Below are 57,671 nucleotides of genomic sequence, written 5' to 3'. Positions count from 1 at the left end.
ATAAGATGTTGATGAAAGGTATTCAGTCACAGTAGCTGCTAGGTTAGACAGTGCTCGTAAAAGGCGGGAAAGTATAAGCTCTTTCTCTCCTTTTATATTAAAAGGAGGCTATAACATGAATAGTAAAGATATACAGCGTATTGCTGTTATTGGAGCAGGACAAATGGGACATCAAATCGGTATGCTTTGTGCACTTGGAGGATATGAAACAATTATTCAAGATATGAATGAACAATCACTCATTGAGGCGAAAAATAAGCTGGAAGCAATTATAGGCAAATGGGTTCATAAAGGCAAAATCTCTTCTGATGCTAAAGAAGCCGCATTTCGAAGGTTGTCTTTTACAAATACATTAAAAGAAGCGGTTTCAAATGCTGATTTTGTGATTGAAGCCGTTGTAGAAAAGTTAGATGTAAAACAAAGCGTTTTTAAAGAAATAGATGAGTACGCACCAAGTCACGCCATTTTAGCATCGAATAGTTCAACAATTGTTAATTCGCTTATTGCAAGTGCAACAAACCGTCCAGAGCAAATCGTTAACATGCATTTCTTTTTTCCTCCTCTTGTAATGGACTGCGTAGAAGTTGTGATGAGTGAAAAGACAAGTGAAAAAACAGCTCAAACGACCATGGAAGTTTGTAAGCAAATTAATCGCACAGCAGTCCTTCTGAAAAAAGAAATCTCAGGTTTTATCGCCAATCGAATTTTAGGAGCGTTGCAAAAAGAAGCCGTTTTCCTTTACGAAAATGGATACGCAGATTTTGAAGACATTGATACGATTTGCAAAAAAGCGCTCAATCACCCGATCGGTCCTTTTGAATTGATGGATCTCTCGGGAATTGACGTCGGATATTTTGTGATGCAGCAGCGCTATAGTGAAACGGGGGATCCAGAGGACAAGCCAGCTGCGTGCATTGAAGAAAAAGTTCAAAAAGGCGAGCTTGGACGTAAAACAGGAAAAGGTTTTTACACATACCACACACAGGGAGTGAAGCAATGATGAAAAAATTTGTACGTATTGAAAAAGAAGAAAAAATGGCTATTGTAACCATTGATAACCCTCCTTTAAATGTAATGAGTCAGGCTGTTGTGCAGCAGCTTGAAGAAACGTATGAAGAGCTTAGTAAAGATCCTGATGTCATTACAATTATTTTAACAGGAGCGGGCGACCGGGCGTTTATGGCTGGAGCTGATATTAAAGAATTTCCTCAGTTAATGGGACAAAGCGGCATTAAAGAAGAGTTTATGAAAACCCATCGCGTTTTGCAAAAGCTTGAAAATGTTGAGAAACCAACAATTGTCGTGTTAAACGGTTTAACGTTTGGGGGGGGATGCGAACTTGCGCTAACTGCTGATATACGCATTGCCGAAGAACATGCTCAAATCGGTCTTCCGGAAGTGAAGCTCGGATTGTTTCCTGGAGGAGGCGGAACTCAGCGCCTTCCACGCGTAATCGGCGTATCTAAAGCTAAAGAATGGATGTTTGCCGGAAGTCCTGTTTCTGCAGAAGAAGCGCTTCATGCAAGATTTGCCAATCATGTCACGCCTAAAGGAAAAGGGCTCGAAAAAGCAAAAGAGCTGGCTAAGAAATTTAACCGTCACTCTCTTCCGTCACTTTCTCGAATTAAGACAGCGGTAAACGAAGGAATGAATCGTACATTATCTGAAGGTCTTGAACTTGAGGCAGAGCTGTTTGAAGAAATCTTTCAAACAGAAGATATTAAAGAAGGAGTATCAGCATTTATTGAAAAGCGTCCCGCTGTTTTTTCACATAAGTAAAGGAGGAGAAGATCATGTATGAAACACAGGTCAAAGTGCGCTTTTGCGAAACAGACGCACTGGGTCACATTAACAATACGAGCTATTTCATTTATTTAGAAGAGGCCCGGATTGCTTTTTTTGAAGAAATGGGAGCATCTATGCATACAAAAAAGTGGGAGTATATTTTAGCCTCTACTAAATGTGATTTTGTTGCGCAAGGATATTTTAATCAAGTGCTAATGATTAAAACCTTTGTATCTAATGTCGGCAATAAAAGCTTTACAATTGGCCATGAAATTACCGACAGCAAGACGGGATCGCTGATTGCTAAAGGAGAAGCTGTCATCGTGTACTTTGATTTTGATGCACAAAAAAGCATTTCTATTCCAGCGGATATTAAGCAGTTTTTGATGAATTATAAAGTAGCTGTTTAACTACAAAAAAGCAGGTGGTAAAAGAATGGCACAAATCATTCCTGTACGAAAAGGAGAGGAATTAAACACGGAAAAACTGCATCAGTTTCTCCGTGTTTCGATTCCTGATTTACCTAAAGAGCCTCTTTTAATCAAGCAATTTGGATCTGGTGCGTCCAATTTAACCTACGCTCTTTCAGTCGGAGAGTGGGAGGCTGTGTTGAGACGTCCTCCCTTTGGGCCAGTTGCCCCAAAAGCGCATGACATGCAAAGAGAATACAAGATTTTATCTGTTTTATCGAAGTCGTTCCCTCTCGCTCCTAGGCCGTATGTGTTTTGTGAAGATGAGACGGTGGTCGGAAAATCCTTTTTTTTAATGGAACGAAAGCACGGTGTTCTCATCGACACAGCGTTTCCAAAAGAAGTGAAAGAAACGAGCGAACTTTGCCGTCGTATTTCAGAACAAATGGTGGATGTCCTTGTTCAACTTCATGATGTTCCTTATAAAGGCACGCTCCTTGAAGAAATCAGCAAGCCTGAAGGTTTTTTAGAACGTCAAGTACACGGCTGGATTCATCGTTATGAAAAATCAAAAACAAGTCACATACCGGAAGTAGAAGCACTAAAGAAATGGTTGACCACACACTTCCCAACTTCACAGCATTCAACCATTATTCACTATGATTATAAGCTTAACAATACGTTATTTTCACCGGATGGAAAGAAAATTGTAGGATTATTCGACTGGGAAATGACAACCGTTGGAGACCCGCTTGCTGATTTGGGAGTTGCGGTGAGCTATTGGATGGAAGACGGCGACCCTGAACTTTTAAAAAGAGGATTGGGGAACCCCCCTGTTACTGTGCAAAAAAGCTTTTATTCCCGTCGAGATTTTGTAGAAGCGTATGCTAAAAAAAGCGGACGAGATGTTTCACACATTGACTTTTACCTGAAGTTTGCGTACTTCAAACTTGCTGTCATTTGTCAGCAAATTTATTACCGTTATCAAAAAGGCCAAACAAATGATGAACGGTTTTCACAATTTGGAGATTACGTAAAAACACTGATTATTCATGCTCTGCATACAGAACGCGGGCATATATGAAAAGAAAAGTTCACGTAATACTACAAAAAAGAAGAGCTTCTTGCCAAAAAGCTAGAAGGAAAAACGGTCGTTATATTTGACGTCTTATTGGCTACGTCAACAATTGCGGCTGCTTTACAGCAAGGAGCAACGGAAGTTATCCCGGTAAGAAATGAAGAAGAAGCGCGTAATAAAGCAAAAACGTATAAACCTGACGAAATTGCGCTTGTAGGCGAATATAGAGGGAAAACGATTGAAGGCTTTTTTGATCCAAACCCCAGCACATTAAAGCATATTCAACATAAAACAGTTATTTTATCCACCACTAATGGGACGGTGGCCATTCATAACGCTGAAAAAGCAAAACATGTCTATGCAGCTTCACTGTTAAACGGAGAAGCGGTTGCCGGTGCTGTTTGTCAACCAAGTCAAGATGAAACTGTTTTATTGGTTTGTTCAGGTTCATCCGATCGCTTCTGTCTAGAAGATTTATATGGAGCGGGGTACTTTATAAGCTGTCTTCTGCAACTAAAAACATTTTATTTAACGGATGCTGCAAAAGCTGCACTGCTTTTGTATGAGGCTTATGAGCATTCACCTGTTGAAATATTGAAACACTCAGCCGTAGGAGAAATGCTCACTCAGTATGGTTTTCTAGACGAAATTGGCTTTGTAACCCGGAAAAACGTCTATTCCGTAGTTCCTAAGGTAGTGAAAAAAAAGCTAGTAAACGGGGAGGAAACGATATGTCTGAAATGAAAACCGAAGCAAAAGGCGGATCATTTTTACTAAAAAAAACATCTACGCATCACGTTTATACACCCGAAGACTTGACGGATGAGCATCGTATGATCGCTCAGACAGCAAAGCAGTTTATTGAAAAAGAAGTCGACCCTTACCACAGTGACATTGAGCAGCAAGATTTTAATAAAGTAGTAGAATTAATGCATAAAGCAGGCGAGCTTGGACTTCTTGCTCACAGTATTCCAGAAGCATATGGAGGATTAGGTCTTGATAAAGTAAGCAAAGGACTCGTCGGTGAAATCATTGGCCGGACAAGCGGATATGGGGTGGCCCATTCTAACCATACATGTATTGCGACACTTCCTATTACGTATTTTGGCACCAAAAAGCAAAAAGAAAAATACTTGCCTAAATTGGCAAGCGGTGAATATATTGGCGCCTACTGTTTGACAGAGCCAGAAGCAGGTTCTGATGCTCTTGCAGCCCAAACAAAAGCCCTATTAAATCCTGAAAAAACGCATTATGTATTAAATGGAACGAAGCAGTATATTACCAATGCTGCTTTTTCAGATACATTTATTACGTATGCAAAAGTAGACGGTGAACATTTTACCGCTTTTATCGTAGAAAAAGGTTTTGAAGGGCTGTCTCTCGGGCCAGAAGAAAAGAAAATGGGGATTAAAGGGTCGTCTACTCGCCCGGTTATTTATGAAGATTGTTTAGTACCCGTAGAAAACGTACTTGGAGAAGTAGGAAAAGGTCACTTGATTGCCTTGAACGTCTTAAATCTCGGGCGTTTTAACTTAGGTTCTGCGTGTATGGGCGCAGCGAAATATGCGTTTGAACTTGCTTTGACTTATACAAAAGAACGCAAGCAGTTTAAAACAGCTATTGCAGAATTTAATGCTTCAAAAGAAAAAATAGCTAAAATGGCAGCGCGTATTTTTGCCTCTGAATCTATGCAATACCGGACAGCTGGTTTACTAGAAGAAGCGCTTGGTGGTTTATATGAAAGTGAAAATCATAAGTTAGTAGCTAAACAGCTGGCTGAATTTGCAATGGAATGTTCAGTATGTAAAGTGTATGGATCGGAAACTCTTGATTTAATTGCCGATGAATCGCTGCAGCTTCATGGCGGCGCAGGGTTTATTCAAGAATATAAAATAGAGCAAGTATATCGTGACTCACGCATCAATCGTATTTTTGAAGGTACAAATGAAATCAACCGCCTTTTGCTTCCAACTCAGCTTCTAAAAAAAGCGGGCAAAGGTGAAATAGAGCTGAGCAAACAAGTAGAGCATGCCCTCAGTGAATTGATGAGCGGTCAGTGGGAAACACCTTCAAATGAACTTCTAGCACGAGAAAAGCAGGCTGTTATTACCACAAGACATTTGTTTCTTGCTTTGTTAGGAACAGCATTCCAAACGTTTCAAGCCAATCTAGCGCAAGAACAAGAAACGCTGATGAAACTAGCAGAAATTGCTGTTGGGCTATTTGCTATGGAGTCATCTGTGCTACGCGTGGAAAAAGCCGTAACCAGAAATGGAGAAGAAAAAGAAACGTTAAAAAGCAAGCTCACAGCAACAGTTGTTAGTGAAACGCTCTTTGAAATTGAAAAGCAGGCTCGACAATTAATAAACGGGATGTTAACGGGTGAAAAACACCGACAGTACCGTACAATTCTTGGAAAATGGATGAATGATTTGCAAAGTGAAGGAGAGTTCACGCGCAATCGAGACATCGCCCGGGAATTTATCGACAGCGGGCGATATGTTGTATAAGGAGGGGTAATATGCGTTTTGAAGGGCAAATAGCTGTTATTACAGGAGCTGGAAGCGGCATTGGAGAAGCGACTGCTCAGAAAATGGCACAAGAAGGCGCTCGCGTCATTCTTGTCGGGCGAACGAAAGAAAAACTAGTACAGGCTGCATCCGCTATTGACACACGGTGTGAACGAAAATGCACGGATATTTTCCCCGCTGATGTAACGAAAGAAAGAGACGTCAAAGAGCTGGCTGAATTTATAAAAGAAAAGTACGGACAATTTCATTTATTAATTAATAACGCAGGCGGATCTGTGAATTCAACCATCAAAGAAACAACTCTTGGACAGTGGAAACACGTGCAGGACGTCAATTTAACAAGCGTATTTCTTGTAACAAAACATTTGATTCCTTTGTTAACTGAAGAGGTAGGAGGAAATCGATCTATTGTTAACATCGCTTCTCTTTCAGGACATAAAGCAGGTGCACAAATTCCCCACTACAGCGCTGCTAAAGCTGCTTTAATTAACTTTACAAAAGCAATGGCATTTGAATTAGCACCTCACGGAGTCAGAGTAAACTCTGTGTCTCCTGGATTCGTAGAAACACCTTTAACACAGCCTGGACTTGAAAATGAGCGCTTCACTAAGGCAATCGAAAAAAATACGGCTTTAAAGCGTATTGGTAAACCAGAAGAAATTGCAAACGTTATTGCTTTTGCAGCGTCTAAAGAGGCATCGTATATGACTGGAAGTGATTTGTTAGTAGACGGCGGGTGGCTTATCGTTTAATACAAAGTAAAGAGGAGGGAATTCGAATTATGAGTGATTTAGTAGTAGAAAAGCAGGGGACTATTTTATCTTTAACGTTAAATCGGCCGGATCGCTTAAATGCATTCAGTGAGGAAATGATTGAAAAGTTAACAGCTGAAATAAAACAGGCACAAAGCGATGAGTCTATTAAAGTGGTTATATTAAATGGAGCAGGGCGTTCGTTTTCTGCCGGAGGCGATGTGAAAACAATGGGCCAAGCATCCGGAGTGGATGTTTATGAACATATCGGCCGTTTAAATGAATGTATCCTAACGATGCAAAATTTAGAGAAGCCAATTATTTCAGCAGTTCATGGATTTGCAGCAGGAGCAGCTTTTAATTTAGCTCTCGCTTCTGACTTTATCATTGCGTCAGAAGAAAGTCGGTTCGTATTAAGCTTTGCTCAAGTTGGCTTGATTTCAGACGGAGGAGGTCTTTACTTTCTTACAAAGGTCGTCGGCCCTCACAGAGCTAAGGAACTGTTATTTTTAGGAGAGCCTATGGATGCCGACACAGCTTACAAAGCTGGTTTTTTAAACCGTGTAGTGCCGTTAAATCAGCTGAAAGATGAGGTTACATCCTTTGCAAGCCGCTTATCACAAGGACCGACTAAAGCGTATGGGAAAATGAAAAAAATTGTGAATGATTCATTCCATTTAACGTTAGAACAAGTTCTCGAACAGGAAAGGCTAACGCAAGTTCTTATGGTAGAAACGAGGGATCACCAGGAAGGAATATCTGCGTTTAAAGAAAAAAGAAAGCCACTATTTCAAGGGAAATAAAAGGGGGATCTATGATGAAAGCCATTCAATTTACGCAGTACGGAGGACCTGATGTTCTGCAAGTTATCGATATTGCACGCCCTGTACCGAAAAAGAAAGATGTGCTCATTAAAGTTGCGGCAATTGGCGTTAATTACGCCGACGCTGCGCGGCGTGAAGGAGCATATGTAGTCGAAACGCCGCTGCCTTTTATTCCAGGCTCTGAAGTTGCGGGAGAAGTGGTCGAAGTAGGTGAAGATGTAAAAGGAATAAAAGTAGGGACAAAAGTGGTGACGCTGCTAGGATCTAATCGTGCAACAGGCTACGCTGAGTACACGCTGGCAGATTCAAGAGGCCTCATTCCTTTGCCGGACGATGTGGATTTAACACAAGCGGTTGCTTTGCCTCTTCAAGGACTAACGGCTTATCATATTTTAAAAACAATGGGTCGCCTTGAAAAAGGAGAAACCGTCATCGTTCATGCGGCAGCAGGCGGTGTCGGAACCTTAGCTGTTCAGCTTGCGAAAATTTTTGGAGCTGGAAAAGTTATTGCTACAGCGAGCTCTAAAGAAAAGCTTGAGCTTGCAAAAAATCTTGGAGCCGACGAAGTGATTAACTATACAGAAACAGGCTGGGAAAAACGGATTTTAGAAGTAACAGAAGGAAAAGGAGCCGATATTATTTTAGAAATGGTAGGAGGGCATATATTCTATGAATCTCTTCAATGTCTTGCACCATTTGGGCGCCTCGTTTTTTACGGAATGGCTAGCGGAAAATCTGTAAAGTTTAACCCTGCTCGCCTCATGGAAAAAAATCAGGCAGTTCTCGGCTTTTTCTTACCTCAAATGATGGCAAAACCAGCACTTTATCAGCAAAGCCTGCATGAGCTATTAAACTACGTGAATTCCGGTCAGTTAAAATTAATGCTGGGCGGTACATTTTCACTTGAAGAAGCAGCAGATGTACATCGTCTGCTTCAAGGAAGAAAAACGACCGGAAAATTAGTGTTAGTTCCTTAACAAAACAGCTTCCGTCTCTAATAGGGATGGAAGCTGTTTTAGTTTAAAAAATTGGCTTTCGCCTGCCAAATTTTTAAAAACCGCTTAATAATTTGGCATAAAAATTAGTGCTTTTCACTAATTTCTTCTATATTTTAACACTGGCATGGAAGTTGCATAATAAGTGTTTGAACATATAAAGGAGGAATTGAATATGGTGAGAAATGGAACGGACCGCGTGAAGCGGGGAATGGCGGAAATGCAAAAAGGCGGCGTTATCATGGACGTGATCAATGCAGAACAGGCAAAAATTGCAGAAGCAGCAGGCGCTGTTGCCGTTATGGCGTTAGAGCGTGTTCCAGCTGATATTCGTGCAGCAGGCGGCGTGTCTCGTATGGCAGACCCAACAATTGTTGAAGAAGTGATGGACGCTGTATCCATTCCAGTTATGGCAAAAGCTCGTATCGGCCATATTGTTGAAGCACGCGTGCTAGAAGCAATGGGTGTAGACTACATTGACGAAAGTGAAGTGCTGACTCCAGCTGATGAGGAATATCACCTTAACAAAAGTACATTTATGGTTCCATTTGTATGCGGATGCCGTGATTTAGGAGAAGCAGCAAGACGAATTGGTGAAGGTGCTTCCATGCTTCGTACAAAAGGCGAACCAGGAACAGGAAATATCGTGGAAGCCGTGCGTCATATGCGCCAAGTTAACGCTCAAGTACGTAAAGTGGTAGGCATGGATGAAGACGAGTTAATGACAGAAGCCAAACTATTAGGTGCCCCTTATGAGCTATTACTGCAAATTAAACGTGAAGGGCGCTTACCGGTTGTAAACTTTGCAGCAGGCGGCGTAGCAACACCAGCGGACGCAGCGTTAATGATGCAGCTCGGAGCAGACGGTGTGTTCGTTGGTTCAGGAATCTTCAAATCAGATAACCCTGAAAAATTTGCGCGTGCAATCGTCGAAGCAACAACACATTATCAAGACTATGAACTGATTGCAAGCTTGTCAAAAGGATTAGGAAGTGCAATGAAAGGAATTGAAATTTCATCATTATTACCAGAAAATCGCATGCAAGAGCGCGGCTGGTAATGAGTAATAACTTTTAAATTTAGTCAGGAGAATGATAATGGGGAAATATACGATAGTCGATAAAGAAACGTGTATTGCGTGCGGTGCATGCGGAGCTGCGGCACCTGATATTTATGATTATGATGATGAAGGAATTGCGTTTGTTATACTTGACGATAATCAAGGCACGGTTGAAGTGCCCCAAGAGTTAGAAGACGATTTAATAGATGCGTTTGAAGGCTGTCCAACAGAGTCCATCCGTATAGCAGATGAAAAGTTTAACGGAGACTCGAATAAATTTCAATGAAGAAGAATAAATAAAAAAATAGAAAGTTTTTTTAAAAGAAAAGAAGGATTTTGTCTAGAAAAGGCGAAATGTTAGTTGTGTAAGAACATATCTTTTTAAAAATGAAAGCACTTACATAACTAAAAGCATATGAGATGATCTCATTTGATCTTTCAGAATTATTACTGTAAAAGTGCGAAGTAATCAAATAGTTTTTAAAAGGAGATTAAGGGGCATGCAAATACTGAATACAGTCATTGTGACAGGATATGCAAAAGCTCCACAGGGAACTTCCATGTATGAAATGTATAAGCATGCGGGAATTGTACTAGAAGTGGATCTGACAGAGCATAAAATTGTAAATGCTGAGTTTACGTTTATTACGGAGCTGACGCAAAATTTTTTCCGGAAGCTGCTTATTGGTTACTGCCTTGCAGATGGAATTGAACCTCTTATTGAACGTATTCAAAATTATTATTTTGCTCCATCTCAACAGGCGATTATCGTAGCGCTTCAGGCTGCAATCCAACGTTACTGGGATAATGTAAATCAAAAAATTACATAGCGTTTGGTTAGAATAAAGTGAGAAGACAACCTCTTTTCATGGTCTTATTAAAACCAAGCAGACACACACGCTTTGCAAAGAGTGGGGACATCCCTGTTTCTTTGGGGAGTCATTGTGTCCTGCTTGGTTTTTTTCGTGTAAAGCGCTGTGAAATATAAAAAGAAAAGGAGGAAATAAAATGAACAAAATCATCACGCGCGAAGAAGCAGTGGGAAAAATAACAGATGGCGCACGCATTATGGTAGGTGGATTTGGTCTTGTTGGAAGCCCGCTTAGTCTGATTGAAGCGATTGCCAAATCAAACCTTAAAGATTTAGAGATTATTAGTAATAACCTCGGTGAACCTGGAAAAGGATTAGGTGTATTGGTTCAAAAAAAACAAGTAAAAAAAGCCATAGGGTCTTATTTTACTTCTAATCCTGAAGTTGTACACGCTTATCAAAAACGAGAACTTCAAGTGGAGCTCATCCCGCAAGGAACAATGTCCGAGGCTATTAGAGCAGGAGGAGCAGGCATAGGCGGGTTTTACACGCCTGTGAGCGTAGGGACTCAGCTCGCTGAAGGAAAAGAAGAACGAGTGTTAAAAGGAAAAAAATATGTTTTGCAAGAATCGCTGCACGCAGATGTAGCTCTTATAAAAGCTAAAAAAGCAGATCGACTCGGAAATCTTATTTACAGCAAATCAGCAAGAAACTTTAATCCAATGATGGCAACGGCCGCTGATATCGTGATTGCGGAAGTAGAAGAAGTGGTTGAAGTTGGACAAATTTCTCCTGAAGAAATTGTAACTCCTCATTTATACGTTACTTATATCGTAGTGAAAGGAGAAAAATAAGATGAACGTCAAAGAATATATTGCTGCGCGTGCTGCAAAAGAGCTTTGTCACGGAGATGTAGTGAACTTAGGAATAGGGATTCCTACTCTGGTTGCTAATTATATTGCACCCGATGTTCACGTGTTTTTACATTCAGAAAACGGGATTCTCGGCGTTGGCCCTACTCCTGAAGAAGATTATATAGATCCAGAACTTGTGAATGCTGGAAAGCTGCCCGTCACGGTTTTGGAAGGTTCCTCGTTTTTTAACAGCGCCGATTCTTTTGCCATGATACGCGGAGGCCATGTGAATGTATCGATTCTTGGAGTGCTTCAAGTAGATGAAGCAGGCCGAATTGCGAACTGGGCTGTTCCTGGTAAAAGTGTTCTTGGTGTAGGGGGAGCCATGGATTTATTAGAAGGCTCAAAAAAAGTGATTGTTACGACTCTTCATACGAATAGTCAAGGAGAGTCAAAGCTAGTTGGGAAGTTAACCTACCCGCTTACTTCAGAGCGACGAGTCGATATGATTATTACGGAATTAGCCGTCTTTTCGGTAACGGATTTTGGTCTTGAACTTCTTGAAACAGCTCCAGGTGTTTCTTTAGAGGAAGTAAAACAAAAAACACAGGCTTCTTTTCACATTTCTAAATTGTTTAGTAAAGACAATGAGGTGACGGCATAATGGCAGTGATTGTAAATGCATTTCGAACTCCTATTGGAAAGTTTGGCGGTTCGCTTGCAGATACGCTTCCGGAAGAACTAGTCTCTCTTGTGATGAAAAACAATTTGTCTTCAGCCGGATACACGTCAGAGGTTGTTGATGAAATTATCGTCGGACAAACGAAACAAAGCGCTCATGCTCCTAATATAGCAAGAGTAGCTGGGCTGAAAGCTCAATTCTCTGAACGTATTCCAGCTTATACGGTGCATCGCCAGTGCGGCTCAGGCATGCAGGCTGTAATGAATGGAGCCATGTCCATTTTATCGGGTCAAGCCGAAGCGGTATTAGCCGGAGGAGTGGAAAGCATGTCTCAAGCACCGCACTATACGGTAGGCACTCGTTTCGGTTTTCACGTTGGTGATTTAACACTCTATGACTCTAATACAGAAAGTCAGCCAAAATCACAGCCTGAAACGTTATACGGAACTTTTACGATGGGACAGACAGCCGAGTGGCTCGCTGAAAAGTATAGTATTAGCCGCGCGGAACAAGATGAGTTTGCTTTTTATAGTCAGGAAAAAGCTAGGCGGGCTATAGAACTTGGTTTGTTTGAAGAAGAAATTATCCCTGTGCCTGTAAAAGAAGGAAAAAAAGGAATGGGGCACTTTGCAACAGATGAATTTCCTCGTCTTACTAGCAAAGAAAAGCTTGGTGCGCTTAATGCAGTTTTTCAAAGGAATGGAACGGTGACGGCTGGAAATTCATCCGGCAGAAACGATGGGGCTTCGATGCTGCTGCTGATGTCGGAAGAAAAAGCTGAGCACCTCGGATTAACACCTATGGCAAAGATTGTGTCGTTTGCCGCAGCTGGCGTCTCACCAAAGGAAATGGGGATTGGCCCCGTTTCGGCTACACAAATTGCTTTAAATAAAGCCGGTTTAAGCTTAGATGATATGGACTTAATTGAATTAAACGAAGCTTTTGCCGCCCAAAGTATTGCTTGCTTAAGAGAATGGAACATCACATCAGAGAAAGTGAATGTAAACGGAGGAGCAATTGCGCTTGGACATCCTTTAGGCTGCTCCGGGGCAAGAATCATCACAACTCTGTGTCATGAGCTCCAAAAGCAAAAAAGACGATACGGCCTCGCAACTATTTGCGTTGCAGGAGGCTTAGGAATGGCGATGGTGGTGGAAAGATGGACAAAATAAAAAGAGATTATGTGTTTCATAGAGATTTAACAAAAAAGTATCCAATGATCACGTACGGTGAAGGAAGCTACTTAATAGATGAGCAAGGAAAAAAGTATTTAGACGGCTGCTCCGGGGCCGTGGCGGCAAATTTAGGGCACGGCATTGGACAAATAGCCGAGGCGATGGCTGAGCAGGCAAAAAACGCGGCGTTTGTTCATACATTGCGTTTTGAAACGGATGTTTTGCATAAACTTGCAGGTGTCATTGGTAAAATGGCGCCCCCTCATTTAAACAAAGTCTATTTTACATCAGGAGGATCAGAAGCAAATGAAAGTGCATTAAAATTAGCAAGGCAATATCACAGAGATGCCGGAAAGACGCAAAAACACATCGTAATCGGAAGGTGGCAGTCTTATCACGGAAATACGATAGGCGCACTATCAGCTGGAGGAGACGTAAAAAGACGATATCCGTATACACCTAATCTTTTACATTTTGCGCACGTTTATTCTCCTTATTGTCATCGCTGTCCGTATAATCGCAATCAAGAAGACTGCGTGGCAAATCAAAACTGGAGCTGCGTCACCGATATTGAACGAACCATTTTAGAGCTCGGTCCAGAAAATATTTCAGCTTTTATCGCAGAACCCATTGTAGGAAGTCAGCAAGGAGCTGTTGTACCTCCGCTTGACTATTTCAAAAAAGTACGTGAGCTCTGCAGCCGCTATGACATTCTTTTAATTATTGATGAAGTTATGACAGGCTTTGGGAGAACAGGAACTGATTTTGCAGTGGAACAATTCGCAATCGAACCGGATATTCTAACTTTTGGTAAAGGAGTTTCAGCAGGGTACGCTCCTTTAGGAGGAATGATTGTCCATGACCGTCTGATTCAAGGGCTGTTAGAAAATAGCAGCGGGAAATTCCTCCACGGCTATACGTACAGTGGACATCCTGTTTCGATAGCGGCAGGACTTGCTGCTTTGGATATATATGAAGAAATGAATATTCTTCAAAACGTAGAAACTCAAGGCGCGTATTTAATGGAATGTTTAGTAGCTCTGCAACGCAAGCATCCTTATATTTCAGATATTCGAGGCCGCGGGCTTTTAATCGGATTAGAACTAATGAAAGATGCTAGTCAACAAGTATTTTTCAATCCAAGTGAAGCAGCCAGCGAAAAGCTCAATGAAATTTGTATGGAGCTTGGAGGTGTGTTTTATCCAGGATCTGGATCTATAGATGGACATAAAGGAGAACATATGATTATCAGTCCTCCTTTAAATATAACGAAAGCAGAAGTTGATGAAATAGTGAGATTGCTAGATCATGCATTTTCTATTTTTCATCAGCACATAAGAAAGGATGAGTCATATGAAAGTGCAAAATAAAACAGAAGAGCTTCAAATCAAAGGAAAAAAACATTTATCACCGGTGATGACAAGAGTAACAGAGCTTGTTATTGAAAAAGCTCACGGTGCTAAATTCTGGACAGCTGATGGAACGGAATATATTGATTTTGTATCAGGAGTAGCCGTTAATGCAGTGGGCCATACACATGAAAAGATGGTAGAAGCGATTAAAAAACAAGCAGATCAGCTGCTTCACCTCGGCTTAAATTACGGATACTACGAAACAGCTGTGAATTTGGCAGAAAAACTTGCGCAAATTACGCCAGGAAACTTAGATACGGTTTTCTTTTCAAACTCAGGCGCAGAAGCCATTGATGGAGCACTTAAGTTAGCAAAAGCGGCCACTGGCAGACCAGCGATTATTGCTTTCGAAGGTTCTTTTCATGGCCGTACATTAGGAGCTACAGCTATTACGGCTTCAAGCTCCAAGTACCGAAGCTACTACGAGCCGATTTTAGGAGAAGTGTATCACGCGCCTTATCCGTATCCAAGTCAGCTTCCTAATATTGACGAGGAAGAAGCGGAAGCATATTGCTTAAATCAACTGCAAAAGCTGTTTGAACTGCGAGTGGATCCTTCACGCGTAGCGGCGATTGTAATTGAGCCAGTCATGGGCGAAGGAGGCTATTACCCTGCTCCTTCTAGCTTTTTACGCGCACTGAGAGACATAGCGAATGATTATGGCATTCTGCTTATCTTTGATGAAGTGCAAACAGGATTTGGGCGCACTGGAAAAATGTTTGCCGCGGAACATGCTGGAGTCACACCAGATATTTTAGTTTTAGCAAAAGCTCTTTCCGGTGGTATGCCACTAGGAGCAATTGTAGCAAGCCGAGAACTGCATGAGAAATGGCCAACAGCTGGACATGGTTCTACTTTTGGTGGAAATCCAGTATCGTGCGCAGCTGCTTTAGCTAATATTTCAATCATCGAAGAAGAAAAGCTTGTAGAGCGCAGTGAAAAAGTAGGTGCCGATATTGTTAAACGTCTTCAGCATTCTATCGGACATTTACCGGCTATTAAAGAGGTTAGAGGAATTGGTATGATGATTGGCATTGAATTTCATGTTGAAACAGCGGCTGCTTATGTCCCTGTTATTAAATCAAAAGCGCTGGAAAGAAGACTGCTTATCATGAACTGTGGAGTCAAAGGGCAAACCATTCGCTTAATGCTGCCCCTAAATATTGATAAAGACGTGCTGGATCAAGGGCTGTCTTTATTAGAAGAAGTCATCACAGAAGCAGTTTCAATCAACTAGCTTTTTAAATGAAAAGGAGGATAACAATATGAGTCAAACTAAAACCGAACTGCTGCAAGGAAATTTATACATTAACGGCGAGTGGGTAAGTGAAGAGAAGCAAACCTATTTTGAAAGTATAAACCCTGCAACACAAGAGCTCGTCGGAACGTGCGCAGCCGCTACGGCTAGTCAAGTCGATGCTGCGGTAAACGCGGCTAGTACAGCTTACAGCCACTGGAAAAATACATCTATTCCTGAACGTGCAGCATTTTTAACAAAAGCAGCTTCGCTTTTTGAAGACAGAAAAGAAGAGCTAGCTCAAGTGATGACAAAAGAAATGGGAAAACCACTGACAGAATCCATAGGAGAAGTTGGTGTCGTCATTGCAACAGCTCAGTATATGGCGGGAGAAGGAAGACGTTTGTTTGGCGAAATAGTGCCCGCTGGCTTTCCTGACCGAGATATAAAAATGGTTCGCGAACCGCTTGGAGTTGTGGCATGTATTACACCTTGGAACTTTCCTGTTTCTCTCGCTTCTTATAAAATGTTTGCTGCTTTAATCGCTGGCAATACGGTTGTTTGGAAGCCGGCTTCAGAAGTGGCGCTCTCAGCGAAGATTTTTATGGAAGTATTGCACGCTGCGGGGCTTCCAAAAGGAACAATTAACTTGCTTACAGGATCGGGCAGAATCGTTGGACAAAGACTTGCTATACACTCTGAAGTGAAAATCATCTCATTTACAGGTTCTACGGAAGTTGGTCAGCAATTAGCAGAAATGAGCAGCAAAACCTTAAAGCGTATTTCTTTAGAGCTAGGAGGAAAAAACGCGGTTATCGTATTAAAAGATGCCGATCTGGATAAAGCAGCAGAAGGAATTGTTAAATCAGCATTTACGACAACGGGGCAGCGCTGTACCGCAGCTAGCAGAGTCATCGTGGATCGTTCAGTAAAAGAAGAGCTGTTGAAAAAAGTAATAGCTCTTACAGAAGAAATGAAGATTGGAAATGGTCTTGAACAAGGAGTTGTGATAGGACCGCTTGTCAATGAACAGCAGTGTCGTTTAGTAGAAGGTTACGTACAAAAAGCGGTAGAAGAAGGCGGGAATATTGCGCTTGGAGGTCGTGCTTTATCAGAATTAGGGGCTTGTTATTACATGCCTACCATCATCGATAACGTCCATTCGAATCACACAATTGCTCAAGAAGAGATTTTTGGCCCCGTGCTTGCTTTTATTGAAGTAAATGGCTATGAAGAAGCAATGAGCGTCAATAATGGAACGATGTACGGACTTTCCACTTCTATTTATACAAGCAGCTTACATTATGCCAGCCGAGCGGCGAAAGACGCTGTTAGCGGATTAGTCTATATCAATAACGGAACATCTAATGCTGAAATGGGAGTAGCATTCGGAGGAATGAAAATGTCTGGCAACGGCCACAGAGAAGTTTCTCATCATGCATTTGATGTAATGACAGAATGGAAGTCTGTCTACACCAACTATTAATCTCGCACCTTAGCGAAAAGGAGGAGCACATGTCTTCATATCGCATTGGCATTGCCTTTTTTTATCATGAATCTCACAGCTTTAGTCCATTAAAAACAGAAATAGAACAGTTTGTACAAGAAGGGTATTTTGTTGGAACGGAAATATATAAAGCATACTCAGGAACCAAAACAGAAGTAGGGGGATTTTTGGATGTATTAAAGCAAGAAGAACAAGTAGAAATCGTTCCCCTTGTTTGTGCAGCTGCAGTTCCGTCTGGGGTTGTATCTTCGGCGGCTTATTACACAATTGAAAAGCAAATGCTGCATGCGCTTACTCACGCCGGCCCGCTAGATGGCTTGCTAATCGCTTTGCACGGCGCAATGGTAGTAGAGCATCATTTCGATCCTGAAGCTCATTTGTTAGGTCAAATAAGAAGTTGTATAGGAAATAACGTTCCTATTGCTACTACGCTCGATATGCATGCAAATGTCAGTGAAGATATGCTTACGTACACGCCGCTTCACTTTGGTTTTAAAACATATCCTCATGTTGATATGTACGAACAAGGAGTCAACGCTGCGCGAGCGCTTTTAACCCAAATAAAAGAAAGCGCTATCTATTATGCATCTTTAAAAAAATTGCCTATGCTGTTGCCCTCAATTAATATGCGAACAGCAAAAGGCCCTATGAAAAAAATGATTGACCTTGCTAAGCAAGTTGAGCAAGAAGAAGACGTATATAGTGTTTCCGTTTTTGGAGGCTTTCCATATTCCGATATTCCAATCGCCGGAGCAAGCGTGCTCGTAGTTGCTTTGAATCCTGAAAAAGCAGAAAAAACAGCAAATACACTAGCTTCTCAGTTTTGGAGTATAAAAGAAGAATTTATAGTCGATTTGCCTACCGTTAAAGAAGGTCTGCAAACAGCGTTAAAACTATCCAACACAAAGCCGATAGTGCTCGCTGATATAGCAGATAATCCTTTAAGCTGCGGAAGCGGCGATACAACAGAGCTTTTGGAATACATGATGAAGCTAAATATGACGGGAACTTTGTTTGGAGGTCTTTATGACCCTGACTCTATCAAACACTGCGTGCAGGCGGGAATAGGAAATTACGTCTCTCTTTCTTTAGGAGGAAAAGTTTCTCCTGAGTTCGGAAAGCCCGTTGAAGTTGAGGCCAAGGTCGTTGCTTTGTCGGAAGGTGAGTTTTACAATTCAGGACCGTTTAATCAGCATTTAAAAGTAAATGTAAAAGGTGCAGCTCACATTCAAGTAGGAGAATTGGACATTTTGCTGATTGGAAGGCCGGTATCAGCAAATGATCCTGAACTTTTTCGCCATATTGGCATTGAGCCAGCGACGAAAAAAATCATTGGTTTAAAAGCTAAAAATCATTTCAGAGCCGCTTTTGAACCGCTTGTAGGATCTATCATCTATGTTGATGGTCCAGGCGTAGCGTCAAATCGCTTAACGACCTTTAATTATCAGCACCTTCCAAGTCCAATATGGCCGCTGCAAGATGCAAAATATGAAAGTGAAAAAAGGAGGAAAGAAAAATGGATGCATTAAAAGAGCAGTATTATATCGAAATCCCACAGTCGTTAAGTCCCGCGCAGCAAAAAATGATGATTGAACTTGAAAAAGATGCGTTTCCGGGCATGGGAGCCGTTGATGAACAGACGCTTGTGCCTTTAGCGCGCTACGGCAAGCTCATTCAATATTTCCAGGAAAATGACGCAAGGCCAATTGCCATTTGCGAGCTGCTTCGAGATTACAAAGATGTCACAAAAGCTTATATCTTTGGGTTCTACGTCCGCTCTGATAAACAAGGAAGCGGAATTGGACAGCTGTTCTTAGAAGAAATATTTTCGATTCTACAAAAAGATAGTTTTGAAAGCGTTTGTTTGACTGTGAATGTAAAAAATGAAGGCGCTGTTAAGCTGTATAAAAAAATGGGCTTTACGATTAAAGAAACGCGAGCAGGAGAGTTTGGCGAAGGAGAAGACCGCTATTACATGGTGCGGTCAATTTCTTAGTAGAACATCTATTCAAAAAATGAACTTTGGAGGGAATATAAAATGAAAAATACATTATATAAAGCAAGCAGACACTGGAAAGAAATCGAGCTTTGGAAAGATGTAACGGACGAGCAGTGGAACGACTGGGTATGGCAGCTGACAAACACGATTAAAACATTGGAAGATTTAAAGAAAATCATAAATTTAACACCTCAAGAAGAAGAAGGTGTTAAAATTGCAACCAAAACGATTCCGTTAAACATTACTCCTTATTACGCATGGTTAATGGATGTGAACGATCCGAAATGTCCAATCAGAATGCAGTCCGTTCCTATTTCAGAAGAACTGCATAAAACAAGATATGATTTAGAAGATCCGCTTCACGAAGATGAAGATTCACCGGTTCCTGGCTTAACGCACCGTTATCCCGACCGCGTGCTGTTTTTAGTTACAAATCAATGCTCTATGTACTGCCGCTACTGTACAAGAAGACGTTTTTCAGGACAAATCGGCATGGGCGTTCCAAAAAAACAGCTGGATACAGCTATTAATTACATTGCAGCCAACCCTCAAATTCGTGATGTATTAATTTCCGGAGGAGACGGCCTATTAATCAATGACAATATTTTAGAATATATTTTGAAAAATTTGCGCGATATTCCGCACGTAGAAATTATTCGTATCGGTACAAGAGCGCCGGTGGTGTTCCCTCAGCGCATTACAGAAAATCTGTGCAACATCTTAAAGAAATATCATCCGGTTTGGCTAAATACGCACTTTAACACATCAATTGAAATTACAGAAGAATCCAAACGTGCTTGTGAAATGCTTTCGAACGCAGGAGTTCCAGTTGGAAACCAAGCGGTTATTTTAGCTGGAATTAACGACAGCGTGCCAATCATGAAGCAGCTTATGCATGATTTAGTAAAGATCCGCGTGCGTCCTTATTATATTTATCAATGTGATTTATCAGAAGGAATCGGCCATTTCCGTGCGCCAATCAGCAAAGGGCTAGAAATTATGGAAGGACTTCGCGGTCATACGTCCGGCTATGCAGTTCCTACGTTTATCGTGGATGCTCCTGGAGGAGGCGGTAAAATTCCGCTGCAGCCAAACTACATTATTTCTCAAAGCTCAAATAAAGTGGTGCTTCGAAACTTTGAAGGTGTTATTACGTCTTATCCGGAGCCGCAAAATTATCAAAGTGGCAGCGCAGAAGAATTTTATAAAAAAGTATATCCTGAAGTGTTTGAAAAATTTGAAAGCAACGGTGTTCTTTCAATTATTGATGATACAAAGTTCAACTTAACGCCGGAAGGTCTAAACCGTCTTGACCGCCGAAAAACGTATGACCAAAATCCAGAGCATAGCTCTTTGAAAGACAAGCGTGAAAAGCGCGATCAATTAAAAGAGAAAAAATTTGAAACACAAATGAAAAAATACGAAACGGCGGGAGCGAAGGAGGAATAATATTGAAGTGCCAATGGTGCGAATCATATGAAGCGAAAGAGACGGATGCAACGGTTTATTGGGAGCTTCCTGACGGTACAAAAGCCATAGAAATTAAAGAGACGCCTTCCATTACATGTTCAGAATGCGGGATTACGTATCAAACAGATGAAACGGTTGGGCACATTGAAGATCAACTGTTTTTAATCAACACCTCTGCCTTAGAAAAAAGTGTAACGTACGAACAGCTTATGGGCTTGCCTCGTCTATTAAAACGAAACTATTTTGATTTTTCAAAGTAAGCAATGAAGGATCCATCTCCTGCTTTTTATAGGAGATGGATATTCTTATACGCTTTACGTTAAACATGTTCGCATAGTTCATTTATAAAGGTGGGATAAGTATGGAAGCGGTCGATATAAATCGTAATGAAGAAGAAAAAAAGCAGGACGATAAGCATGTAAAACGCCATTTAAAAGCGCGTCATATGACCATGATTGCCATTGGAGGTTCAATAGGAACTGGTTTATTTCTAGCCACGGGATCTTCCATCCAAACTGCTGGACCGGGAGGAGCGCTGATTGCTTACGGGGCCATTGGAATTATGGTTTATTTTCTCATGACTAGTCTTGGAGAAATGGCCACGTTTATGCCGGTATCAGGTTCTTTTTCAACGTACGCCAGTCACTATGTAGACCCAGCTCTAGGCTTTGCGCTCGGTTGGAACTACTGGTTTAACTGGGCTGTTACACTTGCCGTAGAAATAGCTGCTTCTGCTATTATTATGAAATTTTGGTTCCCTGATGTGCCGAGTATTATCTGGAGCGCTTTGTTTTTAGGCTTAATTTTTTTACTTAATTTCCTATCTGTAAAAAGCTATGGAGAATCTGAATATTGGTTTGCTCTCGTAAAAGTAGTAACCATTATTGTATTTATCGGTGTGGGTCTTCTGACGATCTTTGGTATTTTCGGCGGTGAATATATCGGCTTTAAAAACTTTACATTAGAAGAAGCGCCGGTTAACGGCGGATTTATGTCCGTACTAAGCATTTTCTTTATCGCAGGATTTTCTTTTCAAGGCACAGAGCTAGTCGGTATTGCTGCAGGGGAAAGTGAAAACCCTCAAAAAAACATACCAAAAGCCATTCGCCAAGTCTTTTGGCGCATTCTTCTATTTTATATTGCAGCCATTGCTGTGATTGGACTTATCATTCCTTACACAAGTCCATTTCTTTTAGGAGGAGACGTGGATAACATTGCTGTTAGTCCATTTACGCTTGTTTTTGAAAAAGCAGGAATCGCTGCAGCTGCTTCAGTGATGAATGCTGTTATTCTTACCTCGGTTTTATCAGCCGGAACTTCTGGCTTATATGCTTCTACGCGAATGTTATGGTCAATGGCCAATGAAGGACAAGCGCCTAAAGCGCTTCGAAAAATTAATCGTCGAGGAATTCCAGTAAACGCGCTTGTTTTAACTACGATCATTGGCGGTCTTGCCTTTTTAACATCAATTTTTGGCGATCAAATGTATATGTGGCTTTTAAACGCTTCAGGAATGAGCGGATTTATTGCGTGGATTGGTATTGCCGTCAGCCACTATCGTTTCCGAAAAGCATATGTTGCTTCAGGAAGAGAGATAGATGAACTGGCGTATAAAGCAAAATGGTTTCCTTTAGGCCCTGTTCTTGCATTTGGAATGTGCCTCATCGTTATTTTAGGACAGAATTATCAAGCGGTACTTTCTGACAAAATTGATTGGTACGGCTTGACAGTCTCATATATCGGTCTGCCTCTCTTTTTAGCGACGTGGTGGGGGTATAAAATAGCAAAGAAAACTAAGGTTGTACCTTTGCATGAGTGTATCCAAAGAGAAGATAAGAAATAAAAAAGCTATAGCGGCTAGCGATAAGTAAAAAAGGTGAACCTTGTTGTCCAAGGTTCACCTTTTCATTTATAAAAATCTATCATCGTAAGCTTTATTTTATAGATATCATAGCATGAAATGTGATTTTTTTCCAGTCTGGTTTTTATTTTGTTTATTGATAAAATTCAAGAATAGCACTGTAAGCTACGCAATTACAGAAGGTTAAAGTTTTTGTAATTTTAATAAGAAAAGGGGTTTGTGATGAGAATTTCAGAAGGTGTTGAAATGCTACAGTTGACTGCCAGAGCTTTTGACCAAGATATAATATTAAATCCTACGCTAGTTTGGAATAACGATGAAGCTATTCTAATTGACACAGGAATGCCTGGACAAATCGATCAACTTAAAAAAGTGTTAAACGAATTAAATATGTCTATCGAAGACCTAAAAGCAATTTTTTTAACACATCAAGACCTAGATCATATAGGGAGTGCTGCTGATATACGAAAAAAATCAAATGAAAATATCATCGTATATGCTCATGAATTTGATAAGCCGTATATTGAAGGGAAACTTCCGCTTATCAAAACGAATGCGAGTCAAATGAGTAACGAAGAACTAGCAGCTATACCTGATGACATAAAATATTTGTATAAAAACCTTCCAAAAGTTGACGTGGATAGAGTATTAAAAGGAAGTCAACTGCTTCCATACTGCGGAGGTATTGAAGTTATTTTCACTCCCGGACATACGCTTGGGCACGTTAGTTTTTATTTAAAAAAATCAAAAACGCTGGTTGCCGGAGATGCTTTAGTATTAGCGAATGGACAACTAATGGGGCCTGTTAAACAAACGACCTTAAATATGGACGAAGCAGTTCAATCACTCGAAAACTTCTTACACTACGACATTGAGCATGTTATTTGTTATCACGGAGGCTATTTTCAAGGCTGTCCGAAAGAAGCGATTTTAAGGATAAAAGAACACGTTGCAGAGAGACAAAGTTAAGATTAATAGAAACCAAAGGGGATGGATAAAATGTTTACACCAACTATTAGCGTTCAAAAAATAAATGATAGCCTCATTATAAAATGGCAGCTTGCACACTTTACGATTCCGTTAGAAGACATTCTTGAAGTAACGGAAGATGACACGTACGGAGGCAAAGAAGCAAACGCCATTCGAATCGGCCCTCCGTACGGAACGACTGACCGCATCTTTATAAAAACGAACAGTAAAAACTATTTGTTATTCACCTCAAACGCACCCGCTATATTAAACGAAATACATTCATAACGACCATTACTAAATACGAGATATATAGGAGAGAAAAAATTGAAGATTAGCCGTACTTTCGATGCTGATACAATTGCCAAGCTTAATCAGTCTGTTCATCAACTGCATGTAGAATTATACCCCGAGCGCTTTCAAACATATGATTTTCAGAAGATACATGAATTTTTTAAGAAAGTGATGGAAAACGATAGGTTTATCTTTCTTTTAGCAGAAGATGAAGGACAGCATGTAGGATTCGCTTGGGTTGAAATAAAGCAGTATTCAGAAACAGTGTTTAAAAAGACTTACAAGTCAATTTACGTTCATCAACTAAATATCGCAGAACTCCACAAAAACAAAGGGTTTGGTTCAAGTTTGATGAAAGAAATTTATAGCATTGCTCGTGCAAAAGACATAAATACAATTGAGTTAGACTATTGGAGTGACAATACAATTGCAGAGAGTTTTTATGAAAAAGAAGGCTTTGTTACGTATCGAAAAATGGTTTACAAAGAACTTTAAAGAGAGCATAGAGGTGCTCTCTTTTCTATGTCTCAGAACTTATTTTCTATATTTTAATCAGTCAATAAAATAAAGTGCGCGATTTGAGTACTTAACTCTTGAAAAAATTTTATTTTACGATTATACTTACATTCTTGTTCGCGAAATGCGACAACTTAATTTACATTCAACTAGGAGGTATACAGATAGTATGGAAAATTTCATTTATCATAATCCCACAAAATTAATCTTCGGAAAAGATCAGCTTCAAGCGTTATCAGAAGAACTCCCGAAATACGGAAAAAATATTTTGCTTGTTTACGGCGGCGGAAGCATTAAGAAAAACGGTTTATACGATCAAGTTCTTACGCTGTTAAACGAGTTAAACGTAAATATACATGAGTTAGCGGGAGTAGAGCCTAATCCTCGACTCTCTACAGTGCGAAAAGGAATTGAAATTTGCCGAAATGAAAACATTGACTTCATGTTAGCAGTTGGCGGAGGAAGCGTTATTGATTGCACAAAAGCAATCGCTGCCGGAGCTGAGTATGAAGGTGACGTCTGGGATATTATTAACAAAAAAGTAACGGCTACAAAAGCACTGCCGTTTGGAACGGTATTAACATTGGCAGCAACAGGTTCTGAAATGAATCCGGATTCGGTTATTACGAATTGGGAAACAAATGAAAAATACGTTTGGGGCAGCTCTGTTACACACCCTGTATTTTCTATACTAGATCCTGTGAACACGATGTCTGTTCCTAGAGATCAAACTATCTACGGCATGGTAGACATGATGAGCCACGTGTTTGAACAATATTTCCATAACGTAAAAAACACGCCTTTACAAGATCGCATGTGCTATTCCGTATTACAAACAGTAATTGAAACAGCACCGAAGTTACTAGAAGATCTGCAAAGCTACGAACACCGCGAAACAATTTTATATTCCGGAACAATCGCATTAAACGGAACACTTCAAATGGGCTACTTTGGCGATTGGGCTTCACATACAATTGAACACGCAGTATCAGCGGTATACGATATCCCTCATGCGGGAGGTTTAGCAATCCTATTCCCAAATTGGATGCGACACGTTGTAGATCAAGACGTAACGCGTATGAAGCGTGTCATGACAAGCATGTTCAATATTGAAACTGCAGGCAAAAGCGACAAAGAAATTGCGTTAGAAGGAATTGATAAGCTAAGCGCTTTTTGGTCAAGTCTTGGTGCACCTTCTCGCTTAGCTGATTACGATATCGGAGAAGAGCGACTAGACGAAATTGCTGGAATTGCTGCTCGTGAAATGGAGCACGGAGGTTTCGGTAACTTTAAAAAACTAAATAAAGATGATATCTTAGCTATTTTAAAAGCGTCACTATAAAGTGAAAAACAAAAAAGAAGGAGACATACGTCTTCTTCTTTTTTGTTTTATCTTATAAATGACTAGAAATTAAGTAGAGTAGAAAGAAAAGTGTTTTTCTCAAATTTCAGTTAACAACCAAAGAAAAATCTTTATAATTAAGTACAGAAAGAAAGCTTTAGAGAATGTAAGGGAGTGGGAAGATGAAAAAGTTTGCGTTAGCTTCATATGCGCTTTATTTGTTGGGCGGATTAGTCATTACAGCCGTAGGGTCCGTCTTACCGCAATTGTTAACACATTATCATGTGTCATATACAGTTGGCGGACAGCTTGTATTATTAGGTTCTTTAGGATTTTTGATAGGAGTTCCCCTATCTTCTTTTTTATTAGGACGTTTCAGAGAAATGAATTTACTTACAATTGCCGCACTAATAATAGCGCTATCACAAATAGGTATGCTTTTATTGCCTCCATTTGAGTGGATTATTGCATTCAATTTTTTAAACGGTATTGGCGTAGCCGCATTGGAAGTAGTTGTAGCTACTTTAATGATGGAAGTATTTATCGGTAGAAGAGCTATTGTTATGAGCTATTTAGAAGTATCATTTGGTCTAGGTGCGCTGTTGATGCCGTTAGTAGCTAGCTTATTGATTTCGCAGAACAGCTGGAGGTTTTCATTTTTTATAACGAGTGTACTAGCTTTACTAATGGTTGTAGTGTGTAAAATGATTCCTTTTAAAAAAGAGACTGTTTCAACTTCAGAAAGCGATGCTTCAGACGCCAGCTCAGAACCTGCGCCTGTGCTTGCTAAAAATCAAAGATGGAAAATACTTGCTCTTTTTAGTGTGATGATTTTTATGTACGCCGGAGTAGAAAGCAGCATGAATAATTTTCTTTCGTCCATTTTTATCGCGTATCTAGACGTAATTCCGTCACAGGCTACTTTGAGCATAAGCGTTTTTTGGGTGGCTATGCTAATAGGACGAGTGGCTACTGGATGGATTATTCGAATCGTTACATACGAACGTTATCTTTTTGGCAGCATTGGAGGAACAATTGTGAGTTTAGTGCTGTTTATCGTATTAAAAGAAGCTGTCGCAGGCTATATTTTATTAGGTTTTTTAGGGCTTGCAATGTCAGGTATCTATTCGATAACGATGGTATATGCTAACCATACGTTTACCGGATCTGCTCGTATTGTCACCAGTTTAATTACTGGTTTTTCAGGGCTTGGAGGCGCTATTTTCCCTGCACTTATTGGCTTTACCATGGACGCAAGCGGAATTGCCTCAGCACTTTGGTACATAACAGCTTTTGCATGTTTATATCTACTGGCGCTTTGCATTATTTTTTCAGTGCAGCGTAATGCAAAACAAAAATCTAACGACTCTGTACAGGCTATGAAATAAATGTTACGTCGAAAAGAGACTGGAGCAAAAATAGTTTAGTTGAAGGAAGACCTGAACGATGAATTGAGATTCTTGATGGAGAATCAAATGCGTCCAGGTTTTTTTTTAGCAGGGTGAAGGTAGATTTCATGCATGTAGGTGCTTCTAGCGGTTGATTGGAGGGCAAGGCGAAAAAGCGCAAGCGACGAGGAGGCTCATCGTCCGCCCGCGGAAAGCGAAGTATTGCACGGAAATCAACCGTGGTATCAAGTGATCCATATTAGATTATTCATCCAATTTGTTCATCTAATGCTTTATTTATGTCTCAATCTCTTTTTTATAAAAATTCTCATTAAATTTTTTCTAACAATATCTTTATAATCAAATAGCAAAATTCCTGCTTTTAATTTCGCTTTAGTATTAACCCTATAAACCATTCTTTTCTTTACTTTTTACTAATATATCAAATATTCTATATATTCCTAATATTATATAAAATTAAATTGACAAATATATGAAGCGGTCATTAGAATTTAGTCATTGAATAGTGAAGAGCTGTTTAAAAGTAGGGGGGAAGTAAATGCCGTTACAAAATAAGCATCTAGCAGTTGTGTTACAAAATACATATTTACCGTTTATTTTTGAAGAAGCAGAAGCTCTCGGAATTAAAGTGACGTTTTTTTATAACCAAGAAGAAGTAGAACCTAAGCATCTTAAAAACGTGCAACATTTCATACCCATTGATTTATTTCACACCCCAGACAAAGCTCTTGAGATGATTAAAGCAGAGCATCACAAAAATCCTTTTGACGGCATTATGACATTATATGAGCCTGCATTAGAGTTTGTATCTCAGTTGACAGAAGAGTTAAACTTACCGGGCTTATCACCGTTTGTGATTAGTAACTGTCGCAACAAGCAGAAGATGAGAGAGGTTTTAAAAGATAATGATCTTAACACTCCGTATTTTAAAGAGGTTGAAAATACGGAGGAATTAACGAATCTTTCAATGCCTTATCCTGTCGTAGTAAAACCTTCTAACGGATTTTCCAGTCAAGGTGTATCACGAGCGAATAATAAAAAGGAACTGATTGACAGCATAGAAAAAGTAAGACTCGTAAATGAAGAAGACCTAAGTAAATTCACAAAAAATAAAACGAGCATGGTAATTGAACAATTTATAGACGGCCCAGAGTTTGCTATTGAGACGTTTTCTGTAGAAGGAGAAGTTTATGTACTTTCTATAGGTTATAAAGGAAATTCCAAAGGACCTTTCTTTGAAGAAGGTGTTTATATAGCTCCAGCTCAGCTAGAAGAAAACGTTTGGCAATCTATTGCACGAGAAGCAGCTAGAGCAGCAAATGCTTTAGGGATTGAGGATGGACCGGCTCATATTGAATTACGCCTGGATCCAGCGGGAAAACCTTATGTAATTGAAATAGGAGCGCGCATTGGAGGATCTGGGATTTCTCACTATATCGTAAAGGAAAGTACAGGTATTAACTATATGGAGCTAGTTTTTTACTATGTATTAGGATTAAAACCGCCTGCATTAAAAAATGAAAGAAAACGAAAGAAAGTGGTGGGCAACTACATTATCCCTGTGCAAGGCCATGGGATTTTCAAAGAAATTCGAGGCTTAGAAGACGTGCGTAGAGATACTGAAGTAAAAAGAGTTATTCAATTTATAACTAAAGATACAGACATTTTACCATATCCGCACTTTTCAGGCTACCCTGGATTTATTTTAACCACGCATGATTCGTATTCCGACTGTGAGCAGTATTACAGCTATTTAGACAACAAAGTAAAAATCGTTTATAAAAATAAAGTAAACGTATAGGGAGGTATCAAAGGCTATGATAGTTGCAGAGTCGTCTAGTAAGAAAAATAAGCAGCTTCAAAAAATTAGCATTATCCATACCTTAGGTCCTGAAGGAACAAATTGTGAAAAAGCAGGCTATCTTTGGTTTGAACGTCAAGGCATACAAGGTCAGGTCTTTTTGCACCAAACTTTGGAAGAAGCTTTAGTTCATGTAAAAGAAACGGAGAGTTCTGCTCTTTTAGGCTGCGCGGTATATCCTTACTTACATGATATTGTGTTTAAAAATTTAACTAGTTTAGAGCTAGTAGATAGCTTCATTATGCCAACGTATAACATGGTGCTTGCCTCAAAAGAAGAGGTGGTAGCGAACAACAGTTTATTAATCGCTTCACATCCTGCCCCTGTAGATTTAGCTCATTCCATCAGTACCAATGTTCAGTTAGTAAATAGTAATGCTCAAGCGGCGATTGATTGCTTAGAAAGGAAAGTAGACGCTTGTATCACAACAAGTAAAGCTGCTAACGAGCAGGGGTTAACAGTTGTAAAAGATTTTGGAGAAGTGCCGATGTGTTTTACGCTCCACGGAAGAAAATAGGTTCAACTTTAAAAAAGAAATAAGGTGAAACAGTGATTTCTAAATTAAACCGTATTCATGTACATCTTTTGTTTTGTCTATTAGCCGTCATTGGGGGAACGACATGGGCTTTTCAAAAGACTGGATTAAAAGATAGCTTGCCTCTATGGTCAGCAGGTATGAGGTTTTTAATTGCTAGTTTAATAATCGCCCTTTACCTCTTATTCACAAAAAAAATAGCGGTTTCAAAAGAAGTAATAATCATTTCGGCATTAAACGGAATTTTGTATTTTGCACTACCGTTTGGTTCTGTTTATTGGGCATCTGTCTATTTACCAAGCGGGCTTGTCTCCGTTTTAGCTGCCAGCATTTCAGTGTTTGCCCTTTTATTTAATCGCTTGTTTAAAGGAACACCAGCTACAAAAGGACAAAAGATAGGTGTAGTCATGTGCTTAATTGGTATGAGTGTTGTATTTGGAAATCAGCTGCTTATACAGGGAAATGGTATTCAAATAGTAGCAATGATCGTCATTTTAACTGCTATGCTAGGTTCTGCTTTTATAACTGTTCAAGTACAATCTCGGATAAAATCCTTGCCTATTATGACCTTTAATTCTTTTTCGATGCTAAGTGGAGGCGCTTGTTTACTGATTGTTAGTTTGTTTGTAGAGAATGGAAACCGCACTTTCTCTGGGGTTAGTCTTATCTCGTTATTATATTTGGCTATTATAGGGTCGGTCTTGGGGTTTTCTATTAATATTTATTTATTAAAAAAATGGCATATATCAAAAGCAACGGCGCATTTATTTATTTCACCGGTTATTGCCTTATATGTAGGATTTGTCTTTTTAGGTGAAACATTAAACAAACAGGTCTATATAGGTACAGCGTTTGTCATAGCGGGGGTTATATTTATTAACTTGAAAAAGCAAATAGAGAAAAACACACATAACTCTACTCTTACATCATCTGAAAATATTTCTGCTAAATAGCTGTTCTAAAAAAGGAGGGTTTTAATCATGTTAACAAAAAATCATACTCAAAGTTTAGTCGAGTTATTAAACGATAAAATAGTACCTGCTCTATATGAGATAAGAAAATATCAGGGCCCAAATGGAGAGGTCAAACGAAATTATGAAAAAGCTAGAGAACTCTTATTAAAAGTAGTTGCTGAAGCCGAAACAGTATATAACTCTTTAAATTTACCTGCAGTGTGGAATGCGTTAAAAAATGACGTATATGATTGGATTGAAAGAGGACTCGATCAGGTTCCTTATTTTGATCAAACATTAATTGCTTATAGCCCACCTGCAAACGGGGAAGCGACGTTCTTTTTAGGACCGACTGTAACGCCAAATGGCCCTACAAAAAGAGGGTTTTATTTAGAAGCCTTTATCGCCGTTCGCGATGAGCCTGAAATTATGAAATCCATTGAAGCGGACCTTCCTCATCCTAAAAATGGATGTCAATCGTTAAAGCTGTTGGCTGGTACTCAAGGATTTATGGAAGGGAAGTGTATTGTATTTTTCCCTGAGAATGTAAAAACAAAAGAAAAGATAACAAGTCAAAACTTCGCAATATTTTTCTTCAATAAATTTCACAGCATATACAATGATGATACATTAAAAAGAGCGTATTCTATCTTTCCTGATTTTAACTTTAAATCTCGCGCTATGAATAGAGAAGATACTTATCAGGCAAGGGTAATCTGGGGATATCTACACGACTATTATCATCACTGCGGAAATAAACCTTTTGATCAACATATACAGGCGAAAATGAATTTTTTTGCAGGCATACTGGAAGAAGTTAAAGTAGACTGCCAGACGGTGCTGACTCTTCATAAAAGAAAATATTCTTTTTGGGAAGAGATAACGGAATTTGTTCTCTTTGAACGCCTGTTAAGATACCCTAGTCAGCACAATGCACCTCGAAACTTTGATTCTGGAACGGGATTTTTTCTTTTTAGCTGGCTCGTTGCAAATGGTCGTTCAATTTCCCGAAAAGGAGAACATGCTTGTTTAGATTTAGATATGTGTTTGAAAGAACTAGACCTTTTAGTAAAAGAAATTGAAGAACTTGAAACGATTCAAAGTGACTCTGGCTATAAAGAAAAAGCTGAACGCTATGTTCGAAAATACTTACTGCCTAGTGAGAACGGTGATAAATTTGTTATCCCGGACAATTACTTTATTAATCAGCAAAATAAAAAGATTGAAGTTCCATACTTACTATTCAATGACCATAATCTTTAAGGAGAAGGTGCACTAGTGACTGCTTTGCATTTAAGTAAAATAGGAAACAAAATGACTAATAAAGTAGGCGTTCGCGCGATTATGCATGACATCCAAGAAGTGCTCAATTCTGATCTCAATCAATATGTGAATTTAAGCGCTGGCAACCCTGCCATACTCCCTCAAGTTTATGAAATGTGGGAAGAAGCTTTAAAAGATATTGTGAACGATAAACAACTAAAGAATTTGATTAGCCAATATGGTTCTAGTTACGGTACGCATGAATTAATTGATTGCATAAGAGAATACTTCTTGACGAAGTATCGTATTAAACTGGACAGAGAACAAGTCTTGATCACGTCGGGAAGTCAAAATCTCTTTTTTTTAGCTTTAAATTCGTTTTGCGGTACAAGTAAAGAAGGAAGAGTTAAAAAAGCTTTAATACCTATGCTGCCAGATTACGCTGGGTACAGCGGAGTGGCACTAGAGGAAGGTGTAATAGAAGGAATTCCTCCGATCGTCTCAAAGCTTGATCATCATACGTTTCGTTATGAATTTAACAAACAGGCATTCAAAGATAAAATAGCCCATGACCCAGATATCGGAGCTATCGTATTATCAAGACCTAATAATCCAAGCGGCAATATTCTTTCAAAAGAAGCCGTACACTTTATATCCAAAGTATGCAAGGACTATCACATTCCATTGCTAATTGATTCAGCGTACGCACCTCCTTTTCCGGCTATGAACTTTGTTGAAATGAATCCAATTATACATGACAACATCATTCACTGCATGAGTCTTTCTAAAGCCGGCTTGCCTGGGGAGAGAATAGGAATTGCTATAGGAAAAAGTGATTTTATAAAAGTAATGGAAGCTTTTCAATCAAATATTTTGATTCACTCTTCTAGGCTAGGTCAACGAATGGTGGTTAACACCTTGAAGAGCGGAAAGTTAGCTGGAATTTCAGCTAACTATATAAGAACTCATTATAAACAAAAACATGACTATTTAAAAAACCTTTTAACTACATGTATGCCGGATGATATTCCTTGGTATCTGCACAAAGCGGAAGGTTCGTTATTTGGTTGGCTTTGGTTGGAAGCTTTGCCTTTCAGTGACAACGATCTATACAATAAATTAAAAGCAGAAAACTTGATTGTAGTACCAGGCGGATCATTCTTTCACGGCAGCCAATCTTCTCCTCACAACCGGGAGTGCATTCGTATAAGTCTTACCGCTACAGATGAGGAGTTAAAGAAAGGAATCCACATTCTTTCATCAGTAGTTAAGAAAATATACAGTTCAAATTCCATATTTGAAACAGAGAAAATATAATTTCTTAGATATTTAAAGATGACAAGAGCCGCCCTGTTCACCAGAAGCGGCTTTTCGTGTTTAGATTAAGTAACAGGTGAATCAGAGAGAACAAACAGACATTTTTAATGATGTTTCTCTGTTCGTTGTTTAATCTTACAAGGGCTATGTTCTCGCTGTTGTAAATTAAAGTTTTTTAGATACTTTGATGACGGTTTCTTTTTCTTTTGAGATACCTTTCACAGTACCTTCTGTTCGCTGAAAACCGTCTTCGCAAAAAGTATGGCTTATTTTTCCCAAAAAAGGCTGATCCTTCTTTAATGAGTTAATAAGCTCTCGTGCATCCTGAGGTTTCACATCTTTATACCAAATACCGTCTGGATAGGAAATGACGACGCATTTATCGTGGCATCTGCCATTACACCGAGTGCGAGTAGTGTGTATGTATGGATCTAATCCTTGATTGGCTATCTCACTTCGAATCGCTTGGGTAACTTCTTCGGCTCCAACCCGATTGCAGCTGCTTCCATTGCAAATGAGAACGTGATGTTTCGTTGTATCTAAGTTCCATGTAGCCATATTAATTCCTCCTAATAAAAGTAATGATTACGATTTACAGGGCGTGTTCATTCTTTTTTCAGCCAAAAAGGCTGCCTTTACTTAATTAGAAATTTACCAGCTTGATTTTTTCACTCCAGGAAGCTGTCCCTTGTGAGCTAACTCTCTAAAAGCAATTCGAGAAAGTTTAAACTTACGCAAATATCCGCGAGGCCTTCCCGTTACCTCACAGCGGTTATGCAGGCGAGTAGGCGAAGAATCTCTCGGGAGTTTTTGTAGTTCATCATAATTTCCTTGTTCCTTTAATTGTTTTCTTAACTCAGCGTATTTTTTGACAACTGCTTGTCGTTTCTTTTCTTTTGCTATTTTTGATTTTTTAGCCAAATCATCCATCCTTTCTTAAAACACTCTCCTAAATCGTAGTCATTACTATTTGTATTTTTACATCATAAACCACTAATGAAGTAAATGCAACTAATACTTATAATCCAGACCGTCGTTTTATACTGTTAAAAACAGCTGAAGAAGAACAGCAACATCCAGTTTCTTTTGGAATTGGATAATTTTTTGCAATGAAAGACCCCTATATTTTTGCTAGCATATGAACCACGTAAAGAAATAGCAAGGAGGCTTTTATTTTTATGATGAAGAAATTAGTGATTGCTATCGCAATGCTTATCCCAAGTTTTGGTGCAGGTTACTCAGCATTTGCTGCAGCGCCCGCACATGAACAGCACATTCAAGTAAATAAAAATGATAAAGAATTATTAGCTCGTCTTGTATCAGCTGAAGCCAAAGGAGAGCCGTACGCAGGTAAAGTAGCCGTGGCAACAGTTGTATTAAATAGAGTCGACAGCAGCAAATTCCCGGATACTGTAAAAGGCGTTATTTATCAAAAAGGTCAGTACAGCCCGGTCAGCAACGGTGAAATTAATAAACCTGCAGACAAAGGTTCAAAAAAAGCTGTAGAAGAAGCAATTAACTTCCAAGGTCAAGGAAAAGGTTCATTATTCTTCTTTAATCCTGATAAAACGGGAGATCAATGGCTGCGCCAAAAACAAGAAACAATTAAAATAGGAAATCATGTATTTGCAAAATAATGAAAAAGCTAATGGCTAGCTACGCGCTGTCATTAGCTTTTTTAGTTTATGTACATAAAATAAGCAGTAGAACAACCTTTAGAATTAGAATTTTATGGTAAAATAAAAGAAGTCATTCATAATTAAAAATATAAGGTGATAACTTGAAAGAGAATATGATGTTTGCTTGGATAACTTCATGGTTAGCTCTTGTTGTTCAGCTCGTTTTTTTATGGGAGTAGCGCTACATGATGTGGAGTTTTGTGATAAGCATAATTGTATAATTGTACGTATATCTAGTATAATTGTTACCTATAAACGAACTCAGCAGCTAAAAGCATACAAAAAATAAGGAATATCGTATTGAAACGAGTTATGAAAGACTTAGAGAAATCCTCCAAGTCTTTTTTTGTTTGGGTATAAAAAGACATGAACCGTACTCCGTTCTTCTAAAAAAAGTCCTTTTTACGTAGTTTATCAATACAGAAAATTTGATAAACACGCGGAGAAGTAAACATGAAGGAGCAGCCTAATTTTTTGTTAATTATGGTGGACGAAGAACGATTTCCACCCATATATGAAAGTAAAGAAGTAAAAAAGTGGCGAAAAAACCATTTAAAAGCACGTGAATTTTTAAAACAGCACGGGATGTCATTCACTCGTCACTACGTCGGTTCTACAGCCTGTTCACCGAGTCGAGCTACATTGTTTACAGGGCAGTACCCTTCCGTGCACGGAGTTACGCAAACGCAAGGTATCGCAAAGAAGTCACAAGATCCTGATATGTTTTGGCTGCAGCCTAATACCGTCCCAACGATGGGAGATTATTTTAAGCAGGCTGGGTATCAAACCTTTTATAAAGGAAAATGGCATATTTCTGATGAGAACATCTTAATTCCAGGAACGCATAACGTTTTTTCTAGCTACCAGATGCAAACAGGAATACCGGATCCAGAAAAAGAGTTCCTCTATCAACGGGCTAATAAGCTTGAAAAGTTTGGTTTTTCAGGGTGGATTGGTCCAGAGCCAGAGGGGAGAAACCCGCACAATTCTGGTTCATCTGCGGCCATTGGAGTGAGCGGACGAGACGAAATATATGCAGAGGAAATCATAGAGCTTATTCAACGATTAGAATATCAAAAGACTTCGCAGCCTTGGCTCATGGTAGCTTCGTTTGTGAACCCGCATGACATTGCGCTGTTCGGAGCGATTACCAAATACCTCCCCATGTTTCAGTTTTCTATTGACGAAACAATTCCGAACATCGAGCCGCCACCTACCATTCGAGAATCTTTACAAACAAAGCCCAGCGCTCAAAGCAGCTATAAATACATCTATCCAAAAGCGCTGCAGCCGACGCCAAATTCTAGTTTCTACCGGCGCTTATATTACCAGCTTCAAAAAAATGTTGATAAACAAATTTTGAAAGTTCTTCGGACTATAGAACAATCTTCGTTCTATGAAAATACAATTATTATTTTTACGTCGGATCACGGTGATTTGCTTGGAGCTCACGGAGGGCTGCATCAAAAATGGTACAACATGTATGAAGAGTCTATTCACGTGCCCCTTCTCATTCACAACAAGCATTTGTTTCCGAGTTATCAACGTACAGACCTGCTGACTAGTCACGTTGACTTGATCCCGACAATGCTTAGTTTGGCTAATATCGATGCTTCCGCTGTTCAAAAGCAATTGCAAAAAAGTCATACGGAAGTACATCCATTTGTTGGGAGAGACCTCTCAGGAACGTTGCGAGGAGAAACATCGCTTCATGAAGAAAAAATACCGATTTTCTTTATGACGGATGATGACCCGACAAAAGGACTTCACCAAACAAATTTTTTAGGAGAAAGCTACCCATCAGTTGTTCAGCCTAATCACATTCAAGCGGTCATTGTAGAGTTTCCGTCAGCTGCAGGAAAGGAAATTTGGAAATACGCTCGCTACCATGATAATCCGCAATTTCGGTCAGCATCTGACGAACCAGATGAAGTCATTCACCGAGGGCAATATGAAGGTTACCTAGTAAGTCTTACTACCCCAAAAACAACAGGGGTTCCCGATCAAATTGAAACGTACAACTTGACCAAGGATCCGTTAGAAACAGTAAATCTGGCTCATCCGTATTTTTCGACAAATGAAACAAGGAAAATTCAGCGGCAGCTTGATGTTATTCTTAAAGAACAAATCAGGAAAAAACGGATTTTTCCGCAAAGTGGAAGCATGAATGATGAGCTTTCGGATAAAGATAGATAAAAAATAGTTTCGACGGATTCAAGCCAAATATTTTCGCAAGTAGAAAAAGGTATATTTAATATTTTAGTATACAAATAAAAAACCTCATGATACTTGTGCTATGTTACTTATTCTGTTTTGGGTAGTACTGGATTTCACCTCGTTAATAATACTTAGGTAAAACAAATACGTGCTTGTACTATCTTTCTTTTCCGCCTTTGTTTTCACACAATAAAGGAAAAAACAAGAATAAAATGTAGCCGTTAATATTATAATAAAAAACTTTCTAAGCCCGTGTATTCCTAAGTAACTTTTCGGTAATTCAAGCATAAAGTAATTCTATACCATTAAAAAATAAAAAATTACTTCTTGACTTTTGTTAAATTTATACACTATAATCGCTTTTAACAACTAACAAACATTATTTGGCAATGAAAAGGACACGAATTAGATGCTGTTTTCTTCGCAGAGAATAGGGCCACTGGCTGAGAGCCCTTAAGAAATCATCTAGTTTACCACCTTAGAGCTATTGCAGGGAACGTGCATAACTAACTGAAACTGCAATCGGTAAAACCGTTATCTTTTTTGAGCGTAAAATGCGTATAGGTATTTTACGGAATTAGGGTGGTACCACGGCCGCATTCGTCCCTTCACTAGGGATGAGTGCGGTTTTTTATGTGGAAAAAAAGAATATACAAGCAATGAAAAGGACATGAATCATTTTTAAATTTTCTTTACAGAGAGTAGGGTCACTGGCTGAGAACCCTTAGAAAACGAAATGAATTTACCACCTTGAAGCTGCGGCGGGGAATGTGTATACACTGAAACCGCAACCGGTAAAACCGTTATCTTTTTAAGCGTAAAATCCATATGGATATTTTACGGAATTAGGGTGGTACCACGGCCGCATTCGTCCCTTTACTAGGGATGAGTGCGGTTTTTTTGTTGAATAAAAACATATTGGAGGAATGAACATGTCAAAACAAATGGAAGCTGAAAAACGAAATCATCAAAAATTAGGTCAAGAACTGGAGCTGTTTATGTCGATGGAAGAAGCTCCTGGTATGCCGTTTTTCTTACCTAACGGAATGATTGTTCGAAATGAGTTAGAAAACTACTGGAAACAAAAGCATTACAAAGCAGGCTATCAAGAAATAAAAACACCTATCATGATGAAACAGGAGCTCTGGGAACAATCAGGGCACTGGGAGCACTATCATGAGAATATGTATTTTTCAAATGTTGACAAACAAAACTATGCGATTAAACCGATGAATTGTCCGGGAGCCATTTTATTGTTTAACAGCAAGCGAAGAAGCTACCGAGAACTTCCGACTCGATACGCAGAGCTTGGATTAGTTCACCGCCACGAGCTTTCTGGGTCTTTAAACGGATTGCTAAGAGTCCGTTCATTCACACAGGACGATGCTCATTTATTCGTAGAACTCAGTCAGATCAAAGCTGAGATTAGCCGCATTCTAGCATTTATCCATGACTTTTATTCACATTTTGGCTTTGATTACAAAGTGGAGCTATCCACACGTCCTGAAAAATTTATGGGAGATATTGAAACATGGAATCAAGCAGAAAAATCGCTTCAATCGGTGTTAATTGAAAAAGGCTTAGACTATCAGGTAAATGAAGGAGACGGAGCTTTTTACGGGCCGAAAATTGATTTTCATATTTTAGATTCCCTAGGCCGCAGCTGGCAGTGCGGAACAGTTCAGCTTGATTTCTTAATGCCAGAGAAGTTTGACTGCATGTATATTGGAGAGGACAATAAACCGCACCGTCCCGTAATGATTCACCGGGCTATATACGGTTCCGTTGAACGATTTATGGCCATCTTGATTGAACATTATGAAGGTCAATTTCCTCTTTGGCTGGCTCCTGTTCAATTTAAGCTTTTGCCTATTGCACCGCCGCATGTGGAATATGCATACAAGGTGAAACACGAGCTGGAGTCACAAGGATATCGTGTTGAAGTAGATGATCGTATTGAAAAAATAGGTCTAAAAATTAGAGAAGCAGAAATGCTCAAAGTTCCTTATATGGCCGTAATAGGAGATAAAGAAGTAGAAAATGAATCGCTTGCTATGCGAAAGCACGGGAAGAAAAATATTGGAACAGTAAGTGTGAAAGAGGCAGCTGTACACTTGAATGAAGAAATGAATTCAAACAGAGTTGATTGAAGCCATTTACCTTGCTAAATAGAAAAATCCGATTTTTTTAGTCGGATAGTGATTCCCTTCATCTTGTCTTACATCAAAATGAAGGGAATATTGAACTAGAAGGGTATAAGATAATATATATCATCAGTATAACTTTTGCCTTAGACAAACGCCGGTATTTATAAAAAAATTATCTTGTTCCATTCGAATCGTTTGTACGGGGTGAAGCTGAATCTTCATTTGACAATTTGTTCATAGGTTGCTGACCTCGCTTCTTTTTAGAAGGAGAATAAAAAAGAAATTTAAACATAAAGTACACTCCTAATGCTAGTAAAATACAGCCAATAAGTAAGTTAAGCATCTCTCTCCGCCCTTCATACACTGCAGTTTTCATCATTATAACACCTGTTAAGGTAAAACATTCATCGTTCTATAAATAATCCCTATGTCAGGAATTTATACTTGAAGATAGGTAGCGAAAAAACTATCTGAAAATGAATCATTTTATTTTTTAGAATATTAATTTTATTCAAACTTATTATACATAATCACAATGATGATTTCTTTATTTAGTTGATAAATCCAAAACAGAGAGAGATTAAGAAATCGCTTACAAAAACTCTTGAAATATATATAATGATATTAGTATACTAATAGACAAGTTAGTAATTATTTCTATATAATTACTTCTGTATCTGAAGTAAAAACGCGCAGTCAAATAGGAAAAGACGTCATTTTTAAGTTTTTTAATGGATGAGTGGCAACAGAGAGGAGAGAGTGCAATGGGAAAGCTATTTAAAAAGAAGTCAATCGAGCAATTATTAGAACAAAGTCAAAACAAATCTCTAGTCAAAACATTAGGGGCATTCGATTTGACTCTTCTTGGTATTGGAGCCGTAATAGGAACGGGGGTTTTAGTGTTAACAGGATTAGTAGCTGCTAACGATGCGGGGCCAGCCGTTATTTTTTCTTTTATACTGGCTTCTATTGTATGCGGTTTTGCAGCGCTGTGCTATGCGGAGTTTGCTTCAACTATACCTGTATCTGGGAGCGTTTACACCTATACATATGCAACCATCGGCGAAGTGGTAGCACACTTAATGGGATGGACATTGCTTTCCGTCTATTTATTAACGATGTCAGCAGTAGCAAATGGATGGTCTTCTTATTTTAATAATTTTTTAGAAGGCTTTGGTTTTTCACTGCCAAAAGAATTGATTACCATCCCTGCAAATGGAGGCCTGGTGAACCTTCCTGCTATTTGTATTACACTTCTTATTACATGGCTGCTTTCAAGGGGAACTAAAGAAAGTAAAAAAGTGAATAATTTTATGGTGCTTGTTAAATTATTTATTATCCTTCTCTTTATTATTGTAGGGGCTTTTTATGTGAAGCCATCTAATTGGACTCCTTTTATGCCTTATGGAATTGAAGGTGTTGTGACAGGGGGAGCGGCCGTATTTTTTGCTTTCTTAGGTTTTGATGCCTTATCTACATCAGCAGAAGAAGTAAAGAACCCGCAGCGCAATTTGCCAATTGGAATTATTAGTTCACTTGTGATCTGCACGATTATTTATGTAGCAGTATGCCTTGTTATGACAGGAGTTGTTTCTTATAAGGAACTGAATGTTCCAGAAGCAATGGCCTATGTTCTTCATTCAGTAGGACAAAATGCAGTGGCAGGAATTATTGCTGCAGGAGCTGTCATTGGAATTATGGCTGTTATTTTCGCTTACATTTATGCAGCAACACGCATTTTATTCTCAATGAGCCGCGACGGCTTGCTGCCAAAAGCATTTGCTAAAACAAATGAGAAAACGGGAGTTCCGACTCTTTCCACTTGGCTAGTAGGAATTATTGGAGCGTTAATTTCAGGGTTTATTGATCTAAAAGAACTTGCGAATTTAGCAAATATCGGAGCTCTTTTAACTTTCGGCATGGTGGGCGTCAGCATTATCATCTTACGCAAAACGCACCCAACTTTAAAACGTGGATTTACAATGCCGTTTGTCCCGGTTTTACCAATTTTATCTGTATTATCTTGTTTATTTTTAATGATTAATCTTCCTAAAACAACATGGCTGTATTTTAGCATATGGATTGTGCTTGGTATATTTGTGTATATAGGTTACTCTCGTAAACACAGTCGATTAACAAGTAAAGAAATGAAAAAAGCGAGCTAGAAGCAAAAAAGAGCCTTTCATCAAAGAAAGGCTCTTTTTTTGCTTTTTGTTCAGTTGTTAGACAGTTAGGACGATTGTTCACTATGTTTTTTGCGTGTTTCCACAATAAAAAGACAAGTGCTAATAACAAAAGCCGTTCCTACAAAAATGGCGCCAACCCAAGGAAGTGAAGTAAGTCCCATATGGTTAATAATTACGCCTCCGAAAAAGGCGCCAAAAGCATTTCCTAAGTTAGCAAATGAGTGATTCGAAGTAGAAGCTAAAGCAGGTGCTTCCTGTGCTAAGTTCATAATTTTCACTTGAATACCAGGCATTACAGCAAACGCTGCTGCTCCCCAGAAAAACAGCGTGATAATAGCTGCTGTTGGGCTTTTAACAGTAAACGTAAAAATAGTCAGCACAATACAAAGAAAAGCAAATATCCCTACAACCGAAGGCATTAGCTTCCAGTCTGCAAGCTTGCCCCCAACAACGTTTCCAAGCGTAACGCCGCATCCGTATAATACAAGTATCCACGTAACGCTGTGTTCACTTACTCCTGTAACGTCTTCAAGAAGCGGTGTAATATACGTAAAAACAGTAAATAAACTACCGCATCCTATTGCGCTTAAAAGAAGCATCACAAGAAGTTTTGGTTGGGTAAAAGCAGCAAACTGCTGTTTTAGACCCGTTAATTTGTCTTGACCAAGTTTTGGGATAAACAGAATAATACCGATAAATGCAATAATCCCCATAATCGTAATAGCCCCAAACGAAGCTCTCCAGCCTAAGTGTTGGCCAATGAATGTTCCCACAGGAACGCCAATGATATTTGCAATAGTTAAACCTGCCATCATCGTTGCGACAGCACTTGCACGTTTATGAGGTTGTACAAGCCGTGAAGCAATAACAGCGCCTACTCCAAAGAACGTACCGTGACATAATGCCGTAACTAAACGAGCTCCCATTAAAATTCCATAGCTAGGTGCAATAATAGCAATCGCATTTCCGAGAATAAATAAAAGCATAAGTAAACAAAGCAGAAGCTTTTGAGGAAGTCGATGAGTAAAAATAGTTAAAATTGGCGCGCCGATTGCTACTCCTAAAGCATAGCTTGTAATTAACTGACCAGCAGTCGAAATGCTAACGTGAAGGTCTTCTGCAACGTTAGGCAGTATCCCCATAATAACAAATTCCGTCATTCCAATAGCAAAAGCTCCAAGAGTTAACGAGATGAGAGCAATTGGAAAGGAATCTTTCTTACTGACCTGCTCATTAGCATGCATTGTATTCATGTGTGATCACCCTTTCTGTGTATAAAATTTATATCTCCTTGAAAAGAAGTCAATTACTAATAATACTTAAGTGATTGAGCTTTGACAACCAAAAAAGCTGATGTAAGCGGTATCTTTCAGATTTCTATTTATCTTTATCATATATGAAGACAGTCAGACATAAATTTATTGACAGAATAAAGTTTAGTCCTATAAACTATTTTTAAAGTTAAATAGTTTACATCTATAAACTAAATAATCAAAGGAGGGAAATAAGTGACGAAAAGCAAGTTATATCAAGCGGTAGAACTTTTTGAAGAAGTGCTGTTTGTAGGAACAGAAGTCATTCACAGAGAGATAAGCCATAACCTCTTTGAACATGTATCAAGACAGCAGTTTGATTTGTTAGATAGTTTAATGATTAAAGGTCCATCTTCACCTGGCAGTCTTGCTGTCTTGCAAGGTGTTCATAAAAGTGCCATTTCGAATCGAATCAAAAAACTGCTCGAAAAAGGGCTCGTGGAGTGGGACACGAACGAACTAGAAAGTGATAAACGTTCTAAGCTTATAAAGATTACGGCTGAAGGAGAAAAGGTAATAAATGACGGAAATGCTGCCTGTTTTAGCATTATTGAGAATTTGTTTGATGATGTAGAAGAAGAAAAAATAGATACATTTATTGAAATTCTTACAATGGCAAAAGAAAAGTTAAATACAAAAGGGGAAAGCAAAGAATGAAATTTATCGTGAAATTTAAGTGGGTGATTGCCGCCTTTATTTTAGCTTTAACGGTTATATTGATGCTAATGGCACCGAATTTAACAAAGCTCGCAAGTGAAAAAGGGCAGTCTCAGCTTCCCGACGATGCTGTTTCATCTAGAGCCAGCCAAATTTTAAAAGACGCCGGGGAAGACAGCAACACCATCAGCATGGTTATCAAGTTAGATAACGCATTAGATAAAGATAGTGAGAAACAAATACAGAAAATCATTGATAAGACAGAGAAAATTAAAGGTGTAAAAGACGTCACAACTCCTTTGACAGATGATCAAGATGTTCGCAATCAATTAATGTCTAAAGACAAAAAAACGGTTTTAGTTCCGGTTACTGTCAGAGGATCGGATGAAAAAGTTGAAAAAATAGCGGATCAAATTTATGACAACGTGCCAAAAGACGTTACCGCCTATGTAACAGGTGCATCTCTTATTAATCAGGATTTTGCACACAGTTCAGAAGAAGGGTTAAAGAAAACCGAGTTTATTACCATCTTTTTGATTTTAGGTTTGCTTTTACTCGTTTTCCGTTCAGTCGTGACGCCGTTCATTCCTATTTTAATTGTGGGAATCACATACTTAATCAGTCAATCGTTATTAGGTATTTTAGTTAAAAATGTCGATTTTCCAATTTCAACGTTTACCCAAACGTTCTTAGTAGCTATTTTGTTTGGGATTGGGACGGATTACTGCATTCTTTTACTTAATCGTTTCCGTGAAGAATTGGCAAATGGACATGATAAAGTAGAAGCCACTATCACAGCTTACCGTACAGCAGGAAGAACGTTATTCATCAGCGGAATTGCCGTATTTATTGGTTTTGCAGCCATTGGATTTGCTAAGTTTGCTATTTTCCAATCGGCTGTTGGCGTAGCAGTGGGAGTCGGTGTGCTGCTAGTGATTTTATTTACCTTGCTGCCACTTTTTATGGTTACGCTTGGAGAAAAATTATTTTGGCCGTCTAAAAAAGTGGCTTCTCATAGCGACAATAAGCTGTGGGGTTTTTTAGGAAGAAAGGCAGTGGCGAGACCGTTCGTATTTTTAGTTATTACAGCGATTATTACCGTGCCTTTTATTGTAACGTATGACTCTAAAGTGTCGTTTGATTCTACTGCTGAGATCAGCAGTGATTATAAATCTATAAAAGGACTAAACGCTATCAGCGACGCACTGGGAGAAGGAAAAGCGTTTCCTGTCAATGTTATTATTAAAGGAGATAAAGAGTTAACAAAGGCAGATGTTATTCCTTATTTAGGAAATATAAGCAAAGCAATTGAAAAAGTGGAGCACGTGGATTCTGTCATGACGATTACACAGCCTACCGGAGAAAAGATTGATGATTTATATGTTAATTCACAGCTGGGCTCTGTATCAGACGGAATCAAAGATGCTGTTAAAGGAATCGGAGATGTACAAAAAGGATTAAATGATATTGAAAAAGGGCTAAATCAAATAGCTGACAAAACCGGTTCTGCTTCTAAAGAATCTGGCGGATCACTTGCACCTGCTGCAGACGGATTAGCTCAAATTAATCAACAGCTGAAGCTTATCAGCACTCAGCTCTCTACAACAGGAAATGTGGAGCAAGCGGTTCCTCAGCTTGCAGCAATCAGCAAACAGCTTACTGCCATTCAAACCGGTCTTCAACAAGCAAATGAGAATCTTTCAGTTCAGCAAAGTCAAGTAGGAACGCTATCAGACAGTATCAATCAGTTAGCAAAAGGTGTTAACAGCGCGAATGATGGACTGACGAAAATCTCAGATGGCTTAACAAAAGCAACGGATATGCTTGATAATATGAGTGACAGCTCAACAGTTAGCGATACGGGGATTTATCTTCCAGAAGAAGTGATGAAAGATAAAGGGTTTAAACAATCCATCGATAACTATTCCTTTGCAGATGGAAAAGGAGTTAAGCTAAGTGTAGTGCTTGATCAAAATCCATATTCTGAAGAAGCCATTTCAACCGTAAAAAATATTGAAAAAGCGGTGGCAAATGAAGTTGTCAATACGCCGTTTGACCATACAGAAATTGTGTACGGAGGCGTATCGAGCTCAAATGCGGATTTAAAAGATTTATCCACAACGGATCTTTCACGCACAATGGTCATTATGATGATTGGACTGTTTATTGTTTTGACCATTTTATTTCGTTCAATGATCATGCCTGTATATATGATTGCTTCACTGCTGCTTACGTATTATACGGCAATGGGAATCTCAGAGCTTCTATTCGTGGATATAATGGGGAATGACGGAATCAGCTGGGCAGTGCCGTTCTTTAGTTTTGTTATTTTGGTTGCCCTGGGAATTGACTATTCTATTTTCTTGTTAGACCGTTTTAACGAAGAAGTGAAAAGCGGCGTAGCAGAAGGAATGGTTACGTCCATGAGTAAGATGGGGTCGGTTATTATCACTGCTGCTATTATCCTAGCTGGAACGTTTGGGGCTATGATCCCATCAGGTGTATTAACACTTGTACATGTAGCAACGGTTGTCATTATCGGTCTTTTACTTTATGGCCTTGTTATTCTTCCGCTTCTTATGCCAGCGATTGTCGTGACGCTTGGAGAAGGAAACTGGTGGCCGTTTCTTCGAAAAAAAGAAAAATACAAAGTAGAAGAATAACTTGATAGCTGTATCAAAAATCAGCTATTTGTTAGGAAATAGTGATAGACGCTTGGATAGCGTTAAACACTATATACGATAAAATGAAGGATAGATGAGCGTCATAAGACTGCTCTATCTATCCTTTTTGTATTATTGGAAAACTCGATTATAGTTTAAAAACACAATCAAGCAGGTGCTTTTATAAATACATCTAGGCGAATAAAAGGCCGCCTCTCTGGAAAACCTATAGTCAAAAACATGAGGGAGGTTTTTTATGAAATTTGTAAATTTTTTCGCTAGTCAGCGAGACAAACGACGGGAACAAATCCGCGAAGCAGGAACATGTCCAGATTGCTTAGGGAAACGATTTCACCATATTGGGCTTTATTTTGTGCACGTTTATGAGTGTCCGAGCTGTCAAGGCAAAGAAGATATGTAATAAAATCTTCAGAAGTAAGGCAAAGGCAGTCTCTATGCAGATCATGATGTGAAACCTTCTTATTTTAGAGAAGGTTTTTATTTTTTTGGAGGAAATAAGAAAAAAGAGATTTGTAACTTGCCGTACTGTATTTCTACAAATATAGATAAAAAGTTAAATATTCTGATAAATATATTGACTAGTTAACGTTTACAGTTTAATATAACAATATATAACATTACATAATGTTGTATATCATATTTTATTTGAGGAGTGGGGAAAATGAGCAAAACAGTAGTGCATGTAAAAAGTGATGTGCAAGCCGTATTAAACGAATTAAAAAGCAAGCAAATTCGTAATGTGTTTTTCGTCGCATGTGGAGGATCTTCTGCGATCATGTATCCAGCTAAGTATGTACTAGATCGAGAAGCTCAACATATTACATCCGATTTGTATAGCTCGAACGAATTTATCCACCGCAATCCGCAGCAACTAGGAAAAAACTCCTTGGTTATTTTATGTTCCATGTCAGGAACAACTCCTGAGACTACAGAAGCAGCTAAGTTCGCTAAAAGCAAAGGCGCTTATGCTGTAGCCTTAACAAATGAACCTACTTCACCTTTAGCACACAGCGCAGATATTTTTATTAAGTATGAGTGGGGGAATGATATCGATGCTTTTGAAACAAACTTAGGCGTTTTATATCAGCTTGTATTTGGTCTTTTATACGTAGCAGAAAATAACGACAAATTTGGAAAGTTAGTTACTAGCTTAGAAAATTTACAGTCTGTTTATGAAAAAGCTCTCGAATACGAAGCGAGCAATGCGAGAAAATTCGCCGAATCACATAAGTCTGAACCGGTTATTTATACAATGGCCAGCGGTTCAAACTATGGAGCAGCATATTCATTCAGCATCTGTATCTTGATGGAAATGCAGTGGATTCATTCTCACGCTATTCACGCCGGAGAGTATTTCCACGGTCCATTTGAAATTATTGATGAAAACGTACCTTTTATCATCCTAGCTGGACTAGATGAAACAAGACCTTTAGAAGAACGTGCTTTATCATTCTCTAAACGATACGGCAAGAAGTTAACTGTTCTAGATGCAAAAGCATATGACTTCAAAGGAATTGATAAAGACGTGCAAGGGTATATTGCTCCTCTTGTATTAAACCGTGTACTGCGTCAATATGCCGAAGAATTAGCTGAAGCACGCAATCATCCTTTAAGTAAAAGACGCTATATGTGGAAAGTAGAATATTAATAATCACCTAATAAAGATAGAAATCTGTATATTTTCCTTACGAGTTATACTATAATGTTATAAAACATTATAGTATAACTTGAATATGAAAGCACTTACAATAAGGGGGTTTCTATATGAAAAAGACAAATTTAATCTTAGCCTCACTTTTAAGTTGTTCTTTAATGCTCGGGGGGTGTGCTGGAAAACAAACGTCTTCAGACTCAGACACAGGAAAGACAACATTAACATTCTTTCACAGATGGCCAAAAGAACCTGAAAAAAGCTACTTTGAAGAAGTTGTAAAAGAATTTGAGAAAAAGCACCCTGATATTGATATCAAAACAGAAGCGGTCTTAAACGATTCGTATAAAGACAAAATTAAAGTTATGACAGGCACCAATACCCCTCCTGATGTTTACTTTTCTTGGAGCGATGAGTTTGCTAGACAATTTGTCAGAGGAAACAAAGCCTTAGATTTAACCTCTTATTATAAGAAGGATTCAGCGTGGTCTTCCACTCTTGTTCAATCACAAATTAAACCATATACCGTTAATAATAAAATTTATGGTGTTCCTGTTACAATGGATGGAAAAATGTTTTTTTACAACAAAGATATCTTCAATAAATTAGGATTAAAAGCACCTACAAATTGGAACGAGCTACTAAATGTTTTAAGCGTGTTAAAAAAGAAGCATTATACAGCTTTAGAGTTTGGAAGCCAGGATACGTGGACCATTTCTCACTACGTAGGAACCTTAAACCAGCGCATGGTAAAGCATGACGTTCTTTTAAAAGACTATAACTCAAAAACTGGGACATTCACGGATAAAGGTTATGTAAAATCTCTAGAAAAATTAGAAGAATTAGTTCCTTACTTTAATAAAAACACAAATTCGATTGATCATGAATATGCAAGACAACAATTTTCAAATGGAAAAGCAGCTATGTTTTATGCTGAAACCGCTGAAATTAAGCTTTTTGGTCCAACGAAATTTAAGATTGGCATGTTTAATTTTCCTAAAGTGGAGGACGGAAAAGGAAACGCTACTAATTTAACTGGATCACCTGAAGGGTTTATGATTTCTTCTAAAACAAAGCATCCAAAAGAAGCGATGGAATTTCTTGAATTTTTAACATCAAAACAAATGGGTGAAAAGCTAGTAAAAGAAGTAGGGAAATACAGTGCAGTAAATGATACGGCTAACAGCATTAATTCAACCCCGGAGCAATTAGAAGCAGTAGATAATATTTTACAAGCCAAAGAGATGGCTCCATGGTTTGATATGGCAATCGATGCTCGAATTGCAGATGCTTATTTAACAGGCGCTCAGCTTATGCTAAATGGTGATAAAACACCTAAAGAAGTAATGAAAGATGTACAAAAAGCGGCAGCGAGTGTTCGTGCTGAATCTAAAAAGTAAGGAAGTGAAAAAGCAATGTTAAAACGCAATAAGCTAACCCCTTATTTATATCTTCTTCCTGCATTTGCTTTTTTGCTACTTGTGTACCTCCCTATTTTTCAGAATATTTGGGATAGTCTTTATGAGTGGAGTACATTTTCACCAGACAAGGTTTTTGTAGGAATAGATAATTATGTTCACTTATTTAAAGACCCTGTCTTTTATCAAGCACTGAAAAATAATATTCTTTATGCGGTCATTTCAATTATTTTTCAAGTGGGTGGAGGTCTGATTGTGGCTGCCGTTTTAGAAGATAAACTTATTCGAAAGTTTTCTCCTTTTTTTCGAACGGTTTATTTTTTACCAGTAGTCGTTTCGATGACCGTTATCGCTTTGTTGTTTACTTTTTTTTACAACCCTGAAGTAGGGCTTTTAAATCAAGTACTCAAAATGATTGGATTAGATTCGTTGGCAAAACCTTGGCTAGGAGACAGTGATACGGCTATTTATGCAGTAATTGCTGTATCTCAGTGGCAGTCTATCGGCTATATTGCCATGCTATATATTGTAGCGATACAAAAAATCTCACCTGAACTGTATGAAGCAGCTGAAATAGACGGCGCTAATAAGTTTAAAATGTTCTTTCATATTACTGTACCGCAAACAAAAGAAATGACATTTGTAGCTGTTATTTTAACACTCACTGGTGCTTTTACAGTATTTAATGAACCTTATATTTTAACTGGAGGCGGACCGGGTACATCATCTGAAGTCCTAAGTACGTATTTATACAAAACAGCCTTTTCGAAAGATATGATGGGCTACGCTTCTTCAATTGCTACTGTCATTTTAATTATTACGCTGTTGATTTCTCTTGTTCAAATGAAAGCATTTAAAACAGGAAAGGAAGACGCTTGATGCAGATGCCTAAAACAAATGTCACCTTACCTAATGTTGTCAATACAGCCGCTGAAGAAAGAAAAAAGAAGAGGTACACAGGTGTAACGATAGTATATGTCGGACTGATCGTCTATTTTATCGTCATTGCGTATCCTTTGCTTTGGATGATTATAAGTTCTTTTAAAAGCACGGATGAAATCTTTACTCACAGCTGGTCTATGCCGCATACTTGGCTAATTGAAAATTACGTGACCGCGTGGAAAAGCGGAATATCTTCTTACTTTTTAAACAGTGTGATCGTCACGGGCGCGTCTTGTTTTTTGACGGTTCTGGTCAGTGCCTTAGGAGCTTATGGACTATCACGCTTTGAGTTTCAAGGAAAAGCTATTGTCCTTATTATATGTCTGGGAGGGCTTATGCTTTCTCCTCAGGTAAGTTTAATTCCTTTGTATAGCATTATTCAAAAACTTGGAATCTATAATACACACTTGGCGCTGATTCTGCCTTATGTTGCTTATCGAATTCCTTTAACCATTTTGTTAATTCGAGCTTATTTTCTTTCGATTCCAAAAGAACTGGAGGAAGCAGCTCGGTTAGATGGATGTACAAGCTTGGGGATTTTATTTCGGATTTTTATTCCAATGAGCACGCCCATTTTATTAACAACGACAATTTTGACAGCTTACTACACATGGAATGAATTTATGTTTGCCATTATCTTTATTGACGACGACAGTTTGCGTACAATCCCAGCAGGATTAATGCAATTTAGAGACGCTTTGCAAACAGATTGGGGGGTATTACTAGCTGGACTGACCATTTCAGCAGCACCGATTGTTATGTTGTTTTTATTTATGCAAAAATATTTTATCCGTGGCATTGCTAACGGAAGTGTTAAATAATAGGAGGATAAGCAGATGAAACTAATTGGAGTAGGGGATAATGTAGTAGATTACTATAAAGATCAAGGAAAGATCTATCCAGGCGGCAACGCGCTAAATGTGGCCGTATTTTATAATAGATTGAGCAATCATCAGTCTTCCTATATGGGAATCGTGGGGAATGACGAATCGGCAGAGCATGTAGTAAATACTCTGCAGCAAGAAAAGATGGATATTAGCAGAGTAAGAAGAGCTGTAGGCGAGAATGGAATGGCGGTTGTAACACTTGACGAACAAGGTGATCGAATTTTTGTAGGATCAAATAAAGGGGGCGTTCAATCTAGATTAAAACTAATGCTGAACGAATCGGATTTAGCCTATATTCGTCAGCACGATCTTCTTCATACGAGCGTTTTTAGTCATTTAGAATCTGACCTTCCGTTGCTACATAAAATCATTGATATTTCCTTTGATTTTTCTACGAGATACGATGAGGAATATTTACAGCAAGTATGTCCATATATCAGCTATGCATTCTTCTCAGGAAGCAGCCTGCCAGAAGAAGAGTGTATGAATTTAATAAAGCGAGTACACTTGTTAGGAACCAGTGTCGTATGCGTGACAAGAGGAGAAGAGGGAGCTTTATTATCAGTCGGAAATCAGTTATTTAAACAGCCTATAATTCCTACAAATGTAGTGGATACGCTTGGGGCTGGAGATTCTTTTATAGCTGGTTTTCTTTCTTCTTATCTACCAGAAAAAAATATAGCCAAAGCCCTCCATAATGGATCATTGGTGGCATCACAAACTTGTCAAAATTACGGAGCATTTGGATATGGAAAAGAATATCATACAGACTGTGAAATGGTTTTAAAGTGAATAAAATAGCGCCTTTGCTTCTAAAGCAAGGCGCTATTTTATTAAGCATTAGAACTGTCTATAGTGAACGTAACGCGATTCGCAGGGTAGTGTAGAAAGGATGAATGAATCGGTCTTTTTTGTGAATCATACGCTACTTTTTCCACTTTAAACAGAGGCTCTCCGACTTCACACTCTAAATGTTTTGCTTCATCCACATTTGCAAATACCATGTTCAATAATTTTTTATTATGAACCGGAGCAATATTGTACTTATTTTTTATAATATCGTACATTGAAACTGAATTATGGACGTGCTGATCTAAATGTGGTAACAATTCTAAGGAGTAGTGAGAAATTTCTAAGGTAAGAGGCTGGTCGTCATAATACAGGATGCGCTGCAGTTCAAGGACTTCACTTTCTGGAGGGATTGATAACATCTTTGCCACAGGAGCTTTTACAGGTTTTATACCAAAAGACAAAATTTTAGTCTGCGGTACTTTCCCTAATTCCGACATATACTCTGTATGCCCATTAACGGCAAACAGCTCTCTCTTAGCTTTTGGATATTGAACAAAGGTTCCTTTTCCTTGCTGACGTATCAGAAGGCCTTCTTCTACTAAATCTAATACGGCTTTTCTTACCGTAATTCGACTTACTCCGTATATATCGCACAAATCCGTTTCAATTGGAAGTTTTTCACCCGGAGTATAAACTCCTTTATTAATATCTTCTGTAATAGCCTGTTTTAACTGCATATATAAAGGCGTAGAGCTATGAGTATTTAACTTCATCTTTTTCCTCCTCTTTCCTAAAGACTTTTTTTTGAATATAATTATATTATAACGTAATGTGATGTTATATTACAATTTGCTTTTCTCCCTTTTTATCATGTATGTTTGATACAAAAGAAAGAAAGGTTGGCGAATTCAAAGTTCTATAGCATTCACCTTTCTTTTTCATTAATTGAAAACATGGGTAATGGTTAGACAAGCAATAGAAAATATGCAACAATTTTTATTACCAGCTTCTTCAATATAAGATAAAATATAAAGAAGGTAAGAACTTTATAAAAAGGAGATTCCGCCATGGGTGAAAAAAAGAATATTGATATAGGTGGTCTTAGTTTTGCTTGGGATTTAGAAAAAGGACAATTTAGCTTTGAAGGAGAAGATGCGATCCTTTTTTGGATTTCTTCTGCGATGAAAACATTGTTTGATACAATCGAAGAAATATCTGGAGAAGAGGCAGCTTCGGTAGTACTGGAAACCACTGGTTTCCGACAAGGATTAGTAGTAGGAGAGTACTTTCAAAATATGAAAGGCGTAACGGTTTTTGAAGCGGCTGAGTTAATTACCAATACATACGCTTCGGCTGGATGGGGAAAAACAACCATCAAATATTTAAATCCTGAAAGTAAAACTCTATCTGCTGAATTAAAAGACAGTTGGGAACATAAAATTAACGTGGCGCAAAAAAAAACAAAGGGAGGAAATTTTCTTCCGGCCCATTATGCAGGGATTTTTACAGGACTATTCGGAACAAATATTTGGTACAAGGTGATTCAACATCAAATAGAAGGGCATGAATGCACCACAGTAGAATACTTCCCTTCCAACATTGATATCACTCAAAATATTCATCAATTAGCCAGAAGAAAAGAAGCGCAGAAAATAGAACATTTGGAAAACATTGTAGCAGAAAAAACAGCAGAGTTAAAAGATCTTATTAAAAAGCTGTCTTCTCCTATTATTCCGGTTTTGGAAGGCATAGTCGTCGTTCCTTTGATTGGCAAATACGACGAGGATCGAACGGAAGATTTGATTGTTAATACACTAAATAACCTCCCAAAACATCAGGCTAATTATCTTGTGCTGGATTTAACCGGATTGGATAAAGAACTTACTGAATATACGGCAAGCCTTATCGAAAAATTAGGTGCAGCAGCGTCCCTGATTGGTACAAAAACCATTTTAGTAGGAATTTCTGCTGACTTAGGCTTAGTTATATCAGAGACTCATATTGATTTATCAAAATATGATTGTTTTCAAACACTGCAGCATGGCATTCATTATGCATTGGCACAAAGCGGACGAAGCATCGTTTAAAAGATATATTTTAAATATAACAAAATGCACTCATTCAACATCATAACAAAGTTCTTTATCAAAGAACGGAGATATATTGAAGGATTTCATTTTTTAAAAGAGGAATTGACATGAAACCAAAAGGTGTTATATTGTTTATATATAAAACCTTTTGGTGTTATTTTTTAAAAAAGGAGAATGAAGATAACGATGAATGATAAAAGTGTATTAGAAGATGTAAAACAAACGATAATGTTTAACGCGCCAATTCAAAAAGTTTGGGATAAAGTCGCAACGGCAGAAGGGCTCCAACAATGGTTCATGCCTAATGATTTCCAGCCTCAGGTAGGATATGAATTTCATTTACAATCGCCTTTTGGGCCATCTCCGTGTAAAGTATTAGAAATAGATGCACCAAACTACCTTTCTTTCTCTTGGGATACGGATGGATGGATCGTTTCGTTTACCTTAAAAGAAATGGGTAATCAAACTGAATTTACGCTTGTTCATAGCGGATGGAAAGAAGCTGAAACACTTCTTGAAAAAGCAAACGAAAAGAGTTCAGTGGTACGAAATAGAATGAGTTACGGGTGGATTAGTCTCGTGAATGAAAAACTTCGAAAGGTTGTTGAAAACTAAATGACTTCACCAGCTGCCAAGCATGATATCTTTCAAGCCATTGCTGATCCTACTCGAAGAAAAGTACTTGAGCTGCTTTCTGAAAAAGAATTGCCTATTTCAGAAATAACGTCTCATTTTTCAATAAGCCGTACCGCTATTGTCAAGCATCTTCATATACTTTCAGAAGCAGACTTAGTTCATGGACAGAAAAAAGGAAGAGAAAAAGTGTATCATCTTCAGCCAGAGCCTTTGAAAGAAATAAAAGATTGGCTTTCTTATTACGAACAATTTTGGACAAACAAATTATCTATTCTTCAGCATATTGTTGAAAGAGATGAAGAAAGAAAGCAATAGAAAACGCACAAAAAAATGCTTTTATAGTGATTACCGCAAAGCCAGTCGTTAAAAAGACTGGCTGTTTTATATAAAAGCTCATTTTACGCTAAAACGACAAATAAAAAATAGTTAATAAAAGAACAGAAAAACATAGGGCATGTCTTTGATTACAGAGATAGACCTTGAGGGGGAAACAGAATATGAACAAGCTTTTATTTTACGGGACGAGCGATGCTCAAGGGGTGCCTCGATTATTATGTGACTGTAAAGTATGCACGGAAAAAGATCCATTAAATCAACGCACAAGACCTAGCGCACAGTTTACACTGGACGGTAACGTGTTTTTGATTGATGTATCACCTGATTTTAAATATCAATTTCATTTATACAATAACAAAAAAATCCCTTCTACCGTCTTGATTACTCACCCTCACAACGACCATGTTTCTGGGTTAGGAGATTTAGCCGACTTATGCTACTGGAATAATGTAAATACAGAAGTCGTAGGAGCGCCTGAAGTCATCAATGAGTTAATCGAAAGATTTCCTTATCTCGCAAAAAGAAAAGGGCTTACCTTTAATGGCACGTTAAAATGGGAAAGAGGAGAAACGATCATTACGTTTCATAAAGTAAATCACGGATTTAACGGTTATTCCTACGGCATTGTAGTCCATCAAAAACAAGGCGAACGCTGGGCGTATGTATCCGATTCTTTTAATGTGACAAATGAACAGTGGAAGCCTTTTTACCACTTAGATTTACTGATATTCGGTACATCTTTCTGGAAAGAATATCTTCAAAAAGAAAAAAGATCCGTATATGATGTGACAGAGGCAATGGAGATTAAAGCGAAGCTGCAGGCAAAAAACGTGGTGTTTACTCATTTATCACATGATATCGATATCAGAAAGCACGCTGAGATGCTTTTAGATAAAAACGTAAGCTTTGCCTATGACGGACGCGAGGTTTTCTTACCTTAAGCATAGTGATACATAAACGCATAGAAGGTTTCATTTAAAGAAGCAGCGGAGGTAAAGCGCTGCTTCTTTAAATTTGTAAATTAGATATGCTCGATAAAATCACTTACAACTTTGTTAAATCGGTCGCCTTCTTCTAGAAAAGGGCAGTGGCAGCTGTTTTCAAATACTTCAAGTACAGAACCTGAAATCAGCTTTTGAATATGTCTTCCAGCCGCTACAGGAATGAGCTTTTCTTCTTTTCCAAAGCACAGTAAAGTAGGAGTTGTAATAAACGGGAGAAACTCTCGATAGTCCACAATGGATTGATCAAACAAAATAGCACTGGCTATCGACTCGGGCATTTTCGTTACTTCTTTCATGATCCAATGTTTATTTTCTTCGGTTAACTCATCCTTAAACATAAGCGGAATAAAACTTTCTAACGTACTTGTTCGATTAAGTTGAATACCTTGCATGAGCGAAATAAGCGCAGGTAAATCAAATGCACCGATTGGGAAGTCCGGCCACTTAAAGTCTGAAGCCATTTCATCTACAATAACATTACCTTTTACATTTTCTTCACCAAATTGTTTTAAATATTCCCACACAACAAAAGCACCCATCGACCAGCCTACTAATATGACGTCTTTTAATCGATGAGAGTTTATAAACTCATGCACATCACGAGCATAAGTAGAAATTGTGTGACCGTATGGAGTATGACTTGAATTTCCGTGTCCTCTTAAATCCAACAGAACAGTCTGATACTGTTTCGAAAAAAAAGAAAGCTGGCTATGAAAAAAACGACTGCTCATCCATACTCCGTGAATGAAAATAACAGGTGTTCCTTCTCCTTGTTGTTCATAGTACAAAGTTGCACCGTCTTTTAATGTGTAAAAAGGCATCATTTTCGCCCCCGATCTCAAAGATTCATATCTCATCATGTATGCACGAGAACATTCATATAGAACGTATCACGGCAGTAAAACTTTATTTAAAAACAAATCCTAGAAGTGAGAGCTTTGATATGTTATACTATTACAGGCTTAAATACTGTATGTTTTTGAAACAATCATTCACTATACTACTTTTTAGATAGAAGCATCCTTATAGAAAGGATGTTGTTTTTGTCGTAATGTACCTTTAAGTAATGAATTGTTACCATTAATTCGGTTCGCAATAACCGACCTACATGCATTATATCTTGCAAATATAAACAGATAGGTGGAAGAAGCAACATGACTGAAAGAAAACCATATCAAGTACTACTATATTATTTGTACACTCCAATTGAAAATCCTGAAGAGTTTACAGCTCAGCACTTGGCATTTTGTAACGAGCTTGAATTAAAAGGACGCATTTTAATTGCGGCTGAAGGGATCAATGGAACGGTATCAGGAACAGTTGAACAAACAGATAAATACATGGAAACGATGAAAAATGATCCTCGTTTTGAAGGTATTGTATTTAAAATAGACGAAGCAGATGAACATGCGTTCAAAAAAATGCACGTACGTCACCGCAAAGAATTAGTCACTCTTCGTTTAGAAGAAGATGTGAATCCTCTTCGTGTAACGGGTAATTACTTAAGCCCAAAAGAATTTTATCAAGCAATGCAAGATGAGAATACGGTCGTAATTGATGCACGAAACGATTATGAATACGATCTAGGTCACTTCCGAGGAGCTGTTCGTCCGGATATTCGAAACTTCCGTGAGCTTCCTGAATGGATTCGCGACAACAAAGATCAGTTTGAAGATAAAAAAATCTTAACGTACTGCACAGGCGGTATTCGCTGTGAAAAATTCTCTGGATGGCTTCTTGAAGAAGGTTTTGAGGATGTAAGCCAGCTTCACGGAGGTATCGTAACATACGGAAAAGATGCGGAAGTACAAGGTGAACTATGGGACGGCCAGTGCTATGTATTTGATGAGCGCATCAGCGTACCAGTTAATCAAAAAGAACATGTGATTGTCGGGAAGGATCATTTTACCGGCGAGCCTTGTGAACGCTATGTTAACTGTGCAAACCCAGAATGCAATAAGAAAATCTTAGCTTCTGAAGAAAACGAACACAAATATTTACGCGCTTGCTCACATGAATGCCGAGTAAGTCCTCGTAACCGCTATGTAAAAGAACATGGTTTAACAGAAGAAGAATTTGCAGCACGTGTTAAAGAGTTAGAAAAAGAACACGTAACTTTATAATAAAAAA

56 protein-coding genes, 1 pseudogene and 1 other annotated feature (1 of these 58 running past the window's edge) are annotated in these 57,671 nt (G+C 38.6%); of the genes and pseudogenes, 51 read left to right on the top strand and 6 right to left on the bottom strand.

All coding sequences use genetic code 11. The features are described 5' to 3' along the window. The 34 genes and pseudogenes from N178_RS19265 to N178_RS19100 all read left to right on the top strand — a co-directional run. Positions 1-35, top strand: the 3' portion of a protein-coding gene (locus tag N178_RS19265; protein WP_045294190.1) for a TetR/AcrR family transcriptional regulator. The gene continues 532 nt to the left of window position 1, outside the view; 35 of the gene's 567 nt are visible here — the last part of the coding sequence; its start codon lies off the left edge, out of view; it ends in the stop codon at positions 33-35. A gap of 80 nt (positions 36-115) precedes the next feature. Next, positions 116-1,000: a 3-hydroxyacyl-CoA dehydrogenase family protein gene (locus tag N178_RS19260; protein ID WP_045294188.1), complete on the top strand. Its 885-nt coding sequence runs from the start codon at positions 116-118 to the stop codon at positions 998-1,000. Continuing rightward, positions 997-1,779 (top strand): enoyl-CoA hydratase, encoded by a 783-nt coding sequence (locus tag N178_RS19255; RefSeq protein ID WP_045294186.1) that lies wholly within the window; start codon positions 997-999, stop codon positions 1,777-1,779. Before N178_RS19260 ends, N178_RS19255 begins: the two co-directional genes overlap by 4 nt. A gap of 14 nt (positions 1,780-1,793) precedes the next feature. After that, the gene (locus N178_RS19250) at positions 1,794-2,195 is read left to right on the top strand and encodes an acyl-CoA thioesterase (protein ID WP_045294185.1); all 402 of its coding nucleotides are present in this window, start codon (positions 1,794-1,796) and stop codon (positions 2,193-2,195) included. A 25-nt stretch (positions 2,196-2,220) separates the two neighbouring features. After that, positions 2,221-3,279, top strand: coding sequence for a phosphotransferase family protein (locus N178_RS19245; protein WP_045294183.1), 1,059 nt, complete (start codon positions 2,221-2,223; stop codon positions 3,277-3,279). Beyond that, positions 3,276-4,017 (top strand): annotated as a pseudogene (locus N178_RS19240) (2-phosphosulfolactate phosphatase). Before N178_RS19245 ends, N178_RS19240 begins: the two are co-directional and overlap by 4 nt. Then, on the top strand, positions 4,005-5,783 hold the full coding sequence (locus N178_RS19235; protein WP_045294181.1) for an acyl-CoA dehydrogenase family protein: 1,779 nt from the start codon (positions 4,005-4,007) through the stop codon (positions 5,781-5,783). The pseudogene N178_RS19240 and the gene N178_RS19235 overlap by 13 nt, the downstream one beginning before the upstream one ends. An 11-nt stretch (positions 5,784-5,794) precedes the next feature. After that, positions 5,795-6,556: an SDR family NAD(P)-dependent oxidoreductase gene (locus N178_RS19230; protein WP_045294180.1), complete on the top strand. Its 762-nt coding sequence runs from the start codon at positions 5,795-5,797 to the stop codon at positions 6,554-6,556. 29 nt (positions 6,557-6,585) lie between these two features. Continuing rightward, positions 6,586-7,359 (top strand): enoyl-CoA hydratase/isomerase family protein, encoded by a 774-nt coding sequence (locus tag N178_RS19225; RefSeq protein ID WP_045294178.1) that lies wholly within the window; start codon positions 6,586-6,588, stop codon positions 7,357-7,359. Between the two features lie 14 nt (positions 7,360-7,373). Then, positions 7,374-8,357 (top strand): quinone oxidoreductase family protein, encoded by a 984-nt coding sequence (locus N178_RS19220; protein WP_045294176.1) that lies wholly within the window; start codon positions 7,374-7,376, stop codon positions 8,355-8,357. Between the two features lie 193 nt (positions 8,358-8,550). Beyond that, positions 8,551-9,435 (top strand): pyridoxal 5'-phosphate synthase lyase subunit PdxS, encoded by an 885-nt coding sequence (gene pdxS / locus N178_RS19215; protein WP_169746694.1) that lies wholly within the window; start codon positions 8,551-8,553, stop codon positions 9,433-9,435. Positions 9,436-9,472: 37 nt separating this feature from the next. After that, a complete protein-coding gene (locus N178_RS19210; RefSeq protein WP_045294174.1) occupies positions 9,473-9,721 on the top strand; it encodes a ferredoxin in 249 nt (82 codons plus the stop codon). Between the two features lie 214 nt (positions 9,722-9,935). Beyond that, positions 9,936-10,265, top strand: coding sequence for a DUF3870 domain-containing protein (locus N178_RS19205; protein WP_013057066.1), 330 nt, complete (start codon positions 9,936-9,938; stop codon positions 10,263-10,265). Positions 10,266-10,443: 178 nt separating this feature from the next. Next, positions 10,444-11,100, top strand: coding sequence for a CoA transferase subunit A (locus tag N178_RS19200; RefSeq protein ID WP_045294172.1), 657 nt, complete (start codon positions 10,444-10,446; stop codon positions 11,098-11,100). 1 nt (position 11,101) lies between these two features. Further along, a complete protein-coding gene (locus N178_RS19195; RefSeq protein WP_045294170.1) occupies positions 11,102-11,764 on the top strand; it encodes a 3-oxoacid CoA-transferase subunit B in 663 nt (220 codons plus the stop codon). Beyond that, the gene (locus N178_RS19190) at positions 11,764-12,954 is read left to right on the top strand and encodes a thiolase family protein (protein ID WP_045294168.1); all 1,191 of its coding nucleotides are present in this window, start codon (positions 11,764-11,766) and stop codon (positions 12,952-12,954) included. Before N178_RS19195 ends, N178_RS19190 begins: the two co-directional genes overlap by 1 nt. After that, positions 12,942-14,327 carry an aminotransferase family protein gene (locus N178_RS19185; protein WP_045294166.1) on the top strand — a complete coding sequence of 462 codons (1,386 nt, stop codon included), beginning with the start codon at positions 12,942-12,944 and terminating at the stop codon, positions 14,325-14,327. Before N178_RS19190 ends, N178_RS19185 begins: the two co-directional genes overlap by 13 nt. Beyond that, positions 14,311-15,606: an aminotransferase class III-fold pyridoxal phosphate-dependent enzyme gene (locus N178_RS19180; protein ID WP_029714294.1), complete on the top strand. Its 1,296-nt coding sequence runs from the start codon at positions 14,311-14,313 to the stop codon at positions 15,604-15,606. The genes N178_RS19185 and N178_RS19180 overlap by 17 nt, the downstream gene beginning before the upstream one ends. Positions 15,607-15,634: 28 nt before the next feature. Then, positions 15,635-17,092, top strand: coding sequence for an aldehyde dehydrogenase family protein (locus tag N178_RS19175; RefSeq protein WP_045294163.1), 1,458 nt, complete (start codon positions 15,635-15,637; stop codon positions 17,090-17,092). 29 nt (positions 17,093-17,121) lie between these two features. Further along, entirely contained in the window at positions 17,122-18,642 is a 1,521-nt protein-coding gene (locus tag N178_RS19170; protein WP_045294161.1) for a M81 family metallopeptidase, read from the top strand. Continuing rightward, positions 18,630-19,109, top strand: coding sequence for a GNAT family N-acetyltransferase (locus N178_RS19165; RefSeq protein ID WP_045294159.1), 480 nt, complete (start codon positions 18,630-18,632; stop codon positions 19,107-19,109). The genes N178_RS19170 and N178_RS19165 overlap by 13 nt, the downstream gene beginning before the upstream one ends. A 42-nt stretch (positions 19,110-19,151) precedes the next feature. Beyond that, positions 19,152-20,561: a lysine 2,3-aminomutase gene (gene kamA, locus N178_RS19160; RefSeq protein ID WP_045294157.1), complete on the top strand. Its 1,410-nt coding sequence runs from the start codon at positions 19,152-19,154 to the stop codon at positions 20,559-20,561. Positions 20,562-20,563: 2 nt separating this feature from the next. Next, positions 20,564-20,842, top strand: coding sequence for a YokU family protein (locus N178_RS19155; protein ID WP_045294155.1), 279 nt, complete (start codon positions 20,564-20,566; stop codon positions 20,840-20,842). 101 nt (positions 20,843-20,943) lie between these two features. Then, positions 20,944-22,425: an amino acid permease gene (locus N178_RS19150; RefSeq protein WP_045294153.1), complete on the top strand. Its 1,482-nt coding sequence runs from the start codon at positions 20,944-20,946 to the stop codon at positions 22,423-22,425. A 240-nt stretch (positions 22,426-22,665) separates the two neighbouring features. After that, the gene (locus N178_RS19145) at positions 22,666-23,412 is read left to right on the top strand and encodes an MBL fold metallo-hydrolase (protein ID WP_045294151.1); all 747 of its coding nucleotides are present in this window, start codon (positions 22,666-22,668) and stop codon (positions 23,410-23,412) included. 30 nt (positions 23,413-23,442) lie between these two features. Beyond that, positions 23,443-23,700, top strand: a complete 258-nt coding sequence (locus N178_RS19140) for a SunI/YnzG family protein (protein WP_045294150.1) — start codon at positions 23,443-23,445, stop codon at positions 23,698-23,700. A gap of 39 nt (positions 23,701-23,739) precedes the next feature. Beyond that, complete coding sequence (locus N178_RS19135) at positions 23,740-24,201, top strand: GNAT family N-acetyltransferase (protein WP_045294148.1); 462 nt, start codon at positions 23,740-23,742, stop codon at positions 24,199-24,201. 190 nt (positions 24,202-24,391) lie between these two features. Next, positions 24,392-25,564 (top strand): iron-containing alcohol dehydrogenase, encoded by a 1,173-nt coding sequence (locus tag N178_RS19130; RefSeq protein ID WP_045294146.1) that lies wholly within the window; start codon positions 24,392-24,394, stop codon positions 25,562-25,564. A gap of 182 nt (positions 25,565-25,746) precedes the next feature. Next, positions 25,747-26,952: an MFS transporter gene (locus tag N178_RS19125; protein WP_045294144.1), complete on the top strand. Its 1,206-nt coding sequence runs from the start codon at positions 25,747-25,749 to the stop codon at positions 26,950-26,952. Positions 26,953-27,511: 559 nt separating this feature from the next. Continuing rightward, positions 27,512-28,774 carry an ATP-grasp domain-containing protein gene (locus N178_RS19120; RefSeq protein ID WP_045294142.1) on the top strand — a complete coding sequence of 421 codons (1,263 nt, stop codon included), beginning with the start codon at positions 27,512-27,514 and terminating at the stop codon, positions 28,772-28,774. 16 nt (positions 28,775-28,790) lie between these two features. Continuing rightward, the gene (locus N178_RS19115; RefSeq protein WP_045294141.1) at positions 28,791-29,351 is read left to right on the top strand and encodes a hypothetical protein; all 561 of its coding nucleotides are present in this window, start codon (positions 28,791-28,793) and stop codon (positions 29,349-29,351) included. 32 nt (positions 29,352-29,383) lie between these two features. Further along, on the top strand, positions 29,384-30,322 hold the full coding sequence (locus tag N178_RS19110) for a DMT family transporter (protein ID WP_045294139.1): 939 nt from the start codon (positions 29,384-29,386) through the stop codon (positions 30,320-30,322). 27 nt (positions 30,323-30,349) lie between these two features. Continuing rightward, the gene (locus N178_RS19105) at positions 30,350-31,585 is read left to right on the top strand and encodes a DUF6421 family protein (protein WP_045294137.1); all 1,236 of its coding nucleotides are present in this window, start codon (positions 30,350-30,352) and stop codon (positions 31,583-31,585) included. A 15-nt stretch (positions 31,586-31,600) separates the two neighbouring features. Next, positions 31,601-32,902 carry a valine--pyruvate transaminase gene (locus tag N178_RS19100; protein ID WP_045294135.1) on the top strand — a complete coding sequence of 434 codons (1,302 nt, stop codon included), beginning with the start codon at positions 31,601-31,603 and terminating at the stop codon, positions 32,900-32,902. Between the two features lie 165 nt (positions 32,903-33,067). Here N178_RS19100 and N178_RS19095 read toward each other — a convergent pair whose 3' ends face one another. Both N178_RS19095 and rpsN read right to left on the bottom strand, forming a co-directional pair. Further along, positions 33,068-33,460: a (2Fe-2S) ferredoxin domain-containing protein gene (locus N178_RS19095; RefSeq protein ID WP_045294133.1), complete on the bottom strand. Its 393-nt coding sequence runs from the start codon at positions 33,458-33,460 to the stop codon at positions 33,068-33,070. A gap of 93 nt (positions 33,461-33,553) precedes the next feature. Continuing rightward, positions 33,554-33,823 carry a 30S ribosomal protein S14 gene (rpsN, locus tag N178_RS19090; protein WP_045294201.1) on the bottom strand — a complete coding sequence of 90 codons (270 nt, stop codon included), beginning with the start codon at positions 33,821-33,823 and terminating at the stop codon, positions 33,554-33,556. 257 nt (positions 33,824-34,080) lie between these two features. Here rpsN and N178_RS19085 point away from each other — a divergent pair, with 257 nt between their 5' ends. From N178_RS19085 to thrS, 3 genes are all read left to right on the top strand, one after another. Continuing rightward, positions 34,081-34,539, top strand: coding sequence for a cell wall hydrolase (locus tag N178_RS19085; protein ID WP_045294131.1), 459 nt, complete (start codon positions 34,081-34,083; stop codon positions 34,537-34,539). Positions 34,540-35,034: 495 nt separating this feature from the next. Next, the gene (locus N178_RS19080; protein WP_045294129.1) at positions 35,035-36,777 is read left to right on the top strand and encodes a sulfatase family protein; all 1,743 of its coding nucleotides are present in this window, start codon (positions 35,035-35,037) and stop codon (positions 36,775-36,777) included. 401 nt (positions 36,778-37,178) lie between these two features. After that, positions 37,179-37,409 (top strand) — a binding site (T-box leader). A gap of 321 nt (positions 37,410-37,730) precedes the next feature. Further along, positions 37,731-38,948, top strand: coding sequence for a threonine--tRNA ligase (thrS, locus tag N178_RS19075; protein WP_045294127.1), 1,218 nt, complete (start codon positions 37,731-37,733; stop codon positions 38,946-38,948). Positions 38,949-39,117: 169 nt separating this feature from the next. Here thrS and N178_RS19070 read toward each other — a convergent pair whose 3' ends face one another. Then, the gene (locus N178_RS19070; RefSeq protein WP_045294125.1) at positions 39,118-39,324 is read right to left on the bottom strand and encodes a hypothetical protein; all 207 of its coding nucleotides are present in this window, start codon (positions 39,322-39,324) and stop codon (positions 39,118-39,120) included. A gap of 385 nt (positions 39,325-39,709) precedes the next feature. Here N178_RS19070 and N178_RS19065 point away from each other — a divergent pair, with 385 nt between their 5' ends. Continuing rightward, on the top strand, positions 39,710-41,110 hold the full coding sequence (locus tag N178_RS19065; protein WP_045294123.1) for an amino acid permease: 1,401 nt from the start codon (positions 39,710-39,712) through the stop codon (positions 41,108-41,110). A 65-nt stretch (positions 41,111-41,175) separates the two neighbouring features. Here N178_RS19065 and N178_RS19060 read toward each other — a convergent pair whose 3' ends face one another. Next, positions 41,176-42,384, bottom strand: coding sequence for an MFS transporter (locus N178_RS19060; RefSeq protein ID WP_013057095.1), 1,209 nt, complete (start codon positions 42,382-42,384; stop codon positions 41,176-41,178). Positions 42,385-42,639: 255 nt separating this feature from the next. Here N178_RS19060 and N178_RS19055 point away from each other — a divergent pair, with 255 nt between their 5' ends. The 8 genes from N178_RS19055 to N178_RS19025 all read left to right on the top strand — a co-directional run bounded on the left by N178_RS19055 (position 42,640) and on the right by N178_RS19025 (position 51,475). After that, positions 42,640-43,101, top strand: a complete 462-nt coding sequence (locus N178_RS19055; protein WP_045294120.1) for a MarR family winged helix-turn-helix transcriptional regulator — start codon at positions 42,640-42,642, stop codon at positions 43,099-43,101. Next, positions 43,098-45,764: an MMPL family transporter gene (locus tag N178_RS19050; RefSeq protein WP_045294118.1), complete on the top strand. Its 2,667-nt coding sequence runs from the start codon at positions 43,098-43,100 to the stop codon at positions 45,762-45,764. The genes N178_RS19055 and N178_RS19050 overlap by 4 nt, the downstream gene beginning before the upstream one ends. Positions 45,765-46,020: 256 nt before the next feature. Beyond that, a complete protein-coding gene (locus N178_RS27210; protein WP_169746693.1) occupies positions 46,021-46,185 on the top strand; it encodes a hypothetical protein in 165 nt (54 codons plus the stop codon). A gap of 261 nt (positions 46,186-46,446) precedes the next feature. Then, a complete protein-coding gene (locus N178_RS19045) occupies positions 46,447-47,433 on the top strand; it encodes an SIS domain-containing protein (RefSeq protein WP_045294116.1) in 987 nt (328 codons plus the stop codon). A 116-nt stretch (positions 47,434-47,549) separates the two neighbouring features. Beyond that, positions 47,550-48,836, top strand: a complete 1,287-nt coding sequence (locus N178_RS19040; RefSeq protein WP_045294114.1) for an ABC transporter substrate-binding protein — start codon at positions 47,550-47,552, stop codon at positions 48,834-48,836. Positions 48,837-48,851: 15 nt separating this feature from the next. Continuing rightward, positions 48,852-49,733 (top strand): carbohydrate ABC transporter permease, encoded by an 882-nt coding sequence (locus N178_RS19035; protein ID WP_045294112.1) that lies wholly within the window; start codon positions 48,852-48,854, stop codon positions 49,731-49,733. A gap of 5 nt (positions 49,734-49,738) precedes the next feature. After that, positions 49,739-50,617, top strand: a complete 879-nt coding sequence (locus N178_RS19030; RefSeq protein WP_375156324.1) for a carbohydrate ABC transporter permease — start codon at positions 49,739-49,741, stop codon at positions 50,615-50,617. 15 nt (positions 50,618-50,632) lie between these two features. Beyond that, positions 50,633-51,475, top strand: a complete 843-nt coding sequence (locus N178_RS19025; RefSeq protein WP_045294108.1) for a fructoselysine 6-kinase — start codon at positions 50,633-50,635, stop codon at positions 51,473-51,475. A 41-nt stretch (positions 51,476-51,516) separates the two neighbouring features. Here the strand turns inward: N178_RS19025 and N178_RS19020 are convergent, their stop codons facing one another. Then, positions 51,517-52,248: a GntR family transcriptional regulator gene (locus tag N178_RS19020; RefSeq protein ID WP_045294106.1), complete on the bottom strand. Its 732-nt coding sequence runs from the start codon at positions 52,246-52,248 to the stop codon at positions 51,517-51,519. A gap of 294 nt (positions 52,249-52,542) precedes the next feature. Between N178_RS19020 and N178_RS19015 the strand changes: the two genes are divergently transcribed. The 4 genes from N178_RS19015 (at position 52,543) to N178_RS19000 (ending at position 55,478) form a co-directional block, all read left to right on the top strand. After that, positions 52,543-53,562 (top strand): STAS domain-containing protein, encoded by a 1,020-nt coding sequence (locus N178_RS19015; protein WP_045294104.1) that lies wholly within the window; start codon positions 52,543-52,545, stop codon positions 53,560-53,562. Positions 53,563-53,751: 189 nt separating this feature from the next. Beyond that, positions 53,752-54,180, top strand: a complete 429-nt coding sequence (locus N178_RS19010; RefSeq protein ID WP_045294102.1) for an SRPBCC family protein — start codon at positions 53,752-53,754, stop codon at positions 54,178-54,180. Next, entirely contained in the window at positions 54,181-54,516 is a 336-nt protein-coding gene (locus N178_RS19005) for an ArsR/SmtB family transcription factor (RefSeq protein WP_045294101.1), read from the top strand. It begins immediately after the preceding gene. Positions 54,517-54,698: 182 nt separating this feature from the next. After that, entirely contained in the window at positions 54,699-55,478 is a 780-nt protein-coding gene (locus N178_RS19000; protein ID WP_045294099.1) for an MBL fold metallo-hydrolase, read from the top strand. 80 nt (positions 55,479-55,558) lie between these two features. On the opposite strand, the gene N178_RS18995 is transcribed toward N178_RS19000, so the two are convergent. Then, positions 55,559-56,362, bottom strand: a complete 804-nt coding sequence (locus N178_RS18995; protein WP_193377164.1) for an alpha/beta fold hydrolase — start codon at positions 56,360-56,362, stop codon at positions 55,559-55,561. Positions 56,363-56,695: 333 nt separating this feature from the next. Here N178_RS18995 and trhO point away from each other — a divergent pair, with 333 nt between their 5' ends. Beyond that, positions 56,696-57,664, top strand: coding sequence for an oxygen-dependent tRNA uridine(34) hydroxylase TrhO (trhO, locus tag N178_RS18990; RefSeq protein WP_045294095.1), 969 nt, complete (start codon positions 56,696-56,698; stop codon positions 57,662-57,664). Positions 57,665-57,671 lie beyond the last annotated feature (7 nt).

It is taken from the genome of Priestia aryabhattai B8W22 (genome assembly GCF_000956595.1).
Taxonomy (GTDB): Bacteria; Bacillota; Bacilli; order Bacillales; family Bacillaceae_H; genus Priestia; species Priestia aryabhattai.
The sequence above is the reverse complement of the archived record's forward strand: the minus strand, read 5'-3'. Positions and strand labels throughout refer to the sequence as shown.

Excerpts from the sequence above, each read along its gene's own strand:
- N178_RS19260 (WP_045294188.1), top strand. The coding sequence starts at position 116 with ATGAATAGTAAAGATATACAGCGTATTGCTGTTATTGGAGCAGGACAA.
- N178_RS19255 (WP_045294186.1), top strand. The coding sequence starts at position 997 with ATGATGAAAAAATTTGTACGTATTGAAAAAGAAGAAAAAATGGCTATT.
- N178_RS19250 (WP_045294185.1), top strand. The coding sequence starts at position 1,794 with ATGTATGAAACACAGGTCAAAGTGCGCTTTTGCGAAACAGACGCACTG.
- N178_RS19245 (WP_045294183.1), top strand. The coding sequence starts at position 2,221 with ATGGCACAAATCATTCCTGTACGAAAAGGAGAGGAATTAAACACGGAA.
- N178_RS19235 (WP_045294181.1), top strand. The coding sequence starts at position 4,005 with ATGTCTGAAATGAAAACCGAAGCAAAAGGCGGATCATTTTTACTAAAA.
- N178_RS19230 (WP_045294180.1), top strand. The coding sequence starts at position 5,795 with ATGCGTTTTGAAGGGCAAATAGCTGTTATTACAGGAGCTGGAAGCGGC.
- N178_RS19225 (WP_045294178.1), top strand. The coding sequence starts at position 6,586 with ATGAGTGATTTAGTAGTAGAAAAGCAGGGGACTATTTTATCTTTAACG.
- N178_RS19220 (WP_045294176.1), top strand. The coding sequence starts at position 7,374 with ATGAAAGCCATTCAATTTACGCAGTACGGAGGACCTGATGTTCTGCAA.
- pdxS (WP_169746694.1), top strand. The coding sequence starts at position 8,551 with ATGGTGAGAAATGGAACGGACCGCGTGAAGCGGGGAATGGCGGAAATG.
- N178_RS19210 (WP_045294174.1), top strand. The coding sequence starts at position 9,473 with ATGGGGAAATATACGATAGTCGATAAAGAAACGTGTATTGCGTGCGGT.
- N178_RS19205 (WP_013057066.1), top strand. The coding sequence starts at position 9,936 with ATGCAAATACTGAATACAGTCATTGTGACAGGATATGCAAAAGCTCCA.
- N178_RS19200 (WP_045294172.1), top strand. The coding sequence starts at position 10,444 with ATGAACAAAATCATCACGCGCGAAGAAGCAGTGGGAAAAATAACAGAT.
- N178_RS19195 (WP_045294170.1), top strand. The coding sequence starts at position 11,102 with ATGAACGTCAAAGAATATATTGCTGCGCGTGCTGCAAAAGAGCTTTGT.
- N178_RS19190 (WP_045294168.1), top strand. The coding sequence starts at position 11,764 with ATGGCAGTGATTGTAAATGCATTTCGAACTCCTATTGGAAAGTTTGGC.
- N178_RS19185 (WP_045294166.1), top strand. The coding sequence starts at position 12,942 with ATGGACAAAATAAAAAGAGATTATGTGTTTCATAGAGATTTAACAAAA.
- N178_RS19180 (WP_029714294.1), top strand. The coding sequence starts at position 14,311 with ATGAAAGTGCAAAATAAAACAGAAGAGCTTCAAATCAAAGGAAAAAAA.
- N178_RS19175 (WP_045294163.1), top strand. The coding sequence starts at position 15,635 with ATGAGTCAAACTAAAACCGAACTGCTGCAAGGAAATTTATACATTAAC.
- N178_RS19170 (WP_045294161.1), top strand. The coding sequence starts at position 17,122 with ATGTCTTCATATCGCATTGGCATTGCCTTTTTTTATCATGAATCTCAC.
- N178_RS19165 (WP_045294159.1), top strand. The coding sequence starts at position 18,630 with ATGGATGCATTAAAAGAGCAGTATTATATCGAAATCCCACAGTCGTTA.
- kamA (WP_045294157.1), top strand. The coding sequence starts at position 19,152 with ATGAAAAATACATTATATAAAGCAAGCAGACACTGGAAAGAAATCGAG.
- N178_RS19150 (WP_045294153.1), top strand. The coding sequence starts at position 20,944 with ATGGAAGCGGTCGATATAAATCGTAATGAAGAAGAAAAAAAGCAGGAC.
- N178_RS19145 (WP_045294151.1), top strand. The coding sequence starts at position 22,666 with ATGAGAATTTCAGAAGGTGTTGAAATGCTACAGTTGACTGCCAGAGCT.
- N178_RS19140 (WP_045294150.1), top strand. The coding sequence starts at position 23,443 with ATGTTTACACCAACTATTAGCGTTCAAAAAATAAATGATAGCCTCATT.
- N178_RS19130 (WP_045294146.1), top strand. The coding sequence starts at position 24,392 with ATGGAAAATTTCATTTATCATAATCCCACAAAATTAATCTTCGGAAAA.
- N178_RS19125 (WP_045294144.1), top strand. The coding sequence starts at position 25,747 with ATGAAAAAGTTTGCGTTAGCTTCATATGCGCTTTATTTGTTGGGCGGA.
- N178_RS19120 (WP_045294142.1), top strand. The coding sequence starts at position 27,512 with ATGCCGTTACAAAATAAGCATCTAGCAGTTGTGTTACAAAATACATAT.
- N178_RS19115 (WP_045294141.1), top strand. The coding sequence starts at position 28,791 with ATGATAGTTGCAGAGTCGTCTAGTAAGAAAAATAAGCAGCTTCAAAAA.
- N178_RS19105 (WP_045294137.1), top strand. The coding sequence starts at position 30,350 with ATGTTAACAAAAAATCATACTCAAAGTTTAGTCGAGTTATTAAACGAT.
- N178_RS19095 (WP_045294133.1), bottom strand. The coding sequence starts at position 33,460 with ATGGCTACATGGAACTTAGATACAACGAAACATCACGTTCTCATTTGC.
- N178_RS19085 (WP_045294131.1), top strand. The coding sequence starts at position 34,081 with ATGATGAAGAAATTAGTGATTGCTATCGCAATGCTTATCCCAAGTTTT.
- N178_RS19080 (WP_045294129.1), top strand. The coding sequence starts at position 35,035 with ATGAAGGAGCAGCCTAATTTTTTGTTAATTATGGTGGACGAAGAACGA.
- thrS (WP_045294127.1), top strand. The coding sequence starts at position 37,731 with ATGTCAAAACAAATGGAAGCTGAAAAACGAAATCATCAAAAATTAGGT.
- N178_RS19070 (WP_045294125.1), bottom strand. The coding sequence starts at position 39,324 with ATGATGAAAACTGCAGTGTATGAAGGGCGGAGAGAGATGCTTAACTTA.
- N178_RS19065 (WP_045294123.1), top strand. The coding sequence starts at position 39,710 with ATGGGAAAGCTATTTAAAAAGAAGTCAATCGAGCAATTATTAGAACAA.
- N178_RS19060 (WP_013057095.1), bottom strand. The coding sequence starts at position 42,384 with ATGAATACAATGCATGCTAATGAGCAGGTCAGTAAGAAAGATTCCTTT.
- N178_RS19050 (WP_045294118.1), top strand. The coding sequence starts at position 43,098 with ATGAAATTTATCGTGAAATTTAAGTGGGTGATTGCCGCCTTTATTTTA.
- N178_RS27210 (WP_169746693.1), top strand. The coding sequence starts at position 46,021 with ATGAAATTTGTAAATTTTTTCGCTAGTCAGCGAGACAAACGACGGGAA.
- N178_RS19045 (WP_045294116.1), top strand. The coding sequence starts at position 46,447 with ATGAGCAAAACAGTAGTGCATGTAAAAAGTGATGTGCAAGCCGTATTA.
- N178_RS19040 (WP_045294114.1), top strand. The coding sequence starts at position 47,550 with ATGAAAAAGACAAATTTAATCTTAGCCTCACTTTTAAGTTGTTCTTTA.
- N178_RS19035 (WP_045294112.1), top strand. The coding sequence starts at position 48,852 with ATGTTAAAACGCAATAAGCTAACCCCTTATTTATATCTTCTTCCTGCA.
- N178_RS19030 (WP_375156324.1), top strand. The coding sequence starts at position 49,739 with ATGCCTAAAACAAATGTCACCTTACCTAATGTTGTCAATACAGCCGCT.
- N178_RS19025 (WP_045294108.1), top strand. The coding sequence starts at position 50,633 with ATGAAACTAATTGGAGTAGGGGATAATGTAGTAGATTACTATAAAGAT.
- N178_RS19020 (WP_045294106.1), bottom strand. The coding sequence starts at position 52,248 with ATGAAGTTAAATACTCATAGCTCTACGCCTTTATATATGCAGTTAAAA.
- N178_RS19015 (WP_045294104.1), top strand. The coding sequence starts at position 52,543 with ATGGGTGAAAAAAAGAATATTGATATAGGTGGTCTTAGTTTTGCTTGG.
- N178_RS19010 (WP_045294102.1), top strand. The coding sequence starts at position 53,752 with ATGAATGATAAAAGTGTATTAGAAGATGTAAAACAAACGATAATGTTT.
- N178_RS19005 (WP_045294101.1), top strand. The coding sequence starts at position 54,181 with ATGACTTCACCAGCTGCCAAGCATGATATCTTTCAAGCCATTGCTGAT.
- N178_RS19000 (WP_045294099.1), top strand. The coding sequence starts at position 54,699 with ATGAACAAGCTTTTATTTTACGGGACGAGCGATGCTCAAGGGGTGCCT.
- N178_RS18995 (WP_193377164.1), bottom strand. The coding sequence starts at position 56,362 with ATGCCTTTTTACACATTAAAAGACGGTGCAACTTTGTACTATGAACAA.
- trhO (WP_045294095.1), top strand. The coding sequence starts at position 56,696 with ATGACTGAAAGAAAACCATATCAAGTACTACTATATTATTTGTACACT.